We start from the raw sequence: 40,951 nt of genomic DNA on the forward strand, positions 1-40,951 counted from the left end.
CACTATATGACCATCAAAACGGCCATTGGCTGGCATGCAACGTTCAAGGTTTACTTTATCGCCTATCGCTAAATTGCCTAGATTAGTTTTTTTCAAGGTTTCATCAATGGCAGTTACTTTATACCTTACCGCTGTATGAGTTTGATTATTGTCTTTAGCATCCGTCATATCGGTAAGTACCTCTACTACCGTAAGGCAAACGCCGTTATGCGATAAGCTCTGGTCTATTTTTAGCTCCTTTGCTATGTCAGATTCAAATGTAAAGGTTAAATTTGTGCCATCTGGCTCAATGGCAACAAGGCGCCCCATTGACTCTACGATTCCTGTAAACATGTAACAATTATTAAGGTTTTCGTCTGCGAATTACGATATTTCAACTAAGAATAGCGAATAAAAGTTCTTATTTAAGTATATTAGCCGACGTTTATCCACAATCATAATCAGACTATGCTTAAAAACAAAGTAGTACTTTTAATTATCGTGTTTGCAGTGATTGGCATCCTGTTTTACTCTTTAAGTAGCTCAGAAGATTATGCCGGGCGCATCAACGAAAAAAGAGAAGCCTATCAAAAAGATGTCTTTAAAGAAAAGAATTCTCCGGTGGCTAATCTTACCAACTTTACCGGATTCAAATACTTCGAGCCTGATGCGAAATATAAATTCGAGGCTGATTTTAAAGCAACTAATGATAGCGGAGAGCGGATGATTCTGATGACCGACAGCACACAAAGCGAAATAAAAAAAGCCGGAGAAGCTACCCTTGAAATTGAGGGTACTACCTATACCCTAAGTGTTTTTGATGAGGAAACTACATTTATGCTGCCCTTTAGGGACAAAACCAATGGTAAAGAAACTTATGGTGGCGGCCGGTATATCAATATCCCGAAAGATGCACTGGTGGGCAGCAAGATTGAAATAGATTTTAACAATGCCCATAATTTTTACTGTGCCTACAACGAAAGCTTCATTTGCCCCATACCGCCTAAAGAAAACAAAATTAATGCAGAAGTAAGGGCGGGGGAGAAGACGTATAAATGAATGAATCGACTTTAGCGGCCGCCGCTCGGTCGATTTAAAAAATATAAATATTCATTTGTTTTGATAGCCAGCGACCGGGGTGGCGACCCACTTCATTGGCTGTTATCGCGAATAAAGGAAATTTACACACCCAATGAATTGGGCGACTATCAAAACAAAGGTTATGATATATAAATGTTCCTTTGTTTGCTTAGTCGGTGAATTCATTCACCGTGCTCTGAAATCAAAACAAAGGTTACAATTTTATTCATACCGACCGAAGTCGGTATTCTATCAATAAATATCCAAAAACCTCAATAAACATAACCAGAAACAAAAATCACCTTTCCATGAAAAAACGCTTCATCCAAACACTGGTTTTTCTGATTTGCAGTGCATACGTAATGGCTCAGGATGTGAAATCAATCGAGAGTTTCACAACAGGCATGGATAAAAAAGAGGGCTTCCTTAATTATTACTGGAATGCCAAAGACGGCAGAGTATATCTTGAAATAGCGCATTTCAATTCAGAGCTGCTTTATTATCCATCATTGGCTCAGGGGATAGGGTCTAACGATATTGGCTTAGACCGTGGACGACTCGGAGAAGAGCACGTCATAAAGTTTCAGAGAGCCGGTAACAAAGTGCTGATGGTTGAACCCAACTATGCCTACAGAGCCATATCAGAAGACCCATTGGAGAAGCAGGCAGTAGAACAATCATTTGCTAAATCAATACACTTCGGGTTTGAAATTAGAGCGGAAAGCAATGGCAGAGTACTGGTTGATTTAACGCCGTTCCTGATTCAGGATGCAGTAGGTGCCATCCGCGACATTTCAAACACCAAACAGGGTACTTTCCGCCTTGATGCTACCCGTAGTGCTATTTATTTACCTAATACGAGAAACTTTCCGCTCAATTCAGAGTTTGAGGCTATCATAACTTTAACCGGCGACAACGCAGGCCCTTATCTGCGGGAGGTTGTGCCTACCCCTACTATTGTAACCATGCATCAGCACCACTCTTTTGTGGCGCTGCCTGATTTGGAAGCAGATAAAAAAAGCAGAGCTTTTACACCAAGAGAATTTGACCCACGGATTGGATATGGGGGGATTCAGTTCTTTGATTACGCCACACCTATCAGCGAACCCATTGTTAAAAAATACATTTCACGCCACCGTTTGCAGAAAAAAGACCCTACCTCAATGGTAAGCGAGCCTGTAAAACCTATTGTGTATTACATGGACCCTGGCGCTCCGGAGCCTATCCGTTCTGCCCTCATGGAAGGAACCGCCTGGTGGAACCAGGCATTTGAAGCCGCAGGATACAAGAATGCTTTTCAGGTAAAATTGCTTCCTGCCGATGCCGACCCTATGGATATCAGATACAACATTATTCAATGGGTGCATCGCAGCACCAGGGGCTGGTCTTATGGCGCCAGTGTAATTGACCCCCGCACTGGCGAGATTCTGAAAGGTAAAGTAACTTTAGGTTCACTGCGTGTTCGTCAGGATTTTCTGATTGCACAGGGTTTTCTGGGCAACTATGAAACAGACACAACGAAAGTAAAGGAAATCACCCAGATGTCAATCGACAGGCTGAAGCAATTGGCGGCGCATGAAGTAGGCCATACTTTAGGGCTACCACATAACTATATTTCAAGCATTAACGGGCGCGCCTCTGTAATGGATTATCCACACCCGCTGGTCAGTTACTCTAACGGAAAATTCGATCTCTCACGCGCTTATGCTATGGGAATTGGTGAGTACGACAAAGCCTCTATTATCTGGGGATACCAGGATTTTCCTGATAATGCAGATGAGAAGGCGGAATTAGAAAAGATTGTCCAGAATACTCTGAGAAAAGGCCTGAGATTTTTGACCGACCAGGACGCCCGCCCGGAAGGCTCAGTAAGCCCTTATGCACATTTATGGGATAACGGCGGAGATGCCGTAACGGAATTGAAGCGTGTGATGGACTTACGCAGAATTGCTTTAAGGGAGTTTACCGATAAAAAAATCAGAGCAAATACCCCGATGGCTAACATTGAAGAGGTTTTGGTACCAATGTATATGTTTCATCGTTATCAAACAGAGGCGGCAGCCAAAGTACTGGGCGGTGCTGACTATAATTTTGCATTGCGCGGAGACGGGCAGGTTATTTATGAGCCGGTGCCTGCAACCAAACAACGTGAAGCATTTAATACTTTAATGCTAACACTTACGCCTGAGTTTCTGGCTGTGCCTGATCATATACTGAAAATGATTCCTCCAAGAGCATTCAGATATAACGCCAACCCGAGAGAAACTTTTAAACGCCATACCGGTTTAGGTTTTGACCCCCTTGCCCCGGCAGAAGCATCAGCCGGAATGACCCTGAGGCTGATTCTGAATCCTGAGCGTAGCGCAAGACTGGTTAGCCAGAAAATAATGAAAGGTGATTTACCTACCCTGGCTGAGGTTTCGTCTATTATGGTTCAGAAACTTTGGAAAAAGCCTGAGATGTTTAGAAACAACAGTTATTATGCCCAAATAGACCGAATGGTTGCCATGTTGTTTTTAGATCAACTGATGATGCTGGCTAATAACAAAAATGCTGCCATGGAAGCACGAGCCAATGCTTACGGAGCCATTGACGATATACAAAGCTGGTTAAAAAGCAATAATGTTGACGGTGCAGGTTTTGCCAGATTAACCTTACTGAAAATTAAACAGTTTGAGGATAATCCTGAGGCCACTATTTCATCAAATGCACTTGCGGCACCGGAAGGAGCTCCTATTGAACCCGGCTATGAATGGTTGGAACAAGATTGTGAGTGGAAATGATACAAAAAATCCCTTCTGGCATACGGAAGGGATTTTGTTTTGCAGCTAAATATCAACTTAATTGGCAGGTGTATCATATAACTCCACGTTAGCAATTATTGGCTTGGCTAGCGTGCCTTGAATAGCTATGCGAACATCTTTGCTTTTAACTCTTGGGAAATACACAATGCGTTTATGCCCGATTGTAGTGGCAGTTGCAACTGTTTTCCATTCATTGTTTTCTTTTACCTGTACTGCAAATTCGTTGATTCGTTGTCCGTAACGGATATCTTCCTGCACAACCAGACAGTTAAAAGTTTGTGCCTTGTTCAATGAAATATCATAACTGTCAGCACCCGTTTTTTTTGTAAAAGTACCTTTCTTTAACAGATTTTTACTGAAATACTCATCGCGTAATTTCTTAAATTCCAGCAAGGCTTTTGCATCATTTTCATGAACCAGCCCCCGGTTATCAACCGGAATATTCAGCAATAAGTTGGCGCCTCTGCCTACAGATTTATTCCAGATGTCCATCAATGCCTGAGGAGTCTTTACTTTATCGTCTTCGTTTTTATGATAGAACCAACCCGGGCGTATAGATACATCGCATTCAGCCGGAATCCAGTGCGTGCCATTGGCATCGCCCACGTTCAGGTGTTTGGGCTTGTCGTAGGCAGGAAACAACGCTGCGCCATTGATGGTACTCCAGCAGGTTTCGCCGGCAAAGCCGCTTTCATTGCCCACCCAGCGGATATCAGGGCCGGCATCGCTGAAAATTAATGCGTGTGGCTGATAGGTTTTCACGGTTTTGTTAAACAAAGGGAAATCATACACCTGTTTTTTGCCATTAGGGCCTTCGCCATTAGCGCCATCAAACCATACTTCAAACAAGTCGCCGTATTGGGTCGTAATTTCTTTCAGCATATTTACATATACCTGGTTGTATTCCGGGGTTCCGTAGGTAGGGTGGTTTCTGTCCCACGGAGAAATGTAAATTCCCATTTTCAATCCATATTCTTTACAAGCAGCCGATAGTTCTTTCAGCACATCTCCTTTACCGTTTTTCCAGGGAGACTCTCTCACTGTATGTGTTGAATATTTGCTGGGGTACAACGCAAAGCCATCATGATGTTTAGCGGTAATAATAATGCCTTTCATACCTGCGGCTTTGCAGATTCTGGCCCATTGGCGGCAATCAAGCTGGGTAGGGTTAAAAACGTCTTCTTTCTCTTTGCCATCTCCCCATTCTTTGTCGGTAAAAGAGTTGGGTCCAAAATGTACAAAGGCATAATATTGTAAATTGTGCCATTTAAGTTGGTCGGCCGTTGGGGTAGCGCCAAAAGGCTTTGGGGTTTGTGCCATTGCCATGCCTGCAAGCAGGCACAGAATAATGAATTTTCTCATGTGTGTTAGTTTTAGGTAAAACCTGTCAATAGACCCGGTCATCTACTATTGTAAAGCGGGTCAAAAATAGCAAATTTATATAATTGACAAGGATTAATTTTATGGCCTCAGAAGCCAATCCTGAAAACTGTCAGCCTGTCTGGATTGGTTTTGAGCGAATACTGAAACCCATGATTGACCAGTATTTCACGAATCAGTGTAAGGCCTATGCCTTGTCCGTTTTCTTTAGTCGTGAAAAACGGAGAGAAAATCTGTTGCTCGGCGTCTGTAGAAATACCTGAGCCGTTGTCTTCAATTAATAACTGTTTAGGGTGGTATGTATTACTAATAGTAATCTGGCCTTTTTCCCGCCAATCGGGGTTCTTTTTTTTACGTAGTTCTATTGCCTCAATGGCATTTTTTATAATATTGATAATTACCTGCTCTAACTGATGCACATCAGCCATAATAAAAAAAGGCATTTCGGTAAGATGTGCTTCAATCCGAATGCCCAATTGTGAGGCTTTATATTCCATAAGTCTGCTTGAGTTTCGCAGCAGTTCATTCAAATCTGACTTAACAGGCCGGGGTTCTGGCAGACGAACCATATCTGCAAAATTCCGCATAAAATGGTTCAGGTGGTTATTCCTCTGGATAGCAATTTCCAGTGCATATTTTAGCTCAGAATCATGTTCCTGCATCTGCACGGTGGTATCAAGAATTGAATTGACAGAACCAATCGAGTTGTTTACCTCATGCGCCATCATCCGTATTACCTTTCCGTATGCTTTCTTTTCGGCATTAAGAATCTCAACGGTCAGCTCTTCAATCATGATAAAGTAACGCGGAAAGCCGCGGTCAATAAAATGCGATTTTTGACATTTATAAGTTTGTATACCATTCAATGCTATCGTGCGCGACTCTCCGGTTTTAAGGGTGCTGATAGCCTGCAAAAGTGGGTGGTCGAAGTCAAAAACAGATTTACCCACCAGCTGGTGGGCATTCATATTTAAAATTTCACCAACCTTGGGGTTTATGTTGGCAATATTATCGTCAAAGTCCAGAATCAAAATACCGGTTGGTGATGTTTGTACCAGTTTCTCAAGAAAATAATGTTGTTGTTCCTGCCGGGTGCGTTCCTGTCTGAGTTGGTCTACCATGCCGTTATAAACATCAATCAGCTCGTCCATTTCCAGCTTACCTACTTTTAAGAATTTTACATTAAAATCTTTATCGCGTATGGCATTTACACCTGTCATAAGCAGACGGATGGGCGCAATCAGGTCACGATACAATTGCCAGGAAATATAGATTGAAACCAGAATAAAAATCTCTGAGAAAATAAACAGCAGTTTATTGCTTTTGAATATGAAAAAAGAGAGGCCAATTACAATAATATGAATGACCACCATAAAAAGTATAAACTTAGTCCGTATCTTCATCATGCGGGATATTATATTTCTCCAATCTACGATATAAAGCGCTTCGGGTCAAGCCCAGGGCCTTGGCAACAGCCATTACCTTGCCTTTATGAAATTCAATGGCTTTTTTTATCATTTGCACTTCCATTTCTTCAAGTGTCATACTACCTACTTCGGGTAATGTATTTGAACCCGCTTTTTTTACAGATGGCTGCCATTGCACCTGAAAATCGGCGGCGTTGAGTGTATCATGATGGCTTACCAAAATAGTACGCTCTACCAGGTTTTTCAACTGGCGGATATTGCCGGGCAATGGCAATTGTTTCAGCCACTTCATTGCCTCTGGTGTTACTTTCAGTTGAGGTCGGTTGTAAATTTCCCGCAGATTCTGAACAAAGAAGTTAACCAGCAGCGGAATATCGCCGGGTCTTTTACGTAAAGGTGGAAGATTAATAGTAATGAGGTTGATTCGGTAAAGTAAATCTTCTCTGAATCCGCCTGATTGTACATTTTCTTCCAGATTTTTATTGGTAGCACAAACCACCCGTACGTCTAGTGTTTTGGTACGGCTGTTGCCCAGTACCTCATAGGTGCGGTCTTGTAGCACACGCAGCAATTTTACCTGGCTGCTCATATCCAGGTCGCCAATTTCATCTAAAAAAATGGTTCCTTTGTTGGCCATTTCAAAACGGCCGGCACGGTCAAAGCGGGCATCGGTAAAAGCGCCACGCACATGCCCAAACATTTCAGATTCAAACAAACTGGTAGAAATGCCACCCAGATTAACTTTCACAAAAGGCTTTCTGTTTCTTTGGCTGTTCTGGTGAATAGCCTCGGCAATCAGTTCTTTTCCGGTACCGCTTTCGCCCATAATCAGCACAGATGCATCAGTTGACGCAACTCTTCCGATTGTTTCAAGTATCTTCAGAAATTCGGCATCCTCGCCAATCAACTGGCTGAAATTATACTGGGCATCCAACTTTTTGCGGGTAAGTGTAAGCGTTTTTTTCTCCGATAAATCCAGAATGGTTCTGATGGATTGCATCAGATGCGCGTTTTGCCAGGGTTTATTAATGAAGTCGCTTGCACCGAGTTTCATGCCGCGCACAGCCAAATCAATAGTTGCCCAGCCAGTAATCAGTATAACCGGAATAGTACTGTTTATTTTCTTGATTTTCGATAACAGGCCCAATCCGTCAATCCCTGAAGTATCGTTAGAAAAATTCATATCCAGTATTATAAGATCTGGCAAGTCTAATTCCAGAAACCCCAGCGCTTCCTGCTGTGAACCCACAGCCACAACATCAAAGCCCTCTTTTTTCATCAAAAGAGAAAGAGAGGTACGAACAGCAATGTCATCGTCAATGATTAAGAGCATTTTTCAATGTTTTCGTAGAGACGTATTGCGATACGTCTCTGGAGGCCTATCCATTCAATTAGATTCAATTTTATAGTATTTTGAAAAAATAGATGGATTTGTGTATTTCAGTCCTCTGAAGACGTAATTCATTACGTCTCTACAAAAATGGTTTTAGAATTTTAATTACAAATATAGCCAATAATCGCATGCCCTCTGTAAGTAAATCAATCCTCCCGCAACGCAACGGCCGGATAAATCTCTGAGGCCTGCTTGCTAGGCAACAACGCACAGACAATAACCAAAATGTATATGGATAAAACCGCCAGCACAATGCCGGTAACATATACCAGGGCTTCGATGTCAAATACATTCAGGATCGGAAACTGGACGGCAAAAAATAAGCCTAGTATTACACCAAAAGAAGTAATAACGGTGGTTTCTCCTACAAAATGCCAAAGGATGTTACTCTGTGTGGCACCAATGGCGCGGCGTACGCCGATTTCCTGTTTGCGTCGGCTGATTGTCTGAAACAATACGCCAAAAAGCCCAAGTGTAACATTGAAAATCAGAAAGCCACATACTATCAGTAGTATCAGGATAGGTATCCAGATAATGCGGTTTTTGTTGGCTTTCATGTTTTCCAGGTGCTGAATTTCAACAGACCAGTCTTTGCCCAGTTGCACCAGTTCTTTAGAAAGCTTGGCCTCTGTTTCAACTGAAGTGCCCGGTTTTACTCTTATCAGCATTTCAGAATTCCATGCTTCAAGTGGCTGTATGAGGCAGGCAGATTCAGGCTGAAAATCATTTTCAAATTTAAAATGGCCAATCACACCTACCACCTGACGCCGGCCATCATCTTTCCCAATAATTTTACCGAGGGCATTTTCATTGCCAAATAATTTTTCTTTCAGATACTGTGTAATAATTACCGGCCTTATTTTATTTACTTTATCTGCCTCGGTAAACCAACGCCCCTCAGATAATGGCATTTTCAGCACGTCAGGATAAGTTGGGTCAACATTCATCATCTCGGTAAGTGTGCTGTTATTCTTATAGTTAATTACATTATTTGAAGAACTGAAACTATATGGTAGATTACTGGATGAAAACGAAAACGCTTCTATTTCAGGAAATGTTTTAATTTTTTGCCGTATCAGATCTCTGTAAATAGTTTTCAGGCTATCGCTCTCAGTATTAAAGTCAATAAAAGCTGCCCATACGTTCTCGTGGTCAATGCCAGATGGTTTTGAGTAATTACGATAGTTGTAAAAACTAAGGCTCCAGACCGCAAACAATATCAGGAAGGAAATGAAGATTTCGAGCATCATCAGGAAGTTGCTCTTTTTCTTCTTCCATATTAATTTAAAAAGGTGCTTAAACATAGTTATATAGTATTAATGTTTTTAAAATGGGTATCATTCGCCGCCTCGTAAGGCTGTTACTACCTGTAGCCTTGACATACGCCAGGCTGGATAAACACCAGATAACAAACCAAACGCCAGGCTTACCAGAATGGCTACCAGAAATACTTTCCAGTTAATGGTCAGGTCGGCGTAGTTAATCATGCCACTGGTATTAATAAAATAAATAACACCAACTGAAAGAATAAGCGCTATTAGCCCACCAATTAAGGTAAGAATGAGGTTTTCTATAATAAACTGGTAGGTAAGTACTTTTGAAGATGCCCCAAACGCCTTACGTATGCCGATTTCAGACGCCCGTTCCAGAATCCGGCTGATGTTGACATTAATCAGGTTGATTGCCGGTAACGACATAAACAACAAGGCAAACCCCATAAGCACTATATAAAAATACTGGATGCTTTTGTTCTCGTCTGCATGTAAAAACTGAGCTAAGAATGACCCCACATAGGTGTCGGCAGTTGACGAGGCTTTGTTGGGTTTAAACCATTTATCTGTACTTATAAGCGGCACTTTCTTCATGATTGACTGATACTCTGCCTTTATTTCAGGAAAATCTTCTTTGCTTTTGGCCAGCAAAAACACCAGATAACTACCGTTAAGGCTTTGCTTGGTCTGATCTACTTTTTTAGTATTATAAGGCATGTAAATGTCTGAAGCCACATAGATACGCGTAACAGGCGTGCCACGTACCACGCCAATAATACGGTAGTTTACGTTATCTACTTCCATCGTTTTCCCGACAACCGATACTCCCTTGCCAAAGTATTTGTCGCGCGTGTCATCATTAATTACAATCACGTAATCATTATTATCTATGTTCTGCTGCGTATAGGGTTTACCTTCTAGGAAATCAAAATCAGTCACATTCCAGAAATTGGCATCGGTATGCTTATACATCAGTTTTATTTTATTCTGTCTTGCATAAGCATTTATGGTATTCGGGAAACTCCCGAAGGCTACCATCTCAGGGGTTGTCATCTTTCTTACAAAATTGTTTATAAAGTAGAGGCTCACCGGCGAACTCTGCATACCTTGCTGAGTGGTATCCTGCTGTACCATTCTTGAGATATATAGTGTACGGTCTCTTTTTGATTCAGGGTAGCCCGCAGAAATCAGGTGGTCTATAAAGGCCGTAATGACTACCAGTATCAGTAAGGTGAAACTGATACCGAACAGGCTGATAAAAGTGAAGAATTTCCGGCGTCTCAGTACCGCAAATGTTATTTTTAAATAATTTTTTAACATATCTATATGGGGCAGTGATTGATTGGGTCGCTGCTTTTTTATGAGTTAATATTGATTACATTACCTGTGTGCCATCAAACAGGCGAACCAGCCGATTAGTCTTTTTGGCCATGTTTTCATCGTGTGTTACCATCACAATGGTAGTGTCTTCGTTTTTATTCAGGTTGATGAGTATGTCCATGATTTCGTTACCCATGGCACTATCCAGGTTTCCGGTAGGTTCATCGGCCAGAATAATTTCAGGACGACCCACAATAGCACGGGCAATAGCTACACGTTGTTTTTGTCCGCCGGAAAGTTGTGATGGGTAGTGTTTCATGCGGTTGCTCAAACCTACTTTTTGCAGAGCTTCGGTGGCTAATCTGGTGCGCTCGCTGGCTGATGACGCGCGATACAGCAAAGGCAATTCTACGTTGTCAATTACAGGCAGGTCATTAATGAGGTGGTAACTCTGAAAAATAAAACCCAGTTTCTGATTGCGGAAGTGCGCCAGTTTTTTGTCAGAAAAATTATTGATAACTTCATTGCCTACGGTGATTTCTCCTTTCGAAGGTTCATCAAGCAGACCCATAATATTGAGCAGGGTACTTTTACCGCAGCCGGATGGACCCATAATTGAAAGAAATTCTCCTTTGGCCACCTCAAGATTAATTTCATTGAGGGCCAGGGTTTCAATTGCACTGGTGCGATAAACTTTTTCGATGTTTTTTAACTTAATCATAATTTATGAGCTGTTTAATTTTTAATTATTGAATGCAGAATCAGCGAATATTTTAATTTTTAATTGCCGAGGATGAATTGGTGAATATAAATAAACGACTGTTGCGGTAACGATTTTTGCCACTATGTACACATGGTACACTATGTTTCACAATCATTCGCTAATTCGTCATTCACTCATTCGCCATTACTCCGGCTGTATTTTTCTTTGTTTTTCAAAATCATAAAGTGTCAGGTAGCGCAGTTCATAATGCGTTTTCCAGTAGTCTTGCAGGGCGTTAATGTAGTCACGCTTGGCCTGATCTTTTTCCTGAAAAGCAATACTTAGGTCTGTTATGCTCAGGTTGCCCAAAACATATCTGTCTTGTGCTATCTGGTATTTTTCTGAGGCAATGCTATCTGCCTGTGCTGTAAGTGTCAGCTGGTTTTTCAGCATCTCAAAAAGTGTTACCTGGGTGTAAATCTCCTGTCTGAAAGTCTGTTTGGCCTGCTCCACAGTATATTCTGTCAGTTTTTTTTGTGCTTCTGCTGTTTTGGTTCTCGATTTCGACCGCCCCCAATCAAGAATCGGAATGTCGAGTTGCAATTGTATTGATTCCTGACTTTGGGGTTTATTATATAAATCGGGAATCGTCAACCCTCGGTTTGAAAAACCCAGACTGGCCGTTAAGGTCATATTCAAACCATTATCACCTATGGCTTTGGCCACTGCCCGGTCAGCCTCCAGAATTAAACGACGGAACGAAATGGCATCCGAACGGTTTTCGAAGGCTTGTTCCAATGCCAGCTGATTCGGAATTGAAATGTTTGAGATAGTGGCAGGTACTATCAGTTCCAACTTACTGTCTGTTTGCATGCCTATGTAGGCTTTCAGATTTAAAGTAGCAATTTCCAGGTCCCTTTTGGCTGTGGCTATGGCTTTTTGAGCTTTAAGCGACTCTAGTTGTAATTGAAGAATCTCGTTTCGGGTGGTTTTACCGATTTCGAACTTCTCTTTCGCTATTTTTAAAATGGTTTGTGTGTTGCTCTGGTTAGTTTCGGCTATCTGCAGGTTTACCTGAGCTAGTAGCAGATTGAAGAAGTACTCAGTTGATTTAAGGGCTATCTTCTCCAGCGATTCAGTATATACCCGGCGGCTCTCATCATATTTCAGCGGCTCAATCTTTTTGTCCCATTTGAATGGATTAAATCTAAGAATGGGTTGCTCATACCCAACAGCAAAGGGCGTACTATTATATAAGGTGTTCTTGCGGGCAAAATCATCGAAGCGTTGTAATTGTGTGGCAGCATAGATTTGTCCGCCTGTTTGCATTACCGACTGGCTCAACGACAAATTCAATGATGAATTGTTGTAGCGCACCGGTTGGAACTGTATGGTTCCGTCAGGCTGGATAACCTCTGTAAATGAGCGGGTAAAGGCCGGTAATTTACCGTTCAGCACCAGTTGTGGTTTGTAGTTAGACTGGAAAGTACGCCACTCCCAAAACTTGGTTTCTTTGGTTGTTGAGGCCTGTCTTGCTGCGATTGACTGGCTTTTGGCCATTTCTACCACCTCTTCAAGGGTTAGTTTTGTAACTCCCTGTGCCTTGGAAGGGTAGGTGACAATAAGTAAATATAGGCTTAATATGTAAATAAGGTATTTCATAAACTGGGTTGGTTAAGCAAAGCTCCTGTTATTTTATTTCCAGCTCTTTGGTGTTTTTGTATTCGCTCAGGTCTGAGATAATTACGGTTTCACCCGGTTTTATTCCTTCTTTTATTTCTACGTAATCAAAATTGCTAAGGCCGATTTTAACAGTTCTTCTTTCGGCTTTGCCGTCTTTTCTGAGTACGAAAACATCCTGCACTGTTGCGCCTTTAAAAGCAGGGCCATTGGTTATACGAACCACATTTTGCTGAGCTTCTGTAACCAGATAGGCTTCAACTTTCAGCTTAGGCCGAAGCATATCGGTGCTTTTGCTGTCCAGAGCTACATCAAAGCTCAGGATATTATTTTGCACTGAAGGCTGAATGTTAGTAAGGCTGCCTTTCAATAATGTGTTGTTGATGCGGATTATCACAGGCATACCAATCTTTACCTGATCGGCATAGTTGTCTGAAATAGCACCGATGATTTTGAAGCTGCCCAAGTCGGCCAGACGAGCCAGAATTTCACCTTCCGATACCTTTGAACCCAGATTCTTGTTTACGTAAGTAAGTACCCCGGGGCGTGTAGCTATGATATTGGCCTTTTGCAGTTTACTTTGGTATTCCATCAGTTGTTTTTCCTGAATCTGCGCCGACAGCTCCGATTCCTTCAAATCGGCACGCATGGTTTGCTGCTTAATTTTGATGTCGTTCTCCAGTTGTTTTTTCTCCAGTTCGGCAATTCTGAGGTTCATTTGTGCCGTTTCAATGGCTTCGCGGGTCCCACCACCTGCTTTTTGCAGGCGTTTGGCGTTTTCAACATCTGCTTTGAGGCTCGCAATTTTCATGGCCTTGATAGAATCAGAGATTTTCAGATCATAGAAACTTTTGTCGAGGTCGAGGCGCAGTTTTACAATGTTGTTACGCTTTAAGTCTAGCTGGTCTTTCTCTTTGTCGAAATTCAGTTGCGTGGCTTCCTTGTCCAGCTCAAGAATTTTTTCTCCGGCTTTTACATTGCTTCCGGCATCGAGCAATACCTGCTGAATCACAGCAGTGATAGGGCTGGTAATAACCTGCTCAAATTCAGGCTGCACTTCTCCTGAGGCTGTGAGCGTATTTTCTACGGCACCCATTTCGGCAACGGCGGTTCTGATTTCTGATTTACTGACAGATGATGACAGCGAGTTTCTGACCCACCAGACAATTAATGCAACGGCAGCCACTGCCACTATACCAATCAACCAGTTTTTACTTTTCTGTTTGCGGACCTCGTTTGCTGAGAGTTCTTTGTCCATAGCTTTTTATAATTTTGTATGAGTGTTGAGGTATTATGTAAATGTTCATTTTTGAAACAAATACATTATTATTCATTCAATCAGCGTGCCAATTGATAAATAACTGATAATGAGTGGTTTATGTGTTTATAGAGAAAAGAAAAGTGTCCGATAATGGGACGATTGTTCGGAAGTGGGATGGGGAAATCCTTGTTTCAAGCTTATATTCAGTGGAGAAAGCGTGGCATGTATTAATAATTCTTCTTTGACCTACTGAGATAGGGATTCACTAAAAAAAAAGAAGTCTTGATAAACTATGTTTATCGTTTTTACCAACATGGGATAGGACTTATGGGAATTTGTCTCTTCTTTAGATTTTAATTAACCAAGTGAAGTCTTTTCGTCAACTTCGCGTAAATAACTATCATGTAAAAAGTTAAGAAAGCTGACAGTATTTTCAATTTTCGATTTAACGTTTGGATGATTAGTGTTTTTATTATGACTACCAAAATTTGCAACTACTGATTGAGTCATATTTTTCAGAAATTCACCCATACCATCCGTAGTTGAATTTTTGCCTTTACCACTTTTAAATAATCTGAAAACAAATTCTTCATCTAAATTTAAGTTTAAATCCTCTTTATATGGAACTTTATATTTAATAGCATATTCATCAAGAACGTCAATAGGAGTTTCTCCTAAAAATTTTATCCGTTCAATAACTGATTCGTCAATTACAGCACCTGCCCAATTTTGGGCTTCTGCTTTGCTATATGCTAATACTAATCCTTTTCCGTGAACCGAATTTGTGTTATAAATTGCTCCATTATTGCTCGTATGATGAAAATGATTTGTAGTTAATTCTCCACAAACTAAACTCCCTCTCAAGGGAAAACTATAATCAATTGAAAACCATGTAAACGCATGAGTAACTTTTAAAATGTTTTGCAAAGACTCTAATGAATCGTCGTCAGTCCAAAAGACAACAGTATCAGAGAAATTAATACAATTGATTTTATTATCAGTTAGGTCAGCAATTACACCATATTTAGAGGGCTTAAATTTTCTATTACTCAAAGCCATCTCAATATCTCTGAAAATATTATTAACTATCCTGTTCTGATATTCTTGATCATTATTTTCTATGAATTGGGCAAATCCGAGGTAATCAAAATATGCGATGAACTTTTTCATTAATTGAAAATTTTTTTAAAAAGGAATACTTGCTATATGGAATTATCCAAACACTAATTTTAGAAAATAAAATAGCTGGAAATGATTTTTTTATTATCCGGCATCTTAAAAACATCTATTTGAAAAAAATCCTACTCAAATCTCAAATGTTTCACTGATTCTCCTGAGTTGGCAAGTTCTTCCAGCGAGTCAATGCCAATCTGCAGGTGCTTTTGCACAAAGTTTCCGGTTACTTTTTTATCACTTTCTTCCGTCTTTACACCATCCGGGGTCATGGGGTTGTCTGATACAAGCAGCAAAGCGCCATGCGGAATAGAATTAACAAAACCCACTATAAATATAGTGGCGGTTTCCATATCAATGGCCATAGCGCGTATCTCGCGCAGGTACTCCTTAAATACGGTGTCATGTTCCCACACACGTCGGTTAGTTGTGTAAACCGTACCTGTCATGTAATCCAGTTCATGTTTTTTTATCATAGAACTCACCGCCCTTTGTAAGCGGAACGACGGCAGCGCCGGAATCTCAGGGCGCGCATAATCATTACTGGTACCTTCTCCACGTATGGCGGCAATCGGCAGAATCAAATCACCCAGTTGAGTTGATTTTTTTAAACCGCCACATTTACCCAGAAACAGCACCGCTTTAGGCTGAATGGCCGAAAGGAGGTCCATTACTGTAGCGGCCATAGCGCTACCCATACCGAAATTAATGATGGTAATATGGCCGGATGATGCAGTTTGCATCGGTTTGTCTTTCCCTTTTACTTCCACACCGAACATCTCGGCAAACATATCAACGTAATTATGAAAATTAGTCAGCAAAATATAGGGTTTAAACTCAGATAGGGCAGTGCCGGTGTATCGGGGGAGCCAGTTGGCTACAATCTCTTCTTTTTTTTCCATATTAAATGTAGTTTTGCTTTAAAGTTATAGTAATTATTAAAAACCGAATTGCGGCTTTAATAATTTAACGGTTAGTTAATTTAAAGATGATACAGCTTAACCTGCCACCTTTCGAACACAAAATTAAGGAAATTGAGGGAAAAATCTGCATTTTTGATGTTATACGTCGAAAATACCTCGTTCTGACACCCGAAGAGTGGGTAAGGCAGCACTTTGTTCATTTGTTGCTGAATCAGTACCAATACTCTAAAAACCTGATTCGGCTGGAAGGCGGCCTGAAATATAACCAGCTACAGAAGCGTTCGGATATCGTAATTTTTGATGAAACCGGCCAGCCTTCTTTGCTTATTGAATGCAAAGCGCCGGAGGTATCTATCAATCAGTCAGTTATTGAGCAGGCATCACGTTATAACCACACACTCAGATGCCGGTTTATTGCAATTACCAATGGTCTGAAAACATTTTGTTTCGAAATAGACTTCCATACAGGTAGTTTCAGGCAAATGCAGGATTTACCCCGGCGGGTAATTGCTTAATATTTAAGACATAAACCTGCTATCTACTTAGTATTTAGGCTTTTATTTTAAAAATATTCTTCTCAGGCTTTTCATTATCTATAAATATTATTACCTTTGCACCCTCATTTTTGAGGATTAAACTAATAATTATTTAAACACTGTTTTAGTATGTTTCAAAATCAGTATGAGACAGTTTTCATCTTAACTCCCGTTTTATCTGAAGCCCAGGTAAAGGAAGCTGTCGAAAAATTCAAAAAAACATTGACTGATAACGGTGCTGAGTTAGTTCATGAAGAGCATTGGGGTCTTCGTAAACTGGCCTATACCATTCAGCACAAAAACACGGGCTTTTATCAGCTAGTTCAATTTAAAGCTACTGCAAAAATTGTAGCAACTCTGGAAACCGAATACAAACGTGATGAGCGTGTGATGCGTTATTTGACTACGAAATTAGACAAATATGCAGTTGACTACAGCGAACGCCGTAGCAAAGGCCTAATTGGAAAGAAAAATGTAGAATCTGCTCCTGCTAAAGAAGAAAATGCAGAAGCAACAACCGCAGCAGAATAATGAAAAATAACACCATGTCACTTGTAAACGATCCTGTAGACAGAAAAGATACGGCTCGTAAAAAATATTGCCGCTTCAAAAAAGCCGGTATTAAATATGTAGATTATAAAGACCCGAATTTCTTGTTGAAATTTGTGAATGAGCAAGGTAAAATCCTTCCTCGCCGTCTGACGGGCAACAGCCTTAAATTCCAACGCAAAGTTTCGGTAGCTATTAAACGTGCCAGACACCTGGCCCTATTACCATTCGTAGCAGACGGATTGAAGTAATTAGTGATTAGTGATTTAGAGAATTAGTGATTATATTTTTTGAGTATCAGTTAGTTAATAAACTTATAAACTACTCAATCACTCAATCACTCATCCTAATATCACTCAATTAAAAAACCTCATTCACAATTTAGAAAGATGGAAATAATATTAAAAACAGATATAGTAGGGCTTGGTTACAAAAACGACGTGGTTGTTGTAAAACCAGGTTATGCACGTAACTATCTTATTCCGCAGGGTTTTGCTCAATTGGCTACTGCGTCGAATCGCAAGGTTTTAGCAGAAAATCTAAAACAAGTTGCTCATAAAGCTGAGAAAATTAAAACTGAAGCTTTAGGTATTGCTGAGGCTATCGGTGATATGGTAATTACCATCCCGATGAAAGTTGGTGAAAGTGGCCGTATCTTTGGCCGTGTTACTAACACGCAGGTAGCAGATGCATTGAAAGAAAAAGGTTTTGATATCGACCGTAAGAAGATTTCTTTGGAAGACATCAAAAATGTTGGTGACTACACCGCCCTGGTTGACCTTCATAAAGAAGTGAAACACAAAGTGGCTGTTCAGGTAGTTGCTGAAGCATAATAGCGTATCACGGATTGGTAATCCATGGAGGATATATGCAATTAAAGGCCTTTCTCTCGCGGGGAAGGCTTTTTCTATTATAAAATAGCAAGGCGCTATTTATAGATGAATTGAAAAATAATCTATAGCTTTACACAAAAATTAATACAAACCTCTCCAATTTTTGAAAGACCATGTAATGCCAAGTCAAAAACCAATAAATGCAACTTGCTGATAATCAGCCGGCTGCTATTGTATTGTTTCAGACTTAAATAGAATTACAAAATGGAAATTTCAAGAAAATATGGAAGAACGCACCATTATCCATTTTCTCCGGGTGCTACTTCTGACGATAGAATCAATTTAAATTATTGGGAAGACTTTCAGAGTATTCAGCATATTGTGCATACCGAAAAGCTGGACGGTGAAAACAATTGTCTGAATCGCTATGGTGTATTTGCACGCTCACATGGTGCACCTACTACCTCACCCTGGACGCGGCAGATTCGCCAGCAATGGGAACTGCTTAAAAACGATTTGGGCGATTACGAGATTTTTGGTGAAAATCTTTATGCTATTCACTCAATTGAGTACCGAAAATTACCTACCCATTTCTTTGTATTTGGTATTCGCCAATCTGATTATTGGCTTTCTTGGGATGAAACTCAATTCATAGCGCAATTATTCGACCTGCCAATTGTACCTGAGTTGGGTAAGGTAAATATGCCTGTTTCAAAAAGTGATTTTGAGGCAAATATAATGGCACTCGCAGCACAGCCTAGCGTATTAGATTCTTACGATTTAATAACACAAAAACCATGTACAATTGAAGGAATTGTAAGCCGTAATATTGATGAATACCCGGTTGACAGGTTTGCGCAAAATGTGATTAAATACGTAAGAAAAGGGCATGTTAAGACAGATGAGCATTGGACGAGAGACTGGAAACGAGCAGCCTTGATTGATGAAAAAGGAGGTGAAGCATGTGGCAATTAACTAAAAACAAAACGTGGGAGCATCTCTTCGAAACGTTTTCATGGGTAAGAGATATGAGGGGAGTGCCTCAGGATGTACGTTTTCATGCAGAAGGAGACGTGGAAATTCATACGCGCATGGTAATTGAAGAATTATCAGCATTAAAAGAGTTTCCGAATCTTGATAAACAAGCTCAGGAAATACTTTGGGCATCTGCCTTGATGCATGATATTGAAAAACGTTCGACGACAGTCCTTGAACAGGATGGTAGTATTACCTCTGGCGGTCATGCAAAAAAAGGAGAAAGAACTGTGAGGCAAATACTTTATCGGGAAATTGCGACACCTTTTTTTATAAGAGAAGCTGTTGCCAAACTTGTGAGGTATCACGGACTACCCTTATGGATATTTGAAAAGGAAAACCCAGAAAAAGCACTCTTTCAAGCAAGCATGGAAGTTAACTTACAATGGTTAGCACTTTTGGCAAAAGCCGATGTTTTAGGAAGAACTTGTGCAGATAAAGAAGATTTACTTTATAAAGTAGAGCTATTTAGGGAGTTTTGTATTGAAAAAGAATGTTGGGATAAGCCCAAAGCATTTCCATCTGATTTGGCAAAGTTTGAATACTTCAATAAAGAATCACGAAGTGCCGATTATGAACCTTATCAAGACAAGGAAAATTTCTTTGAAGTGATTGTACTATCTGCATTACCGGGAACTGGGAAAGATACTTATATAAGCAAATGTCTGAACGGCATACCTGTCATTAGTTTAGATGATATCCGCAGAGAAATGAAAGTCAGTCCAACTGATAAAGAAAACAACGGACGGGTAATTCAGTTGGCAAAAGAGCAAGCACGCGTATTTTTGAGAAAGAAGCAGCCTTTTATCTGGAACGCCACAAACATTACGCGTCAAAATCGCCAACAGTTGATAGATTTGTTTGTTACTTATGGCGCTACTGTTAAACTTATTTATCTGGAAGTACCATATTCAAAATTAGTAGTTCAGAATAGAAACCGTGAACATGCAGTACCTGCTAATGTACTTGAGAAGATGATAGAAAAGCTGGAAATACCTCAGCCTGATGAGGCACATCAGGTAATTTATGAAACAGGATAGGCGGCAGCCTATCCTGTTTCTTTATATCCTATCCTTATAAGTCCTAAAGCCGAATTTCTTTAATAACTGAAACTCATCGTTTTCTTTCCAGATACCAATAGAAGGGAGGCCCACACCGTTAAAGGTAGTGGTTTTTACCATAGTGTAATGAATCATATCATCAAACACTACACGGTCGCCTATTTTCAGTGGTTGGTCAAAAGAATAATCTCCCATAAAGTCACCAGCTAGGCAAGTCATGCCACCCATTCGGTAAGTCGGTTTGCCTGCTACGGCATCTGTTGCACCCCAAATACGTGGTTTATAAGGCATCTCCAATGTATCGGGCATGTGGGCAGCAAAAGATACATCCAATATGGCCACATCAATGCCCTGGGCATCTACGATATCCAGCACAGTTGATACCAGATAACCTGTCTGCCAGCCGATAGCCGAGCCCGGCTCGAGGATTACTTCAATATTATAGGTTTCTCTCAGGCGTTTAATTTGCTTAATCAGGTGGGCATGGTCATAGCCCTCACGTGTCATCAGGTGGCCGCCGCCTAAGTTTAACCATTTAATCTGGTGCAACAAATCACCAAACTTCTCTTCTATATGTACCAGCGTACGCTCAAGGGTATAAGAATCGTTTTCGCAGAGCGTATGCGAGTGCAGACCTTCTATGCCCTCGGGCAATTTTTCTCCTAATAGTTCTCTTGTTATACCCAACCGTGAACCGGGTATGCACGGGTTATACATTTCTGTCGATACTTCGGCATACTGAGGGTTGATTCTCAGGCCACATGATATTTTTCTGCGTGATTGCTGAATCTGTGGTTTAAATTGCTGCCACTGGTTCAGTGAGTTGAAAGTGATGTGGCTGCTGTAACGCATCATTTCTGCAAACTCATCTGGCTTATAGGCCGGGGCATAGGTATGAGACAGGCACCCCATTTCTTCAACTATCAGGCGAGCCTCGTTCAGTGAGCTGGCCGTGGCACCTGAGAGATATTTAGCAACTGTAGGAAAAGTAGCATACATAGAGAAACCCTTTAACGCCAGAATAATCTGCGCACCGGATTCGGTTTGTACACGGTTGAGTAATTCAAGGTTTCGTCGTAATAGTTTTTCCTCTAAAACATAACTCGGCGACGGAATTTTAGCGATATCTATGGCCATTTTTTATTTTTCTGTTGGTGATGTTATCAACGCTTACTGACAACAAAGGGAAATGCAAAATTACTTATTTTCTTACAGATATACCCTATCAATTCAGCCACTTGCCTTCAGTATTGACAGAAAATTGACAGCTTTGAAAAAAAGCAGTCCGGATGAAAATCACCCGGACTGGCCTGTATTACCTCAAATAGTTTATTTTTTGACAAAATCGGAATGAACCCATTCAGGGTGGGCTGCGAGATTTTTGTTTTTCTTTCATTGTATTATTCAAGTTTAAATATTACAGGTATGGTATAGTTCACTCGCACGTTTCTGCCATTTTGTTTTCCCGGAATCCACTTCGGCATCAGCTTCACTGCTCTTATTGCCTCTTCATCACAGCCAAAACCTACGCTTTTGGCTACTTTTACATCTGTAATGCTTCCATCACGCTCTACAATAAAACTCAGAAAAACCTTGCCTTCTACGCCTGAACGCTGCGCGGCAGAAGGATACTTCAGGGTTTTACCTAAAAATTTATACATTTCGCCGCTGCCGCCCACAAATGAGGGCTGTACCTCAACATGCAGAAAAGGTGTGTTATCTTCTACAACCTCTGCAATTTTTGTTTCGACCGGCGGAGCCACTGCCGGTGGAGTTTCTGCAATGCTTTCAGTTTCTTCGCCTGGGGTCGTTACATTACTGATTACTGCTTTTTCCATCTCATCCTGGGTAGGAGGTGCCTCTTCTACAACGGGGTTTTCTACCACTTCCGGCACCAGATACTTGATTGTCTGCACCTGTTCAATGGGTTTTGGAGGTTCAGGCTCAGGTATCTGTTCAACCGGCGGTTGCTCAGGCTCTTTTAAGTCCTGAAGGTTAATTATCACTTCTTTCTGGTCTTTTACTTTGTCTTTTTGTCGTGCAAAGATGTAAGAAGTAACAAAAAGACCGCTGAAAAGCGTGATGCCAATCCACATGGCACGGTTTACAGTTAAAGTGTAGGTTTTGCGCAGCTCGTATGCGCCGTAATCTTTGTTGCGATGCTCGAACACAATCTCGTCGAGCGTCGCAGGGCTTGCAATTGTTGCCATTTTTGTAAAGTTTAAGTTGAACATTTTGCAGTCGATAAAACTGCAATGCAACATTAAAAAACAAAATAGTTTCTTGCAAGTAAAAATGAATAAATATTTAGATAATTATCTAAATATTTATTTTAAAAAGTTTTTTACTACCTCAGGAAGTAATCAATAAGGAGCGATGCGTTAGCAAAAAACAAAAAATCCTTTTCCCGGCTGAGGCAGATACGGGAAAAGGATATATCAAATAAGGGCTTTAGGAGTTACAGACTGTTGTAATAATCAATAATTCTTACCAATTCGTATTCAGATTTCAGCGCCAGCTCTTCCTTTTTTATAAATGCCTCAATGGCATCTTTTTTATCTTCAAGTGCGTTAAGAACTGAGTTTTTCTTAAGTTTAACGCGGGTAAGGTTGCCATCTGGTTTTTTCAGATAATATTCAGAGTTATCCAGATATGAATCATAACGCCTGTCTACACTGTAAGCTCCCTGATAATTGGCTTTCTGCATCATTTTGCTTACGTGCTTCAATAACGATGTTTTGCTTTTATATAAAACCAGCAGGTAGGTTACTGGTACAACTCCGCCTTCGGTTCTCAGGCCATCAACTTTTATAAACGGGTAGGTGATATTGTTTTTTGTGTCATTAATAACAAAACCAGTAATTTGGTCAGGATTAACCACTATAGAATCGCCTACGGTGCGTTTAAACAATAGTTCCTTCCGATGGGTGTCATATTTAAGGGGTACCATTTTGGGCGCCTTCGTATTCTCTTTTACAAAAACCAGCTGTCCGTTGAGCCATTCTTCCAGAAAATACCTCGACCCTTTAACGCCTTCATACCTTAAATCATAAGTACCCATGGCTAGTCTGTTTTTACCAGGGGTGCCATCAACACCGGGCAATGCGTTATAGACCATAGCCTCTTGAACATTAGCCTCCTGAGCAGAAGCCAATGTAATGCAGAAAAAAAAGACAGATATAAAAGCAGCAAATTTCATGTTAGCGGGGTTTGGTTAATGCAATTTACTATTAAAACGAAAAAAATCCGCTAACTGCTTAGCGGATTTTAAGATTATTTGCCCGTTTTATTAATATTCATGCGGCAATTCAATGTTGATTCTTTCGTGCCAGGGTAAGCCCTGGGTATTAAGCAGATCCATGAAAGGGTCCGGATTCAACTCTTCACAGTTCCAGACACCTGGTTTTTGCCATTCAGGGTTGGTTAGCATTAACATGGCGCCTATCATAGCAGGCACACCTGTTGTGTACGAAACCGCCTGTGCTTTCACTTCTTTGTAGCATTCGGCGTGGTCGCAGTTATTCCAAACGTAGTAGGTTTTGTCTTCGCCGTCTTTTATACCTTTAATCTGGCAACCGATTGAGGTTTGTCCGGTATAATTTTCTCCTAATGTATCAGGCGCTGGTAATACGGCTTTCAGAAACTCTAGCGGAACAATATCAATACCATTAAACTTCACGGGGTCAATACGGGTCATACCTACGTTTTGCAGCACTTCAAGGTGGGTAAGGTAGGCTTGTCCGAAGGTCATCCAGAATCTGGCACGTTTCAAAGTCGGGAAATTCTTAACCAACGATTCCAGCTCTTCATGATACAAAACATAAGATTCTTTCGGCCCTATTTCAGGATAGTCAATAGGTTTATGGATTGACATGGGCGGAATTTCCACCCATTCGCCATTCTCCCAGTACCGGCCGTTCTGCGTAATTTCACGGATATTGATTTCAGGGTTAAAATTGGTGGCAAAGGCTTTACCGTGGTTGCCGGCATTACAATCAATGATGTCGAGGTAATGCATTTCATCAAAATGGTGCTTGTTGGCATAGGCAGTATAGACCTGCGTTACGCCAGGGTCAAATCCACAACCCAATAAAGCCATCAGGCCTGCCTCTTTGAAGCGGTCCTGGTATGCCCATTGCCAGCTGTATTCAAACTTGGCAACGTCTTTGGGTTCGTAGTTGGCGGTATCAAGGTAATGAACACCAGTTTCAAGGCAGGCATCCATAATGGTAAGGTCTTGATACGGCAGCGCCACGTTTATAACCATTTTGGGTTCAAAACGCTTAATTAACGTTACCAGTTCAGGTACGTTGTCTGCATCTACCTGAGCGGTTTGTATTTTTACGCCGTGCATTTCTTCAATATCGGCAGCTATTTTATCACATTTTGATTTGGTTCTGCTCGCCAATAGAATTTCCGTAAAAACGTGGGAGTTCATTGCACATTTGTGCGCAACTACACTGCCGACTCCACCGGCACCAATAATAATTACTTTTGACATCTTTGTGAATGAAGGATGAGTGAACTGTTACATTAACATAGCATTGGCTTATGCTAATGTTTAAACAAGCCGCAAAGATAATGCTTTAAGAAAAAAGAATAATTAAGAATGTGTTGTTTTTAAAAAAACTCAACCGTTGGATAAAAAAACTATATAGTTGTATTTTTTTGCTAATTATATTGCGTTATATTAGTATTAATAAATCCCGGAAACTCCAAAGTGCCATGCAAAAGACTACAAAAACTGAATCTTCTGTGAAACACGCCGAGGTAGTTCTCGCTGTTATTCTCACACTAATTGTTGCCGCCGGTATCTATTTTACAAATATTAAACTTTGGTAAAATAGGGTTATTCAGAAAAGAATGCTAAAATAAGCCCCTGGCCATCCGGCAGGGGCTTTGTATTATTTATTGTTCAAGTGCCGCAACACCCGGAAGCGTTTTGCCTTCCATGTATTCAAGAAGTGCGCCACCCCCTGTAGATACGTAAGATACGCGGTCTCCGTAACCGGCGTTGTTTACCGCCGATGCCGAATCTCCACCACCTATTAATGAGAAAGCTCCGTTTTCTTCAGTAGCTTTTACTACGGCCTCTGCAATGGAATTAGTACCTTTGGCAAAGTTAGGGAACTCAAAAACTCCCATCGGTCCGTTCCAAAGAATGGTTTTCGATTTCTCAAGTATACTGCAAAACAAATCTATGGTTTCAGGGCCGATATCCAGTCCCTGCCAGTCAGCAGGAATCGCACCGGTTTTTACAACTTGTTTGTTGGCATCGTTCGAGAAATCATCTGCACACAGGTTGTCTAAAGGCAAAATCAGTTTTACACCTTTGGCTTTAGCTTTTTCAATCAGTTCAAGCGCCAGCGGTTGTTTGTCTGCTTCCAGCAACGATTTTCCGATCTCGCCCCCCTGAGCTTTAGTAAATGTATAGGTCATACCTCCACCAATAATCAGGTTATCTACTTTATCAAGCAGTCGCTCAATAATCAGAATTTTGTCAGAGATTTTCGCACCTCCCATAATGGCAGTAAAGGGGCGTTCGGCGTGTTCCAATATTTTCTGAGCATTGTCAATTTCAGCCTGCATTACATAACCGCATACACGGTCAGCAAAGAACTGCCCAATAACTGCCGTAGAAGCATGTGCACGGTGAGCAGTACCGAAGGCGTCATTCACCCATACATTGCCCAATTTTGAAAGTTTTTCTGCAAAGGCTAAATCACCTTTTTCTTCCTCTTTGTAGAAGCGCAGGTTTTCGAGCAATAGTACTTCTCCCGGTTGCAGACTGGCGGCCAGCTCAACCGCCGATTCTCCGATGCAGTCGTCGGCAAATTTTACCTGCTGACCCAGAATCAGCGAAAGCGGATTCACCAGGTGTTTTAATGAATACTTTTCTGTTGGGCCGTCTTTCGGGCGACCCAGGTGAGACATCAGAATACATGAACCGCCATCTTTCAGAATCTTCTTAATAGTGGGTATGGTTGCAGTAATTCGGGTGTCGTCTGTGATTTCATATTTTTCGTTCAGAGGAACATTGAAGTCAACTCTAATAAGGGCTTTTTTGCCCGAGAAGTCATAAGTATCTAATGTTTTCATCATTGATATTAGTGAATGAGAATTAAGCCTGCCAAATGAGTAAAATTACCCATTATTTTTTCGCTTAGATAATTTTGTGGTCAGACGAGTTTATTAAGACAAATATAGATTTTCTTTTCGCTAACATCATGCGGTTTTGTCACGATTCTTTTGCTGAATACTAAAGTTTCTTGAAATAACTATACTTTTTCTTCGGTTATGAAAAATATTATTTGGCCTAACAACTAATTGGCAGCTTTTCGCGTCTTTGAGTTCGGAAACGTTAAACTTCATTAACATGATTTGCCTGAAAATAGGATTTTGAAACCTTAGTTTTTTTGTAAATTTGAACTCATTCCCACTCATTATGAAATCAGTTATACTTGTATTCATTTGCCTCATTGTTACGTTTCCGGTGTTTTGCCAGGAAGAAGATGATTATTACAAGGCGCCTAGCCAGCGAAAAGACATAAAAAATAATGTGTATCCAAACCTAGAGAGAAAATCAATCAATTTGTATTTGGGCGTTGAAGGCGGGCTTGAACTCAATCGGTCAACCTTAACTAACAACATGGATGGCCTGATAGGGAAAGAAAAGGGGAATGATTTGTATTGGGGTGTTGTATTGGGTTATAACATGAACAACGTTTGGTCTGTTGAATCCGGTTATTACAAAAACCCTACTCATCTGATTCAATCTGTCAGGTCTGGACGCTCAATTCCGTATATTTATAAAATGGGTTCAGGCTTAAATACGATTCCCATACGATTTAAAAGAAGGGTTTTCACAATTGATCCTATTACCAAAAATGCAACTATTCATGTAGGCGCAGGCGTTTTGCTGTCGCCCGATGCCCAAAATAAGCTAATAGATAACCGGGGCTTTGCGGGCCTTTCTAATAATGCCCCGGGCCAGAAACCAGATACACTCAGGCTTAAGAGCGATGCCTTCTTAAGTAAAAAAGCCGTTGCACAGGCAGAGCTTCTTCTTGAATTGCATGGCAGAGTTTCAGAGACTTTATCTATTGTTGTTTTTGCCAGGGGCAATATAGGTGCCAAGGGCATGGTTCATTCTGAGATTAACTACTCTATAAACAAACAAACTATTGATACCGCACAGCAACTGACCAACGGTATCAGTTTTAATTTTGGCTTAGTGCTTCGTTACAACATTCTGCGAGGCTACAAATACATTGATAAGAATGATGATGAGTAGCGGCTGTAAATGTTTCTTTTTTTGGTTTATTGGCCTACCTTTGCAAGCGTTTAAGCTACTGTCTTTCAGCAATGCCAGATATCGAATCTCCGGTTATTACCATCATCAATCGTCATTATCCGCCTAATCCCGGCATAACCGGTGAGTCTGCCTGGGATATGGCAAAATATCTGATTGAAAAGTATCAGGCCGAAATACACATAGTGTATATTGACCGCACCTACGATGGTGGCGGACAGGTTCGCCAGCCGATAGGCATACTGCATCCGGTTAAAACAATCTATGAAGGTAAAAATGGTTTACTGAAACTGATTTCAGGTATATTGGATGGCCTTTTTCTGGTACTGAAAGTCCGTAAAATGAAACGAGGCCGCATTATTGTCATGACCAGCCCACCCTTATTGCCTTTCTGGGCCTCGTTGTTTTTGAAAAACTGGGTTTTATGGTCGATGGATTTATTTCCTGAAGGTTTTGCAGCAGCGGGTACGATCAGCCCGTCTAATTTTCTATATCGCTTTATTTACAAAAAAACATATCAAGTCGCTCCGCAGCATTTGATTGCGCTTGGGCCTAACCAAGCCGCTTTTGTAAGAGACAGCTACAAGCAGTCTATTCCTACCACTATTCTGCCTTGTGGTGTTCTGGTTCATCAGCAAAATGACCCCGCCATACCAGATTGGAAAAAGGATGACAGCAAGATATATTTCGGTTATTGCGGAAACCTGGGGCAAGCGCATTCGGACGAGTTTTTATTGAAGTTTATCGACAATTTTGATAGCCAAAAGCACCAGTTAATACTGGCAGTTTATGGCGAGAAAGCAGGTAAGGTATTGACCTATGCCCGAGGCAGAGCGGGCATCACCATCCTGAAAAGTGTGCCACGTAGTCAGTTACATTTTATAGATGTGCATCTGGTTAGTTTATTACAGCAATGGACACATATTGCCGTTCCGTCAAAAGCGGTTAGTTCTATCTGTGCTGGGGCAAGTGTGTTGTTTTGTGGTAGTAAAGATGCCGATACCTGGGCATTATTGCACAATGCAAGCTGGCTGATTGAAGAAACTAAAGAGATAGATGCTCAGATAAAAAGTTTCCTTACTTTATTAACCATAGATGAAGTGCAACTGAAAAGAAACAACGCACAAGCTTTATTCAGCAAACTACAAACAATGGTAGTTGATGCCTATGATGAAGTGAAGCGTCTGGGTTCTGTCTCTGCTATTGATTAAAAAGCCTTTTATAAACCTTCAGGTATTGCTCCTTTACTACCTCCTGAGAGTAATTTACCAGTACTTTCTCTCTTGCGTTACTGGCAAGGGTTTGCGTATCGGCTTCAAATAAAACCCAGTTAATGCCCTCTGCCAGGCTATCTGCCGATTTATATGCAGCCAGAAATCCCGTCTGTTTATGTTCTATCATTTCAGGTATGCCTCCCACCTCAAAGCCAACCGCAGGCGTGCCACAGGCCAATGATTCCATAATGGTATTGGGCAGGTTCTCTTGTATTGACGGAATACTGAAAACATCAGCAGCAGAGTAAACCAAGGCTATTTTCTGAGTGTCGGTTATTCTGCCCAGTGCATGGGTTTTAAAAGGCAGGCTTTTGTTTAATTCCTCATCACTCTCGCCCAGAATCACTAATTCAATTGCTTCTGGCTGGCTAACCGATTCTTTTAACAATGCCAGTGCTGCCTGGAAATAACTGAAGCCTTTCCAGATGACAGTAACTTTTGCCGCTGCAAACAGAATCAGTTTTTTCTCAATGGGTAATCCCAGCTTATTCCGTGCTTCTGCTTTATTGATTGGATAAAAAACAGCCGTATCTAAAGGATTGGGAATAGAGGTAACAGGGAGCTTTTTAAACAAACTGCTTTTACGTGCCCTGGCCGCCAGCCATTGGCTGCATGCTACAATCTGAACCGACGGTAGCCTAGTGTCTATAAAAATTCGGCATTTGTTTTCCCAAACCCTGGCAGATAAATCGTCATTGGCTGGATTCTTCAAATAAGGAAGGCAATTGCCACAGTGCTGCTGAAAGTTCTCACAATTGCCACTATGGTGGCAGCCTCCTGTAAAAGCCCACATATCGTGCAGTGTCCAGACAATGGGCTTGCCAAGTGCAAAGAGTTTTTGAAGCGATTGAACAGACAGAAATCCGAAATTAATCCAGTGCAGGTGTATGATGTCTGCCTCTTGCACCAGCGGGTGTTGTGAGATGTCAATTCCTGTATTGGCAGGCGAGAAGGCAAAGCGTACTTCTTTGTTTTTTTCGTGTCGTCTGAAGTAAAGCCGCTCTAGGGCAAAACGGGCAAACGCCATTTTGTGCGCAAGCAAGGTATTTACAACAGCAGTTACGTCTTCTCTTTTGCCTTTTTTTTGCTGCACCAGCAGGTCGGCTTTTATATCTTTTTCTTCTTTCAGAAGGCTGAGTAAGCGCAGGCAGGCTATGGCGGCACCGCCCATGCTGTCGTCGGTATTTATTAAAAGAATTTTCAAGTATTATTCGGGCAAATGTGTCATTAACAGATGCGAATTACGCGATTTTTTGCCATATCTTTAACAAAAGAACCTTTGTATAGAAAAAATATCGGCTTTAATGTAAGTTTTTTACCCGCCCCGCGACTAATTGTTTAAACAATGTAACTGACAATGGAAAAAGAATTTATCGGCTTGATTAATACAAACAGAGGCCTCATATACAAAGTATGTAATTTGTATTGCCATGACGATGACGACAAAAAGGACCTTTTTCAGGAAATTGTTTTGCAGTTATGGACATCTTACCCCGGTTTCAGAAATGAATCGAGACACACTACCTGGCTGTACAGAGTGGCGCTGAATACAGCTATTTCAAACTTCAGAAAAGAAACCAGAAAGCCTGAGCGCAAGGCACTGTCAGACAAAGAATTTCAGATACCCGACATGGCAATTGAAGATCATGATAACGCCGGGGTATTGAGGCAGGCCATTGAGCACTTGTCTGAAATCGAAAAGGCGTTGATTATGTTATATCTGGATGATAAAAGCTACGATGAAATTGCCGAAATTATTGGTATAACGAACTCAAACGTAGGGGTAAGGCTGAACCGTATTAAAGTTAAATTAGAAAAAATCATTCAAACGAAAAGAACATGAATCTGGAAGAATTAAAATCGGCCTGGCAGGCGTATGACCTTAAATTACAAACCTCTCAGTTGCTTACTGAAAAACTGGTGGTAGGTATAATTCGGGAGCGGTCCAGGTCAAGAGTAGCACAAATAAGAAGAGAAAACAGGTTTTTCTTTTTTCTACTGGTATTTGAACTTGTGATACTCGGCGCTGTTTTTACAGGCAACCCCTTCGATTTCACTTATACAATGCAGTTTGCTCCGTTCGCTTTTCTGGCAATTGGCATTCTGATGGCATTGTGGACCGTCTACAAGAGCCAGATGATTCTGGAAACGGACATGAACAGCACCACTCTGGGCGCTTTTCTGAAAAAAGTCATCAGGGAATATGAAAAGAACAAAAAGTTTGAAGGCTGGTTTGGTATAATCATGTTGGTTTCCGGTTGTTTTACAGTGCTGTCGTTTCTGCCTAAAAAACTAGAGAAAATGAGTCTACAGGCTGCACTGATAGATACGGCCATCCCCGTAGGTATCTGCTTGCTCATTTATTTTTTGGCTTTTAAACTGGGGGCATTCAAGAATCCTAAAAGTGCTGGTTTTAAAGAAGATTTGCAAGAATTGGAGGCCCTTTCTGCCGAGCTCGAGCAATTAAATTGATAGCTGGTTCCATTTTTTTAGTGGTTTCTGCAAATTTTCAAATCATTTCGGAGGGCTGACGCGTTTATTCATAAAAATCCAGAACTTATATGAAAAAAATAAGCACGTTCATCTTCGTTACGGCCTTAAGCGCTTTTTGGGGTTTTAGTTGTGAGTCAGCCTCTGATTCTATTAATAAACCCGATGATTCTGCACCCAACCCCACAGCCGGAGAATACCAGGCTGTGGTTGCATTCCCGAATCTGACTTTCGACGACCCTGTTGAGCTTACCCACGCCTCAGACGGCACCAGTAAATTGTATGTAGCAGAGCAACGGGGTGTTATACGGGTATTTGATAATGCCACATCAACCGCACAGGCCAATGTATTTTTAGATATTGATAGTAAGGTAGATGCAGGAGGAGAAATGGGCTTACTTGGCCTGGCCTTCCACCCTGATTTTAAGAATAATGGCTATTTTTATGTCAATTATACGCGTAATACCCCCACCCGGCAAACGGTTATTGCCCGTTTTAAGGTTAATTCGGGTGCTCAGACGGCAGATGCCGGAAGTGAGAAAATATTACTTACTTTCGACCAACCCTATACCAACCATAACGGAGGCAAGCTGGCCTTTGGCGCTGATGGTTATTTATATATAGCCACGGGTGATGGCGGTAGTGGAGGAGACCCGCAAAACAACGCACAAAACCGCAAGAATCTGCTAGGTAAAATTCTGCGTATTAATGTTATAGCCTCCGAAAGCGGAACCTATACAATTCCGGGCGATAATCCTTATAAAGGCAATAGTGAAGGTTTCAGAGAAGAGATTTATGCTTATGGCTTGCGGAATCCCTGGCGCTTTAGTTTTGACCATACCAATAATAACCTTTGGGTAGCAGATGTAGGCCAGAATGAGGTAGAAGAAATAGATATTGTAACCAAAGGAGGTAATTATGGCTGGAAAATAAAAGAGGGCAACCGTTGCTTTGATGCCAGCGCCAATTGTAATCAGGCTAACCTGATAGCCCCTGTCTGGGCGTATAATCAGGGTACTGACGGCCGGTCGGTAACAGGTGGTGTGGTTTACAGAGGCACCAAACTGCCAGACCTGGCAGGTAAGTATGTATTCGGCGATTATGTGAGCGGTAAAATCTGGTCTCTGAAATACGACGGCTCAAAAGCAACCGAAAGTGGCGACAAATTCAGTAACGTAAGTACGGTTTCTGCCTTTGGCGAAGACGCCGCCAAAGAGCTTTATATACTCGATTATAGCGCGGGCAAAATATATACCTTGCAGAAGAAATAGAACAAGTAATAACCTCAATTAGCTCTTTCAATTTTAGAGAGAGGTAGCTGAGGTTTATTTTTTTCCTAATTTCACTATAGCTTTCCACAGATTCGTCATGGCTCCGTTCAACTCTGGTGAAACCTTGCTCCAATAAATAATTACACCATAAAGTAAAGTAACACCTGCCGAACGATACACTATATCTATCACTGTTCTGATTTTATTTCCTTCCCATGTTGGCAACAGGCTTATAACAAAACCAGCTGCTATCATTATAAGCAAAACTTTGGGTATATCAATCGTGAAGGGTTGCATGCCCAGTTTCCACCATACAAATGCATAACGTACAGCGTTATAATAAATAGTAGATAACGCCAGCGCAAAAGCAGCACCGTTAATGCCATACATCGGAATCAGCAACCAGTTCAGAAATACCGTCAGCCCTATCAGGCTAATCATAATGTAGGTGTCATACTTATAGTAAGGCGAAAGCGTCAGTATGGTGCCGTTTAATCCTGTAGCCAGATCAAATAATTTACCTAAACTCAAAATAATTATTACCCATTTTCCTTCTTCGTAACCTGCTGGCAAAAACGCAAACAAATTATCAATATTAAGGTAAATACCCAGAAAAATCCAACAACCCACAATCAGCGAGGTAGTACAGCTTTTGCGGTAAATGGTGTCAATGTTTTTCAGGTCATTGGCTGCAAAAGAGTCTACAATAATAGGTGCTGAGGCCTTATTGAGTGCCAGTAGAGACATGCCCATTACGCTACCAAAGAAGGCGGCTGTACTGTAAATACCGGTTTCCTCTAAGGTTGAAATCTCTGCCAGCATAATTTTGTCGATGTAAAGGATAATCATCGACGAAAAACCCGTCAGAATTGTAAGTATGCTGTAGGTGGCAAACTGTTTGATAAACTGGAGTGTCAGGAGCGAAAAATCCGGTTTTAATGAAAACCCATCCAGTTTTGAAGCCTTCCATATCATGGGTATAACATAAAAAGAAAAGGCCAGTACCCATACCCAGATATATTGCGCGAAATCGAGCACATGGAAAACCACCAGAAACGATGAAGCCAGCAACAGGAAGCGCTGTAAAAACTGCGACAGGAAAGTGCCCGTTACGGTTTCATACAGGTTTTTGGCATAATTATCAAACAAGTTGAATAGCAGCGTGGCAAATGTAATGGGTAACAGAAAATAGAAATTGTCGGCCAAAAGATTGTTTTCACCTTTACGGGCAATCATCCAGTCTTTCAGAAAATATACGCCTATGCTGCAAAAAAGAAAACCTGTAATGCCAACAGCAAGCCCCAGAAACAAAAACCCGTTATGCCCTTTTTGGGCATCTCTGAAACGAACAAAAAAACGGCTCCCTGCGGCATTAAAGCCCAAGGAAGAAAGCTGAACCATTACATACATGTAAGAAAGTAATACCTGTAGCAAGCCTATTTCTTCTTTTTTAAAGAAATTAGGAAAAACAAAAAACCAGGAAATAAAGCCAACCAATACCCCTGCATAAGAGAAGATGGTGCTGATAAAGGCCTGTTTTTTTATGACATTCATAAATATTTATTTAACACTTATAACATTACTGATGGCACTCTCATTATTGAGTCTATCAAGTGCAGTAACTGCATATACGTATGATTTCCGCGACTCATAATTTTGGTCAACATAGCCCGGTTTGCCTTCGTTTCTTACAATTGCCAGAATTTTCGCCGGATTATCCAGATTTATTTTTTCATTTTTGTTGAATCTATATACAACAAATGCCTTTATTTCGTCGCTGTCTTTTGCTTTTGCCGAGGGTAATTCCCAGGTTATAGATATGCCAAGGTCGCTGGCTTTCTGAGCTTTCAGTTTTTCAGGGGCGTTGGGTGGTATGTTGTCTTTCCAGGGCATAGTCGGGGGTAGAGCCGGATAAGCATAAAGATTTCTGACTGAATCGGCCACCGCTAATTCATTCTTGCTCAAAGGTTTGGCACTAAAATAAATACTGCCGGAAATCTGCGGTTTTGCCCGGTTATACCTTATTTGCCTTGCAATCTGGTCGGCTTTCTCCCAGCCTGTTTCATTGCTGCCAGCTTTTACACGATAAACTGCATGGCCAATATACAAATGCCTTCCAAACGTATTTTTGGCCCACCAGTCTGTCAGGTTTTGGTAGGGCACCTTACCAAACTCAAAACTAAAATATACCTGTGGGGCTATGTAATCTATCCACCCGTTTTGTATCCACTTTTTAGTATCGGCATACAGATTGTCATAAGAAGACAGCCCTCCGGCAGTTGCAGAACCACTGGCGTCGGCAGATACGTTTCTCCATACTCCAAACGGACTAATACCAAACTTTACTTTGGGCTTAATTGCCCTTATACCATCACTGATAGACTTAACAGTTAAATCAACGTTGTTGCGCCGCCAGTCTTCAATATTTTTAAAACTCCCCCTGTACTTTTTAAAGGTGGTTTCGTCTTTCAGTTTTTCATTTGCTACCGGGTACGGATAAAAATAATCATCGAAATGAATACCGTCTACTTCATAATTCCGCAAAATATCCAGCACCACATTTGTAATGTAAGCCCTCACTTCGGGTATGCCCAGATTAAATAGTTTCTGCTTGTCATAAGTCAGAAACCATTCCGGCTTTGTAATAGTAATATGGTCTTTAATAATGCTTTTAGATGCCTTGTGGGTGCCTCTGTTCATATTCAGCCAGGCATGAAACTCCATGTTGCGCTGATGCGCTTCTTCAATCATAAAGGCCATTGGGTCGTAAAACGGAGCCGGAGCTTTACCTTGTGTGCCTGTGAGCCATTCAGACCACGGCTCTTTACTTTGGGCATAGAACGCGTCTGAGGCTGCTCTTACCTGCACCAGCACGGCATTCATTCCGTAGCTTTGCTGTTTATCGAGCATGGTTCTGAACTCCTGTTGCTGTGCATTTGTTGATAACCCTTTACGAGAAGGCCAGTCGATGTTATCGATGGTGGCCACCCATACCGCCCGGAATTCGCGCTTAGGCCCCGGAGACCTTGAAATATATTGCTGGGTGATTTTGGTACTGCAACCGCTCAGGAAAGCATAGATAACCAGTAAGCAGGCAATTTTTTTCAGAATCATCAAAAGCGGATATTGAAATTTTATTCAAAAATAGATAAAAATTTAACCCAACGGCTAATTTTTGTTACTTTTGCTATGTTTTGCAATAATGTTAGACTATTAGCATTATTAATGGTAGAAAAGCCTTAATATTATCTGCTTTTTTATGAAATCTCTTTTGCTGGGATTTGTATCACTCAATTTACATTAATTATTGTGAAAGAATACGGAAGTAACATTCAGAAATTAACCGAGTACATTGTCAGTCTGCCAGACAAAGACCAGCGTACTAAATATGCCCATATATTGATAGAGTTGATGCGTCAGATTCACCCTAACATGCGTGAAGGCATTGACTATTCTAAAAAACTGTGGGATGACCTCTACGTCATAGCCAATTTTGACCTTGATGTCGACAGTCCGTTCCCGCCCCCTCCAAAGGAAATACTAGGTAAAAGGCCCATGACAGTGCCTTACAACCAGCATCCTTTGAAACACCGTTTTTATGGCCGCAACCTGGAGCTACTGGTGCTGAAAGCCATGATAACCGAAGACTTTGAAGACCGCAAGGCCTTTATTTCATACATGGTGCGTCTGATGAAAGGTTTTTACCAGACCTGGAACAAAGACAGTATTGAAGCCGAAGATTGCCTGCAACAGATTCTGGAGTTGTCTGGCTTTAGATTCCAGCGAGAAATTGATGAATTAAGGCGTGACGGGCTCATGGAGTCGTCGCCTAAAGATGGTAATGGTAGCCGCCAGCGTATACCGCAACCCCAACAGGCACAGGGGCACTCACGCGATAACCGCGACCGTGGCGACCGCAATAACCGCAACAAGAATTTCAATAATGGCGGAGGCTATAAAAACAATAACAACAACAATAGCAATAACAACAAACGAAGAAGATAGAAGAAGGGGAGACCTTTCGGAACGCAAGATATTTCTACTATATGGCATCTTTCAAGATTACAGGAGGTAAAAAACTACAAGGAGAAATTATACCGCAGGGGGCAAAAAACGAGGCATTGCAGATTGTATGTGCTGTGCTGATGACCAAAGAACCTGTGACCATCCATAATATTCCGGCTATCAGAGATGTAAACAAACTCATGGAGTTACTGGAAGACATGGGCGTACGCCGCGAAAAAGTAGGTGAGGGCTCGTATCGTTTTCAGGCTGATAACGTGAACTTTGATTATTTCGAGACCCCTGAGTATAAGGAGAAGGCCTCTGCCTTGCGTGGGTCTATCATGCTTCTGGGGCCTATGCTGGCTCGTTTTGGCAAAGGAAAGGCACCACGCCCGGGTGGTGATAAAATAGGCCGCCGGCCGCTGGATACCCACTTTACGGGGTTTCAGAAACTGGGCGCCGAGTTTATTTATGACCCGAACGACGCGTTCTATACCGTTGAGGGTGGCAAAATGAAAGGAGCTTATGTGTGGATGGACGAGATTTCGGTAACCGGAACCGCCAATGTGCTGATGGCTGCCGTAATGACCGAAGGCACCACAACCATTTATAATGCCGCTTGTGAGCCTTATCTGCAACAGCTTAGCAAAATGCTAAACAGCATGGGCGCCAAAATAAGTGGTGTGGGATCCAACCTGCTTACCATTGAAGGCGTAAAAGAACTACATGGCTGTGAGCATACCATGCTGCCGGATATGATTGAGATTGGTAGTTTTATTGGCCTGGCAGCCATGACGCAATCTGAAATAACGATCAAAAATTGCCGCATACCTGAGCTGGGGATTATCCCGGATGTGTTCAGGAAACTGGGCATTCAGATGGAGTTCAGAGGAGATGATATTCATATTCCGGCACAGACACATTACGAGATAAGTTCTTTGATTGATGGCTCTATTCTTACCATTTATGATGCGCCATGGCCGGGTTTCACGCCCGACCTGATTTCTATTGTACTGGTAACGGCCATTCAGGCCAAAGGAACGGTGCTGATACACCAGAAGATGTTTGAAAGCCGACTGTTTTTTGTTGATAAACTGATTGACATGGGCGCACAGATTATTCTTTGTGACCCTCACCGTGCCAATGTGATAGGTCTGAATCGCGAGCACCAGCTGAGAGGTATCCGCATGACCTCACCTGATATACGTGCAGGGGTATCGCTACTGATTGCAGCGATGTCTGCCGAAGGAACGAGCATCATTGATAATATAGAACAGATAGACCGTGGGTATCAGTTCATAGACAAACGCCTGAACGCAATAGGCGCGGAGATAGTGAGGATTTAAGAATTGAGTGAATGAGTGAGTTGGTGAATAAGTGATTTAATCGTGAATTGCCAATTAGCGGCCGCCCCTGTGACGAATAATCGTGTTGCCTAGTGCATTAGTGTACATTGTGGCAATTAGTAATAAAAATAATCACTCATTCACTAACTCACTCAATCAGTAATTTTTTTTCTGCTTGGGTTTTGAATTGTAATTGTTAACTCATACCTTTGCAGTCCCAATTCAATTAATACCGTAGTACATGCCCAGATGGCGGAATCGGTAGACGCGTTGGTCTCAAACACCAATGCCTTCACTGGCATGCCGGTTCGACTCCGGCTCTGGGTACTTTAAAGAGGTTTAGATAATTTTAACAATTATTTAGACCTCTTTTTTTTGTTTGGTATTCTTTGTAAATTGTGATTAATTCCATTAGAAATTACCGATAATTGAACATATATCATGAGCGCTGCAGAAGGATTTTATGAAGTTTACAAGGCATTACCTAAAAAAGTCCAGCAAGAGGTAAGGCAATTGATTGAAGATGAAGCTAAAGGAAATATCAGAGTTCCATTAGAGGCCATGAAAGAAGGGTTAAAGGAGATTAAATTGATAAAAGAAGGGAAACTTCCTCGTAAAACATTTGCTGATTTTAAAAAGGAATTAGCAAATGGCGAATGAAGTAATAGTCACTTCTCATTTTGAAGCACGCTATAAAAGATTAGCCAAAAAGTTTCGCTCTCTTGAAGCAGATATGGATAATCTGATTGCTCATCTAATAGAAAAACCAACCAAAGGGCAATCTTTAGGAGCGGGTTTGTACAAAATCCGTTTAGCAGTAGAGAGCAGAGGCGGAGGGAAGAGTGGAGGTTTTAGGGTAATCACATATCTGGTGAATCAAACGACTGAAGCTACAGATATATATCTGGTAACTATCTATGATAAATCAGAAGAAAGCTCAATAAACAAGGGCCAATTAACCAAACTGGTAAAAGAAATATTTGATTAGTGTGCAGAAATTTAGATTTTTCGCTGGGAAGTATAAGAATCGTAATTACTCTTTTAAGTGGTTACGGTTTTTTGTTTTACTATAATGGTAAAAATGATCAATGACTAAGGCATTTCTATTCGGGAAGTTTTTACCTTTTCATAAAGGGCATGAGGCACTTATTCACTTTGCCTTGAGTAAATGTGATTTCTTATCTATTTTAGTTTGCTGCAGCGACAAGGAACAATTGCCGGGTGAAATCCGAATGCGGTGGATTAAAGAAAGCTTTGCACATGTTTCTAAGCTTGAAGTTGTGATGTTCAATTATCGCGAAAATGACCTGCCCAATACATCAGAATCATCATTTGAGGTTTCAAAAGTTTGGGCACAGCAGTTAAAAACGCTTTTTCCTGAATACTCAATTGTTATTACTTCTGAACCATACGGAGATTTTGTAGCCGGCTTCATGAATATAAAGCATATTCCGTTTGATATTGATCGTTTCGGATTTTCCATATCCGCTTCAGCAATAAGAAATAATTTGTTTTCAAACTGGAATTTTCTAACCGCCAGCGTGAAACCCTTTTACTCAATTAAAGTAGCTTTACTGGGTACCGAATCTGTAGGCAAGACCACACTTTCGGAACAACTTTCAAAGTACTACAATTGTAGTTTAGTGCTTGAAGCAGGTCGGGATATAATTGCAGACTCGAACAGTTTTACTTATAATGATTTGCTGACGGTAGCCAGTGAGCATTCAGAAAGTCTTAGAATTGCAATGACCGAAGACCATCCATTAATTATTATGGATACAGATATACATATCACCATGTCGTATTCCCGGTTTATTTTTGGCAGAGATTTACAAGTAAGCAATGAGATTCTATCTAATAACAAAGCTAGCCTGTATTTTTATCTTGTTAATGATGTGCCGCATGTTCAGGATGGTACTAGGCTCGATATTAACAGAAGAAATGAATTAGATTTATATCACCGGCAGGTTCTATCAGATAAGGATATTCCCTTTGTTGAATTAAGTGGTTCATGGGAACAAAGGTTTTCTCTTGCGGTTCAACATATTGATAATCTTATTGCTGGAAAGACGACTATAAACCATAGAGACCCTGGGGTTTAACATTGGACTAATTTATATAATTTATTCCTTAAAATAAGGAACTTTGCTTTAGTGAATTATTTATTTAATATTTGACTTTCCTTTCATCACCTCCATCCAAGTAATAGTACTTCTATTAAATTCTTTTTTAAACCTAATAAAAATGGATTTAACAAAAGTCATAGATATATTATTAGATTATATTTATATTCAACAGAATGACACAGTAAGGGTTTCTGATATCCTGAAAGTAGCTGAAATTGATTTTTCAAGACATAATGCCTTAATAATACTAAGTAAGATTGATGAAGTGCAATTATTCAAAACGCATAGCGTAACTTCACAATCAGGACTCGACTATAAAATATCTCCATGCGCATCAGGTTATGAGTTTGTAAATGAATATGGTTCATATTCTAACTACATAAAGGAATCCAAAAAAGACAAGGAGCGTTTAGATTCATTGAAGGAAAAAGATGCTAAGGGAAGTTATTGGGGAGGAATAGCGGGCGTAGTTTCATTTTTGTTTTCCATTTTAATTTTTCTATATTCAATTTTTCAGAATAGTAAACAGGACATTAAGCAGGAGAAAATAAATGAAGAGGTTATGAAAACCATTGAAAAGTTAGTTAGAGAATCAACAGCTAAGAAATCGATGGACTCTTTGGGCCATCCTTGATAATTGCATCAAAAAGATGAGATGCTTAGGAAATCCAGTCTGTAAAAGATTGGATTTTCTATTTTCAGGTATCGTAGTCTTTGTT

38 protein-coding genes and 1 tRNA gene (1 of these 39 running past the window's edge) are annotated in these 40,951 nt (G+C 41.0%); 20 read left to right on the forward strand and 19 right to left on the reverse strand.

The genetic code is table 11. From position 1 onward, the window contains the following. Nucleotides 1-333 carry the 5' portion of a riboflavin synthase gene (locus C0V77_RS16530; protein WP_101727449.1) on the reverse strand. Its footprint begins 297 nt before the window's first position, so only the first 333 of its 630 coding nucleotides appear in the window; its start codon is at nt 331-333; the stop codon falls past the left edge of the window. A 114-nt stretch (nt 334-447) separates the two neighbouring features. On the opposite strand from C0V77_RS16530, the gene C0V77_RS16535 reads away from it, so the two are divergent. Together C0V77_RS16535 and C0V77_RS16540 are read left to right on the forward strand one after the other, a co-directional pair. Then, entirely contained in the window at nt 448-1,038 is a 591-nt protein-coding gene (locus tag C0V77_RS16535; RefSeq protein ID WP_101727450.1) for a DUF1684 domain-containing protein, read from the forward strand. Between the two features lie 329 nt (nt 1,039-1,367). Beyond that, nucleotides 1,368-3,842 (forward strand): zinc-dependent metalloprotease, encoded by a 2,475-nt coding sequence (locus tag C0V77_RS16540; protein ID WP_101727451.1) that lies wholly within the window; start codon nt 1,368-1,370, stop codon nt 3,840-3,842. 57 nt (nt 3,843-3,899) lie between these two features. On the opposite strand, the gene C0V77_RS16545 is transcribed toward C0V77_RS16540, so the two are convergent. The 10 genes from C0V77_RS16545 to C0V77_RS16590 form a co-directional block, all read right to left on the reverse strand. Next, nucleotides 3,900-5,225 carry an alpha-L-fucosidase gene (locus C0V77_RS16545; RefSeq protein ID WP_101727504.1) on the reverse strand — a complete coding sequence of 442 codons (1,326 nt, stop codon included), beginning with the start codon at nt 5,223-5,225 and terminating at the stop codon, nt 3,900-3,902. Nucleotides 5,226-5,332: 107 nt separating this feature from the next. Further along, nucleotides 5,333-6,649, reverse strand: coding sequence for a PAS domain-containing sensor histidine kinase (locus C0V77_RS16550; protein WP_229236301.1), 1,317 nt, complete (start codon nt 6,647-6,649; stop codon nt 5,333-5,335). Next, the gene (locus C0V77_RS16555; RefSeq protein WP_101727452.1) at nt 6,630-8,003 is read right to left on the reverse strand and encodes a sigma-54 dependent transcriptional regulator; all 1,374 of its coding nucleotides are present in this window, start codon (nt 8,001-8,003) and stop codon (nt 6,630-6,632) included. Before C0V77_RS16555 ends, C0V77_RS16550 begins: the two co-directional genes overlap by 20 nt. 206 nt (nt 8,004-8,209) lie before the next feature. After that, nucleotides 8,210-9,367: an ABC transporter permease gene (locus C0V77_RS16560; RefSeq protein WP_101727453.1), complete on the reverse strand. Its 1,158-nt coding sequence runs from the start codon at nt 9,365-9,367 to the stop codon at nt 8,210-8,212. A gap of 33 nt (nt 9,368-9,400) precedes the next feature. Continuing rightward, a complete protein-coding gene (locus C0V77_RS16565; protein ID WP_101727454.1) occupies nt 9,401-10,654 on the reverse strand; it encodes an ABC transporter permease in 1,254 nt (417 codons plus the stop codon). A gap of 55 nt (nt 10,655-10,709) precedes the next feature. Continuing rightward, entirely contained in the window at nt 10,710-11,375 is a 666-nt protein-coding gene (locus C0V77_RS16570; RefSeq protein ID WP_101727455.1) for an ABC transporter ATP-binding protein, read from the reverse strand. 186 nt (nt 11,376-11,561) lie between these two features. Then, nucleotides 11,562-13,019, reverse strand: coding sequence for a TolC family protein (locus C0V77_RS16575; RefSeq protein ID WP_101727456.1), 1,458 nt, complete (start codon nt 13,017-13,019; stop codon nt 11,562-11,564). A 28-nt stretch (nt 13,020-13,047) separates the two neighbouring features. After that, a complete protein-coding gene (locus tag C0V77_RS16580) occupies nt 13,048-14,295 on the reverse strand; it encodes an efflux RND transporter periplasmic adaptor subunit (protein WP_101727457.1) in 1,248 nt (415 codons plus the stop codon). A 360-nt stretch (nt 14,296-14,655) separates the two neighbouring features. Continuing rightward, nucleotides 14,656-15,468 (reverse strand): hypothetical protein, encoded by an 813-nt coding sequence (locus C0V77_RS16585; RefSeq protein ID WP_101727458.1) that lies wholly within the window; start codon nt 15,466-15,468, stop codon nt 14,656-14,658. A 131-nt stretch (nt 15,469-15,599) separates the two neighbouring features. Then, nucleotides 15,600-16,373, reverse strand: a complete 774-nt coding sequence (locus C0V77_RS16590; protein ID WP_101727459.1) for an AMP nucleosidase — start codon at nt 16,371-16,373, stop codon at nt 15,600-15,602. A gap of 86 nt (nt 16,374-16,459) precedes the next feature. Here C0V77_RS16590 and C0V77_RS16595 point away from each other — a divergent pair, with 86 nt between their 5' ends. The 6 genes from C0V77_RS16595 (at nt 16,460) to C0V77_RS16620 (ending at nt 20,387) form a co-directional block, all read left to right on the forward strand. Further along, nucleotides 16,460-16,909, forward strand: coding sequence for a type I restriction enzyme HsdR N-terminal domain-containing protein (locus C0V77_RS16595; protein WP_101727460.1), 450 nt, complete (start codon nt 16,460-16,462; stop codon nt 16,907-16,909). Nucleotides 16,910-17,059: 150 nt separating this feature from the next. Next, complete coding sequence (gene rpsF, locus C0V77_RS16600; RefSeq protein ID WP_101727461.1) at nt 17,060-17,461, forward strand: 30S ribosomal protein S6; 402 nt, start codon at nt 17,060-17,062, stop codon at nt 17,459-17,461. A gap of 14 nt (nt 17,462-17,475) precedes the next feature. Continuing rightward, nucleotides 17,476-17,730 carry a 30S ribosomal protein S18 gene (rpsR, locus tag C0V77_RS16605; RefSeq protein ID WP_101727506.1) on the forward strand — a complete coding sequence of 85 codons (255 nt, stop codon included), beginning with the start codon at nt 17,476-17,478 and terminating at the stop codon, nt 17,728-17,730. A 138-nt stretch (nt 17,731-17,868) separates the two neighbouring features. Further along, a complete protein-coding gene (gene rplI, locus C0V77_RS16610; protein WP_101727462.1) occupies nt 17,869-18,312 on the forward strand; it encodes a 50S ribosomal protein L9 in 444 nt (147 codons plus the stop codon). 264 nt (nt 18,313-18,576) lie between these two features. Then, nucleotides 18,577-19,287, forward strand: a complete 711-nt coding sequence (locus tag C0V77_RS16615) for an RNA ligase family protein (protein ID WP_101727463.1) — start codon at nt 18,577-18,579, stop codon at nt 19,285-19,287. After that, on the forward strand, nt 19,275-20,387 hold the full coding sequence (locus tag C0V77_RS16620; RefSeq protein WP_101727464.1) for an AAA family ATPase: 1,113 nt from the start codon (nt 19,275-19,277) through the stop codon (nt 20,385-20,387). The genes C0V77_RS16615 and C0V77_RS16620 overlap by 13 nt, the downstream gene beginning before the upstream one ends. A gap of 21 nt (nt 20,388-20,408) precedes the next feature. Here the strand turns inward: C0V77_RS16620 and nspC are convergent, their stop codons facing one another. The 5 genes from nspC to C0V77_RS16645 form a co-directional block, all read right to left on the reverse strand. Beyond that, nucleotides 20,409-21,545 (reverse strand): carboxynorspermidine decarboxylase, encoded by a 1,137-nt coding sequence (gene nspC / locus C0V77_RS16625; protein ID WP_101727465.1) that lies wholly within the window; start codon nt 21,543-21,545, stop codon nt 20,409-20,411. Between the two features lie 263 nt (nt 21,546-21,808). Further along, the gene (locus C0V77_RS16630; protein ID WP_101727507.1) at nt 21,809-22,618 is read right to left on the reverse strand and encodes an energy transducer TonB; all 810 of its coding nucleotides are present in this window, start codon (nt 22,616-22,618) and stop codon (nt 21,809-21,811) included. Between the two features lie 248 nt (nt 22,619-22,866). Then, the gene (locus tag C0V77_RS16635) at nt 22,867-23,607 is read right to left on the reverse strand and encodes a hypothetical protein (protein WP_101727466.1); all 741 of its coding nucleotides are present in this window, start codon (nt 23,605-23,607) and stop codon (nt 22,867-22,869) included. A 90-nt stretch (nt 23,608-23,697) separates the two neighbouring features. After that, nucleotides 23,698-24,909, reverse strand: a complete 1,212-nt coding sequence (locus tag C0V77_RS16640; protein WP_101727467.1) for a saccharopine dehydrogenase family protein — start codon at nt 24,907-24,909, stop codon at nt 23,698-23,700. A gap of 407 nt (nt 24,910-25,316) precedes the next feature. Beyond that, a complete protein-coding gene (locus C0V77_RS16645; protein WP_101727508.1) occupies nt 25,317-26,507 on the reverse strand; it encodes a phosphoglycerate kinase in 1,191 nt (396 codons plus the stop codon). Nucleotides 26,508-26,853: 346 nt separating this feature from the next. Here C0V77_RS16645 and C0V77_RS16655 point away from each other — a divergent pair, with 346 nt between their 5' ends. Further along, nucleotides 26,854-27,702: a hypothetical protein gene (locus C0V77_RS16655; RefSeq protein ID WP_101727469.1), complete on the forward strand. Its 849-nt coding sequence runs from the start codon at nt 26,854-26,856 to the stop codon at nt 27,700-27,702. Between the two features lie 71 nt (nt 27,703-27,773). Continuing rightward, on the forward strand, nt 27,774-28,931 hold the full coding sequence (locus tag C0V77_RS16660; protein WP_101727470.1) for a hypothetical protein: 1,158 nt from the start codon (nt 27,774-27,776) through the stop codon (nt 28,929-28,931). Here C0V77_RS16660 and C0V77_RS16665 read toward each other — a convergent pair. Further along, nucleotides 28,921-30,198, reverse strand: coding sequence for a glycosyltransferase family 4 protein (locus tag C0V77_RS16665; protein WP_101727471.1), 1,278 nt, complete (start codon nt 30,196-30,198; stop codon nt 28,921-28,923). The two genes, C0V77_RS16660 and C0V77_RS16665, sit on opposite strands and share 11 nt — an antisense overlap. 153 nt (nt 30,199-30,351) lie before the next feature. Between C0V77_RS16665 and C0V77_RS16670 the strand changes: the two genes are divergently transcribed. From C0V77_RS16670 to C0V77_RS16680, 3 genes are all read left to right on the forward strand, one after another. Beyond that, nucleotides 30,352-30,837, forward strand: coding sequence for an RNA polymerase sigma factor (locus C0V77_RS16670; RefSeq protein ID WP_101727472.1), 486 nt, complete (start codon nt 30,352-30,354; stop codon nt 30,835-30,837). After that, nucleotides 30,834-31,466: a hypothetical protein gene (locus C0V77_RS16675; protein WP_101727473.1), complete on the forward strand. Its 633-nt coding sequence runs from the start codon at nt 30,834-30,836 to the stop codon at nt 31,464-31,466. The genes C0V77_RS16670 and C0V77_RS16675 overlap by 4 nt, the downstream gene beginning before the upstream one ends. Before the next feature lie 89 nt (nt 31,467-31,555). Further along, nucleotides 31,556-32,755, forward strand: coding sequence for a sorbosone dehydrogenase family protein (locus C0V77_RS16680; RefSeq protein ID WP_101727474.1), 1,200 nt, complete (start codon nt 31,556-31,558; stop codon nt 32,753-32,755). 54 nt (nt 32,756-32,809) lie between these two features. On the opposite strand, the gene C0V77_RS16685 is transcribed toward C0V77_RS16680, so the two are convergent. Together C0V77_RS16685 and C0V77_RS16690 are read right to left on the reverse strand one after the other, a co-directional pair. Then, complete coding sequence (locus C0V77_RS16685) at nt 32,810-34,309, reverse strand: lipopolysaccharide biosynthesis protein (protein ID WP_101727475.1); 1,500 nt, start codon at nt 34,307-34,309, stop codon at nt 32,810-32,812. Nucleotides 34,310-34,315: 6 nt separating this feature from the next. Beyond that, nucleotides 34,316-35,869: a glycoside hydrolase family 10 protein gene (locus C0V77_RS16690; protein ID WP_101727476.1), complete on the reverse strand. Its 1,554-nt coding sequence runs from the start codon at nt 35,867-35,869 to the stop codon at nt 34,316-34,318. 195 nt (nt 35,870-36,064) lie between these two features. Between C0V77_RS16690 and C0V77_RS16695 the strand changes: the two genes are divergently transcribed. The 7 genes from C0V77_RS16695 (at nt 36,065) to C0V77_RS16725 (ending at nt 40,866) form a co-directional block, all read left to right on the forward strand. Next, nucleotides 36,065-36,760: a DUF4290 domain-containing protein gene (locus tag C0V77_RS16695; RefSeq protein WP_101727477.1), complete on the forward strand. Its 696-nt coding sequence runs from the start codon at nt 36,065-36,067 to the stop codon at nt 36,758-36,760. Between the two features lie 41 nt (nt 36,761-36,801). Then, the gene (gene murA / locus C0V77_RS16700) at nt 36,802-38,106 is read left to right on the forward strand and encodes a UDP-N-acetylglucosamine 1-carboxyvinyltransferase (protein WP_101727478.1); all 1,305 of its coding nucleotides are present in this window, start codon (nt 36,802-36,804) and stop codon (nt 38,104-38,106) included. Nucleotides 38,107-38,349: 243 nt separating this feature from the next. Next, nucleotides 38,350-38,433: transfer RNA gene (locus tag C0V77_RS16705), tRNA-Leu, on the forward strand. Nucleotides 38,434-38,547: 114 nt separating this feature from the next. After that, nucleotides 38,548-38,766, forward strand: coding sequence for a hypothetical protein (locus C0V77_RS16710; protein ID WP_101727479.1), 219 nt, complete (start codon nt 38,548-38,550; stop codon nt 38,764-38,766). Then, nucleotides 38,756-39,094, forward strand: a complete 339-nt coding sequence (locus C0V77_RS16715) for a type II toxin-antitoxin system RelE/ParE family toxin (RefSeq protein ID WP_101727480.1) — start codon at nt 38,756-38,758, stop codon at nt 39,092-39,094. The genes C0V77_RS16710 and C0V77_RS16715 overlap by 11 nt, the downstream gene beginning before the upstream one ends. Nucleotides 39,095-39,194: 100 nt before the next feature. Further along, nucleotides 39,195-40,208, forward strand: a complete 1,014-nt coding sequence (locus tag C0V77_RS16720) for an AAA family ATPase (RefSeq protein ID WP_101727481.1) — start codon at nt 39,195-39,197, stop codon at nt 40,206-40,208. Between the two features lie 142 nt (nt 40,209-40,350). Beyond that, on the forward strand, nt 40,351-40,866 hold the full coding sequence (locus C0V77_RS16725) for a hypothetical protein (RefSeq protein WP_101727482.1): 516 nt from the start codon (nt 40,351-40,353) through the stop codon (nt 40,864-40,866). The last annotated feature ends 85 nt before the right edge of the window (nt 40,867-40,951 follow it).

The organism is Emticicia sp. TH156, from assembly GCF_002855535.1.
In the GTDB taxonomy this organism is placed as follows: Bacteria; Bacteroidota; Bacteroidia; order Cytophagales; family Spirosomataceae; genus Emticicia; species Emticicia fluvialis.

Coding starts and splice junctions, on each gene's coding strand:
- C0V77_RS16710 (WP_101727479.1), top strand. CDS start 38,548: ATGAGCGCTGCAGAAGGATTTTATGAAGTTTACAAGGCATTACCTAAA.
- C0V77_RS16720 (WP_101727481.1), top strand. CDS start 39,195: ATGACTAAGGCATTTCTATTCGGGAAGTTTTTACCTTTTCATAAAGGG.
- nspC (WP_101727465.1), bottom strand. CDS start 21,545: ATGGCCATAGATATCGCTAAAATTCCGTCGCCGAGTTATGTTTTAGAG.
- C0V77_RS16635 (WP_101727466.1), bottom strand. CDS start 23,607: ATGAAATTTGCTGCTTTTATATCTGTCTTTTTTTTCTGCATTACATTG.
- C0V77_RS16590 (WP_101727459.1), bottom strand. CDS start 16,373: ATGGAAAAAAAAGAAGAGATTGTAGCCAACTGGCTCCCCCGATACACC.
- C0V77_RS16545 (WP_101727504.1), bottom strand. CDS start 5,225: ATGAGAAAATTCATTATTCTGTGCCTGCTTGCAGGCATGGCAATGGCA.
- C0V77_RS16540 (WP_101727451.1), top strand. CDS start 1,368: ATGAAAAAACGCTTCATCCAAACACTGGTTTTTCTGATTTGCAGTGCA.
- rpsR (WP_101727506.1), top strand. CDS start 17,476: ATGTCACTTGTAAACGATCCTGTAGACAGAAAAGATACGGCTCGTAAA.
- C0V77_RS16685 (WP_101727475.1), bottom strand. CDS start 34,309: ATGAATGTCATAAAAAAACAGGCCTTTATCAGCACCATCTTCTCTTAT.
- C0V77_RS16630 (WP_101727507.1), bottom strand. CDS start 22,618: ATGGCAACAATTGCAAGCCCTGCGACGCTCGACGAGATTGTGTTCGAG.
- C0V77_RS16570 (WP_101727455.1), bottom strand. CDS start 11,375: ATGATTAAGTTAAAAAACATCGAAAAAGTTTATCGCACCAGTGCAATT.
- C0V77_RS16535 (WP_101727450.1), top strand. CDS start 448: ATGCTTAAAAACAAAGTAGTACTTTTAATTATCGTGTTTGCAGTGATT.
- C0V77_RS16620 (WP_101727464.1), top strand. CDS start 19,275: ATGTGGCAATTAACTAAAAACAAAACGTGGGAGCATCTCTTCGAAACG.
- C0V77_RS16690 (WP_101727476.1), bottom strand. CDS start 35,869: ATGATTCTGAAAAAAATTGCCTGCTTACTGGTTATCTATGCTTTCCTG.
- C0V77_RS16675 (WP_101727473.1), top strand. CDS start 30,834: ATGAATCTGGAAGAATTAAAATCGGCCTGGCAGGCGTATGACCTTAAA.
- C0V77_RS16715 (WP_101727480.1), top strand. CDS start 38,756: ATGGCGAATGAAGTAATAGTCACTTCTCATTTTGAAGCACGCTATAAA.
- murA (WP_101727478.1), top strand. CDS start 36,802: ATGGCATCTTTCAAGATTACAGGAGGTAAAAAACTACAAGGAGAAATT.
- C0V77_RS16565 (WP_101727454.1), bottom strand. CDS start 10,654: ATGTTAAAAAATTATTTAAAAATAACATTTGCGGTACTGAGACGCCGG.
- C0V77_RS16725 (WP_101727482.1), top strand. CDS start 40,351: ATGGATTTAACAAAAGTCATAGATATATTATTAGATTATATTTATATT.
- C0V77_RS16555 (WP_101727452.1), bottom strand. CDS start 8,003: ATGCTCTTAATCATTGACGATGACATTGCTGTTCGTACCTCTCTTTCT.
- C0V77_RS16560 (WP_101727453.1), bottom strand. CDS start 9,367: ATGTTTAAGCACCTTTTTAAATTAATATGGAAGAAGAAAAAGAGCAAC.
- rplI (WP_101727462.1), top strand. CDS start 17,869: ATGGAAATAATATTAAAAACAGATATAGTAGGGCTTGGTTACAAAAAC.
- C0V77_RS16595 (WP_101727460.1), top strand. CDS start 16,460: ATGATACAGCTTAACCTGCCACCTTTCGAACACAAAATTAAGGAAATT.
- C0V77_RS16660 (WP_101727470.1), top strand. CDS start 27,774: ATGCCAGATATCGAATCTCCGGTTATTACCATCATCAATCGTCATTAT.
- C0V77_RS16585 (WP_101727458.1), bottom strand. CDS start 15,468: ATGAAAAAGTTCATCGCATATTTTGATTACCTCGGATTTGCCCAATTC.
- C0V77_RS16575 (WP_101727456.1), bottom strand. CDS start 13,019: ATGAAATACCTTATTTACATATTAAGCCTATATTTACTTATTGTCACC.
- C0V77_RS16580 (WP_101727457.1), bottom strand. CDS start 14,295: ATGGACAAAGAACTCTCAGCAAACGAGGTCCGCAAACAGAAAAGTAAA.
- C0V77_RS16550 (WP_229236301.1), bottom strand. CDS start 6,649: ATGATGAAGATACGGACTAAGTTTATACTTTTTATGGTGGTCATTCAT.
- C0V77_RS16670 (WP_101727472.1), top strand. CDS start 30,352: ATGGAAAAAGAATTTATCGGCTTGATTAATACAAACAGAGGCCTCATA.
- C0V77_RS16645 (WP_101727508.1), bottom strand. CDS start 26,507: ATGAAAACATTAGATACTTATGACTTCTCGGGCAAAAAAGCCCTTATT.
- C0V77_RS16655 (WP_101727469.1), top strand. CDS start 26,854: ATGAAATCAGTTATACTTGTATTCATTTGCCTCATTGTTACGTTTCCG.
- C0V77_RS16680 (WP_101727474.1), top strand. CDS start 31,556: ATGAAAAAAATAAGCACGTTCATCTTCGTTACGGCCTTAAGCGCTTTT.
- C0V77_RS16615 (WP_101727463.1), top strand. CDS start 18,577: ATGGAAATTTCAAGAAAATATGGAAGAACGCACCATTATCCATTTTCT.
- rpsF (WP_101727461.1), top strand. CDS start 17,060: ATGTTTCAAAATCAGTATGAGACAGTTTTCATCTTAACTCCCGTTTTA.
- C0V77_RS16640 (WP_101727467.1), bottom strand. CDS start 24,909: ATGTCAAAAGTAATTATTATTGGTGCCGGTGGAGTCGGCAGTGTAGTT.